We start from the raw sequence: 57,671 nt of genomic DNA, 5'->3' as shown, positions 1-57,671 counted from the left end.
TTCTACCAATATATTTTTTCAAACTTGTTTTAGAAACTTTAATTTCTTCCGCAAGGTCAAATATCTCAAGGATATCCTTATCACGTTCGAAACCAATTGCTCTAAACAAAGTTGTTACCGGTAATTTTTTCTTTCTATCGATGTACGCGTACATAACACTGTTGATATCGGTAGCAAATTCTATCCAAGAACCTTTGAAAGGAATTACACGTGCAGAATATAATTTAGTTCCATTAGCATGGAATGACTGACCAAAGAACACTCCTGGTGAACGGTGCAATTGCGATACAACGACACGTTCTGCACCATTGATTACAAAAGTACCACTTGGCGTCATGTAAGGAATAGTTCCTAAATAAACGTCTTGTACGATTGTTTCGAAATCTTCGTGTTCAGGATCTGTACAATACAATTTTAAACGTGCTTTTAATGGCACACTGTAAGTAAGACCTCTTTCGATACATTCTTGAATGGAGTAACGTGGTGGATCAACAAAATAATCAAGGAACTCTAAAACGAATTGGTTTCTAGTGTCAGTGATTGGAAAGTTTTCCATGAAGGTATTGTAAAGCCCTTCGTCGCCTCTTTCATCAGATTTAGTTTCCAATTGGAAAAAATCTTTAAAAGATTTAACCTGAATATCCAAGAAATCTGGATAATTAGGTATATTTTTAGTAGAGGCAAAATTCAATCTTTCAGTCTGATTTGTTATCATCTATGGACAAAATTTTGATTAAAAAAAAGTGATTTTCGTGTATAAACACTAAGTAAATCCATACTTTCTTTTTTAAATCGAAACATCTATAAAAAGAACCAAGTTGAAGTTCTATTTTTTCTTCGTAGCGATTAAAAGCTTTTCGTATTCAACTGAATGACTAATAAAACCGGATATAATTTTATTATACGAAAAATGGTTTAGGTCATTGGAAGTGATTCCAAGACCTAAACCTTATTCTTAAAACTTAGTAAAACTATTTAAGTTCAACTACAGCTCCAGCTTCTTCTAATGATTTTTTAAGACCTTCAGCCTCATCTTTAGTTACACCTTCTTTAACGTTTGCAGGAGCACTATCAACTAAATCTTTAGCTTCTTTCAAACCTAAACCAGTTAATTCTTTAACCGCTTTTACAACAGCTAATTTAGAAGCACCAGCTTCTTTAAGAACTACTGTAAATTCTGATTGCTCTTCAACAGCAGCAGCATCTCCACCACCTGAAACCATAACAGCTGCAGCAGCAGGCTCGATACCGTACTCGTCTTTTAATATTGTTGCTAAATCGTTAACTTCTTTAACTGTTAAGTTAACTAATTGTTCTGCGAATTGTTTCAAATCTGCCATTTTTTCTATCGTTTAAAATGATTTGTAAAATATAATTTATTTATTGTGCGCGTTATTCTGAAACCTCTTCGTTTTTGAATTGGTTTAAAAGAGCTGAAATAACTCTTTGTGCTGGAGATTGAAGTAATCCAATGATTTCCCCAATAACTTCCTCTTTCGATTTTAGCGACGCTAATGAATCTAAAAGTTCGTCTCCAATGTAAATCTCGGCGTTAATGTATGCTCCTTTCAGAACAGGTTTGCCTGATTTCTTACGAAACTCCTTCATAATTTTTGCTGGCGCATTAGCCACATCAGAAAAGAAAATAGCACTATTTCCTTTTAATGTTTCTGGCAATTCACCATAATTATTTTCTGAAGCTTCCATTGCTTTTGCAAGCAATGTATTTTTAACTACTGCTAATTTAATATCTGCTTTAAAACAAGCTCTTCTTAAATTTGATGTAGCATCTGCATTTAATCCAGAAATATCTGCAACATATACTATGTTTGTACCAGCTAACTGTGCAGTTAAATCTTCAATCGCGATTGATTTTTCTTCTCTAGTCATCCTAAAAATTTTTAACTACCAATTATACAGCTTTAGGATCTAAAGCTATAGCAGGACTCATTGTAGATGAGATATGGATACTTCTAACGTAAGTACCTTTCGCTGCAGTTGGTTTCATTTTGATTAATGTTTGAATAATTTCGTGAGCATTGTCAACGATTTGCTCTGATGAGAAAGAAACTCTTCCAATACCAGCGTGAACAATACCTGTTTTATCAACTTTAAAGTCGATTTTACCAGCTTTTACTTCAGTTACTGCTTTCGCAACATCCATAGTAACCGTACCAGTTTTAGGGTTTGGCATCAAACCACGAGGTCCTAAAATACGACCTAATGGACCTAACTTACCCATTACAGATGGCATCGTGATGATAACATCAACATCCGTCCAACCGTCTTTAATTTTTTGAAGGTAATCATCTAAACCTACGTAGTCAGCACCAGCAGCTTTAGCTTCCGCTTCTTTGTCTGGAGTAACTAAAGCAAGAACTCTTACATCCTTACCAGTACCATGTGGTAAAGTAACTACACCTCTAACCATTTGATTTGCTTTTCTTGGATCTACACCCAATTTAACAGCAATATCTACTGATTCATCAAATTTTGCACTTGCAACATCTTTAAGCAATGCAGCAGCATCTTTCAAAGAATAAAGCTTGTTTTTTTCGATTTTCGAAGCAGCTTCTTTTTGTTTTTTTGTCAATTTTGCCATGTCTTTTCTTAATTAGAAGGAGCGTCTCCCGTTACAGTTATACCCATAGATCTAGCTGTACCAGCAATCATACTCATTGCAGCTTCCAATGTGAAAGCATTCAAATCTACCATTTTGTCTTCAGCAATTGCCTGAATCTGCGCTTGAGTTACTTTCGCAACTTTCTTACGATTCGGCTCTCCTGAACCTGATTTCAATTTGGCTGCTTCTAATAATTGAACAGCAGCAGGTGGTGTTTTTACAACAAAGTCAAACGACTTGTCTTTATACACTGTAATCTGAACTGGACAAATCTTGCCGGCTTTATCTTGTGTTCTTGCATTAAATTGCTTACAGAACTCCATGATATTAACACCAGCAGCACCTAGAGCAGGTCCAACCGGTGGCGATGGATTCGCTGCACCTCCCTTAACTTGTAGTTTAACTACTTTACTAATCTCTTTAGCCATTGTTTTGAATTTAACACCTCAATCGTGGAAGCGAAAGAAGCGGTTTATTATATGTGTAACAAAAAATTATACTTTTTCAACTTGCATAAAACTCAATTCCAATGGTGTTTTTCTTCCGAAAATTTTCACCATTACTTCAAGTTTACGCTTTTCTTCATTGATTTTTTCAACCGTACCGTTAAATCCGTTGAAAGGCCCATCAACAACCTTAATTGTCTCACCGATATTGAAAGGAATACTGTGTGTGTCAGTTTTAACTGCCAACTCATCCACTTTACCCAACATACGGTTTACTTCAGATATTCTCAAAGGAACTGGATCTCCGTTTTTAACTTCACCCAAAAACCCTATCACACCTGTAATTGATTTAATAATGTGTGGTATCTCACCTGTAAGATTAGCCTCAACCATCACATAACCTGGAAAATAAACGCGGTCTTTGATGATTTTTTTTCCTTCACGCATTTGTACTACTTTTTCAGTAGGTACTAATACCTGAGAAATATAATCCTCCATTCCTAAACGACTAATTTCTGTCTCAATATATGCTTTGACTTTGTTTTCTTGCCCACTTACCGCTCTAACAACATACCACTTCTTCACATTACTATCAGTCATCATTATGCTTTTATCCAGTTAAAAAAGATGGTCAATGCCTTAGCAAAAAACTCATCAACACCCCAAGTTGCTAATGAAAATAATATTGAAAAAACAGCAACTACAATCGTTAGACGTTGCACCTCTGCCCATTCTGGCCAAGTCACATTTAATCTTAATTCTTCAAATGCTTCTGATATATAAGTACCAACTTTTGACATTATAATTTTGTTTTATTGCACGGGCGGAGGGATTCGAACCCCCATCAACGGTTTTGGAGACCGCTATTCTACCCTTGAACTACGCCCGTAATTAAAGCCAGTGATTATTTCAATAATGAAAACCCACTGGCTTTGGTATAATTTATAAAATAATTATGCTAGAATTTCAGTAACCTGACCTGCACCTACAGTTCTACCACCTTCACGGATAGCAAAACGCAAACCTACGCTCATTGCGATTGGGCTTAACAAAGATACATTGATAGTTAAGTTGTCTCCTGGCATTACCATCTCTACTCCTTCTGGAAGAGTAATAACTCCTGTTACGTCAGTTGTACGTGCGTAAAACTGTGGACGGTAGTTATTATGGAATGGTGTATGACGACCACCTTCTTCTTTTTTCAAGATATAAACCTCTGCTTTAAAGTTAGCGTGTGGCTTAACAGATCCTGGTTTAACAATTACCATTCCTCTTTTGATATCTTCTTTAGCAATACCTCTTAACAAGATACCTGCGTTATCTCCTGCTTCACCTCTATCAAGGATCTGACGGAACATTTCAATACCAGTAATAGTAGATGTCAATTTCTCAGCACCCATACCGATGATTTCAACTGGATCTCCAGTATTACAAATTCCAGTTTCGATACGACCTGTAGCAACAGTTCCACGACCTGTAATTGTAAATACATCCTCGATAGGCATCAAGAAAGGCTTAGCAGTATCTCTTTCTGGCTCTTCAATCCAAGCATCAACAGCTTCCATTAAAGCTAAAACTGTATCAACCCATTTTTTCTCACCATTCAAAGCACCTAAAGCAGATCCTTGGATAACTGGACCATTATCACCATCATACTGATAGAAAGATAATAAATCTCTGATTTCCATTTCAACTAACTCTAACAACTCCTCATCATCAACCATATCCACTTTGTTCATGAATACAACGATTCTAGGAATACCTACTTGGCGACCTAAAAGAATGTGCTCACGAGTTTGTGGCATTGGACCATCAGTAGAAGCTACTACCAAGATAGCGCCATCCATTTGAGCAGCACCAGTAACCATGTTCTTCACGTAATCCGCGTGACCTGGACAGTCAACGTGTGCATAGTGACGATTAGCCGTTTCATACTCTACGTGAGATGTATTAATAGTAATACCTCTTTCTTTTTCTTCTGGAGCATTATCAATCTGATCGAAAGATTTTGCTACGTTTTTAGAAAAACCTGCTTCAGTTAATACTTTAGAAATTGCAGCAGTTAATGTCGTTTTTCCGTGATCTACGTGTCCAATTGTACCTATATTTAAGTGCGGTTTGGAACGGTCAAAATTCTCCTTTGCCATGTTACTTAATTTTTAATCTTAGTTATATATTAGTGTTCAAATTCTTATTTAGTTGAGCCAATGACGGGAATTGAACCCGTGACCTCTTCCTTACCAAGGAAGCACTCTACCCCTGAGCTACACCGGCGGTAAAGTTTAACTCGTGATTTTAAATTTATTTCATCTAAAATCGAAACTTTTTTTGTGGGGAGAGCAGGATTCGAACCTGCGAAGTTTACACAGCAGATTTACAGTCTGCCCTCGTTGGCCGCTTGAGTATCTCCCCTAACCATTTTATTTCCAATTCCTTAAAGAACAGAGCCGGCGGAGGGACTCGAACCCACGACCTGCTGATTACAAATCAGCTGCTCTAGCCAACTGAGCTACGCTGGCGATAATAAAAAAAGTCCGCTATTTCTAACGGACTGCAAATGTATATCTTTTTGTATTTTAAACAAAACTTTTATAACTTTTTTTTTATTAAATATGAGTTCTCAATTTTTCTTTGCGTTTTATCAATAACCGCTCTAACGATTCCGAAGCGGTTTCAACTGCTTCTTCAAATGTCTTGCACTGCTTTTTGACCATAAAATCATCACCAGGCACATTCACTTTTATCTCGGCAACCTTATTCTCTTTGTCGCTTGTTTTTTCAACTTTCAAAAAAACATCAGCATCAACGACCTTGTCATAATATTTTTCTAATTTATTCATTCGCTCTTGAATGAAATCAATTAATTTACCATCAACTGTAAAATTTACTGCATTAACATTTACCTTCATAATTATTCCGTTATTTGATTAAACATTATTTTTTTTGTCTTGGATGAGAAGCGTCGTGCACTTTTTTTAACTCAGAAAGACTATTATTTGTATAAACTTGCGTAGAAGCTAAGGAAGCATGTCCCATCAATTCTTTTATCGAATTAATATCCGCACCGTTACTCAATAGATGCGTTGCAAAAGAATGTCGAATAATGTGCGGACTCTTTTTTACCTTCCCAGTAACACCACTAAAGTAGCCATTAATTAACCGATAAACAAGTGAAATATTTAGTTTTTTTCCCAATTTGGTGACGAAAAATAACGAAGCACAAGGAAGCACTTCTAAACGAGAACGTTGATCTAAATAATCTTTGATCTGAACAACGACCTCGGGTAAAACAGGAATGATCCGTTCTTTATTTCGCTTCCCTACTACCTTAATAGTATTTGAATACAAATCAACATTTTGCAACTTTAATTCAATTAATTCAGCTCTACGAATTCCTGTCGCATACAATAAATCAATTATTAATTTATTTCGTTTTCCTTCAAAATCAGAAGAAAAAACTCCATCAGCCAAAACATCTTTCACTTCTTTTTCAGAGAAGGGAATTTGAATTTTCTTTCCTGTCTTTAAACTTTTATGTTTTAGTAACGGATTAACTTCAATCTGCTTCGATTTTAATAAAAATTTATAAAATGCTTTTAAGGAAGAGATCTTCCGATTTACAGAAGTCGGACTAAGGTTTTTTTCAATCAAAAAAACAATCCAACTCCGAATTTGACTGTAATTCACTTCCGTCAAATCTTCTTGTTCAAAAATAGTCGCAACAAATTCCGCAAAATCATTTAAATCCTTTTCATACGCACGAACCGTATGAACCGAATAATTTTTCTCTTGCAGCAAATATTCTTTAAAAGCGAGTTGATTTTTATCCATAAAAAAACCGTTAGTATCAAAGATATTAAACTTTGACCACTAACGGTACTTATTTTAAAAAAGCTGTAATTTAGTTTTCTAAATTGTCCTTCATGTTTTGGATGTAGGCTGCTTTCTGGATTTTAATTCTGTTTACAACAGAAGGTTTGTGAAAAGCTTGACGTGAACGCAACTGACGAACAGTTCCTGTTTTATCAAATTTTCTCTTATAGCGCTTTAATGCTCTATCGATATTTTCTCCGTCTTTAATTGGTATAATTAACATAATATAGACACCTCCTCTCTTTAGCCTGCAAAAGTAGTCAAAATTTCTACATGCACAACAATTCGAGGAATTATAATTTTAAACAATAATTTAATTAATCAAGGCGTGCCGCTGGCTACCTCATTCTCGGAAAGCAAACTACCTCATTAAGCCACCGTCGGGCTTTGCGCTGCAAGTCCTCACTGCGTTCCGGGCTTTCCACTGCAATCCCTCACGCAAAAAACAAATTTCTAACGCAGGAATTTTTGCTGTTATTACTTTACCGCAGGCGTATAATTTTGATTGTCAATTATCATTTTAGACAATATCTCTTTCAAAATTTCAGAAGTTCCTCCACCAATTGGTCCTAAACGACTGTCTCGCATCAAACGTGCTAAAGGATATTCTTCCATATAACCGTAACCGCCTAACATTTGCAAACAACTATAAATCGTTTCATCTGCCACTTTTGTAGATTTCAATTTGGCCATAGTCGCTTCCTTCACCACGTATTCCTTCTTATCTAATCGGGCAACTGCTGCATAATTAAATATTTTACAGTGTTCCACATCCGTAGCATGTTCTACCATCGTGTGTCGCAAGGCTTGAAACTTATTAATTGTTGTTCCAAATGCTTCACGTTTTGACATATAATCAATAGCATATTCTAAAGCATATTCTGCTCTCGCATGTGCGTTAATTGCCATAATCAAACGCTCCAATGCAAAATGCTGCATGATATACGGAAAACCTTTTCCTTCTTCACCCATTAAATTTTCTGCAGGAATTTCAACATTATCAAATGCAATTTCTGCTGTGTCCGAAGCTCTCCAACCTAATTTATCTAATTTAGTAGCAGTAATTCCTTTCAATCCAGTATCCATTAAGAAGATACTGATTCCTTTATTTCCCAATTCCGGATTCGTTTTAGCAGCAACGATGTAGTAATCTGCATAAACTCCATTGGTAATAAAAGTTTTCGAACCGTTGATGATGTACTTATCGCCTCGCTTAACAGCAGTTGTTCGCATTCCAGCAACATCACTACCACCAAAAGGTTCTGAAATACACAATCCTCCAATTTTATCTCCTAAAATACTTGGCGCTAAATAATCTTGTTTAATGCGTTCGTCTCCCTCTGCATTCAAATGCGTCATAGCCAAATAAGCGTGAGCCCACATTGCAGCTGCAAAACCGGATGAATTTATTTTTTGTAACTCTTCAAGAAATACTACCGTGTAAAACAAATCAAGATTCATTCCGCCGTAAGCTTCCGGATAGTTGATTCCGAAGAAACCCATTTCGCCAAACTTTTTCCAAATAAAGCGTTCGATTGTACCCGTTTTTTCCCATTTTTCAATGTGTGGCACAACTTCTTTTTGTAAAAAATCTTGTAAGCTTTTTCGGAAGGATTCGTGTTCCTCGGTAAAGTAAGTTGAATTCATATAATTGACCCTTTTATGTTCTTTTTTAGAAGTTCAAATATAAGGCAATTATCGCAACCCTATCGGTAGCAAATCCTTTAATTTTTGTTAAATCCTCCGAATCCTTTATTTTACCATTCATCGAACGGTAAATAAGTATCTCTCGAGAAAGCGCATAATTGAAAAATGGAAACGCTGACAACTCCTTCAACGTAGCTTCATTAATATTGATTCTCTTTACTTGCGAAACATCAACGACTTTAAAATACTGATTCAAATAATCAACGACTTCGGGAGATAATCCCCAGATAAATTGCATTTGGTCCATGGTTGCGAATGCGCCAAATTTATCACGTTCCTTTAAAATCCGTACAGAAATTGCTTCTCCAATTCCTCGAATTTTAATCAAATCTTCTGCAGTAGCGTGATTTATGTCTTTCACGACAATCACTTCTTTCTCTTTCTTCGGAAACGGCGTATAGCTAGAAGTGTATTCTCTTTTCTGATTGACCCAATCGGGAAATTTGAAATAAACTGCCATTTCTTTCAACAATGAATCCGATACTTTGGTGACTTGCTGAAATTCCTTCGCCGAATTCACATATTTATTCTCTTTTCGGAAAGCAAATAATCGATCGAGTTGCTCCACGGTCATTCCCAATTTATATCCTTTGTAATCAGTGATGAAATTGGGATTGTAGGGATAAATCTTCTGCTTATATTCAGTTTTAAATTCTTTAAGTGAATCTATTTTAGTTTGAAAAGCCAACCATTCTTTCTTTTCTTGTGAAGATTCTTCAGTAATTGTTGCAGGCAAAAATTGAGAACCAATCTGAACACTTATTATCAATGCAAACAAAATCAACAACCCAATGCGTTGGGAAGAGGTGAATTTTTGAAAGAAATAAGTGGGTTCCTTTTTCATAAATCAAATACGGAAGTGCGCTTGGCGCGAATCAAATCTTTCAATTTAAGCCAAAACGCCAAGGTCAAATAAACGCCAAACCACAGTCCTGCCGTAACAAACGAAATGTAAATGAAAAATAGACGGACACTACTCGCTCTCATTCCTAGCTTGTCAGCCAAACGAGAAGACGCATTAAAACCGTGTTTTTCAAAAAAATATTTCAGTTGGAGGACAAGTGACATAGTAATTTATTTTACACAAAATTAAACATTTTTTACATCATTAGTCGGATTCAGCAATTGGATTCCAATCGCACACGACAAACATTTTTTCAGATTGCAATATTCATTTTTCAACTGCAATAGTGATTGGCTGTCAAAAGCATTGTTCACTGAAAGACCCAAATCTTTAAACTTATCAATTATTGCATTCGATTCCGGTTTAATTTCATGCATAATTGCCATCAAACGTTCCTGAATTTCCTCGTCACGACTTTTGAAATAAGCAAACTGCAACGGAACAATCGTATTAATCATAACCAAATCAATAAATTTAGCAGATAATTTCTTCACGCGTTTTGGACTGACTTTGTCAAAGGTGTAGTGCGTTTGCCAATACTCTGAAGTGCCGACATCAAAGATTTGGGAAACTTCTTTTACACTTTTCACCTTCACGCAATCTGTAAAAAGTTGCTGATTTCGAGCAAAAACTTGTGCCAATTGTGACAGTCGAATGTTCGGGAAATTATCAGGCCTTAACTTAAAAAATTGCAACGGAATGGTTCGCTTGAAATCCAATTGGTATTTCAAAACGAGGTAACCAAAGCGACTTTGCAATTCTCTATAGTACAAATCTTCCTTTTCGCCATCGAGCAAACCACAGAAACCAAAGAACAACGCTTCAAGATTTAGTGCATCTGCACTTTCCCTACGAATAATAGCAAACGGAATGTTTTGTGCCAACTCCATGAAGGCAATTCCATTGGTATTTAGTCCGAAATTCTTCGCCAAAAGAGAAAATAAAACCGCTTCCCAATCCTTATTTAATTTTATGAATTGTTCATCGATGGATTTTTGCTTTCGCTCCAAACGTTCTATAAAAAGCCGTTCAAGCCAATTTGAATAAGTAAAATCATCGACGTCTTGAATCTGATTTTCGCAATAAATCCAAGATTTTGGACTAGTTAATTTTTGAAAATTTTCAATAAAATCCTTTGAAACGTACTCTTTAAGAATGAGCACCGGAATTTCAATATTATTTTTCCTAAAAATATCAACGTCGTGTTCCCAAACTACATGCAATATCACATTTTCATACGCGGTATCTTTTTCATGATGGTGCAAATACCAATCGGAGGATTTGAGGTGAAGTTCAATATTCCCCGCCCATTTTTGACCGTCAATAGTAATTTGACCGTTAAAGAAATCAGGGCCTGCATTTTCTAAATAACTCCCGACATTGATAATCGTAAATTTCTCGCCGCGTGAAGTTTGCAGCGACTGGAAATCAAATTTTTTGTACCTCCATATATAATGTAAAAAATCTTCTTTCATCGGAATGGGCTTTAAAATTAATATATGGCGTCTACTTTATCGAAAGATTTATTAAAAGTACTAAATTTTTCAATATCCAAAACTTATATTTGCGATACAACTCCATATATTATGAAAAATATATTTTTATTGTTCGCCGTTCTTTTATTCACGGGCATTCAAGCTCAAAAAAAACCGAACGCCGTTCAAATTACTTATATAAAATCCTCAAACGGAACGGTTTTGGAAAACCAAGACCCAATTCTAATCTATGCCGATAAAAACCAAACGATTGTTACTTCAGAAAAAATTGCATCGAAAAAAGCAGCATTCCCTTACGAGTTTTTCTACTTAAATCACTCCAGTAAGCATTGGTTTCAAACCGCTCAACTGAACGAAAACAAATCAATTTCAACAGTAGACAGTACTTCTATTGCCAATCAGAAATTTACATATGGCACAGAAACAAAGAAGATTTTAGGTTATGTATGCAAAAAAGCAACTACTTCTATAAATTCAAATACCATTGATATTTGGTACACAAATGAATTGGACTTAAAAGGAGCTCCTTCGGCTTTAGGACAAGATTTAGGTCTCGTTTTAGAAGTGACGCGAAATGGCAATTACAGCATTACGGCTTCAAAAGTGCAGAAACTTAAAAGTATTCCAACTGAAATCATCCAAATTCCTAGTGCAAAAAGCACCACGGACGTCTTAAGTTACCGCGACGAATTGTGGAAATCACGATTTACAACCATTTCTATTTTTGAAAATGAAACTATTAATTTTTCAGATAAATCAATTTCAAACGACAGCATTTTCAGATTTGCAGCAGGAACTGTGATTGCGAAAAAAATTAAAGTAGGAAAAATTCCGAACGGAAGTCAAGTTTTCATAGACTTAAAAGAACAATCCAATGGCGACGCTTACGACCGAACAGGTTCCGTATTCGTTATTCCAACAAATTCAAAAATCAGCTTTTTCGACGCGTTGCAAAATGGAAAAGCAGTTTTGCCACTTTACGAAAACGGAAATGGCAAACAATACCAAGGTGTGGTGAAAACCAATGAATATACTCCAGTTGTCGAATTGATGCGATTCTTTACTCCTTTTGGAGTAAACCATTTCAACTATTTGAAAATGAAAAATAAAGATTGGGAAGAAGCCGTTTTTTACCGCCAAGACATAAGTGATTTGGCTTCTGTTTTAAATGACCAAGAAGTAATTGTTGGCGTTTTTATTGGGAATTACGATCAAGGTGGCCATAAAGTCAGTTTAAATTTGACTATTCACGAAGAAGAATCTAAAGCGAAAGCGAAGAAAGTAATTTCGTTGTTCAATACATTGAATGTGATGGAAATGGCGGGACAAGATTATGCTACGATGTTCAATTCGGATAAAGGATTAGAAGTGAAATTTACTTTAACCGAAGATGTAGCGAATGCCAAATTAAGATACATCACGACCGGTCACGGCGGTTGGGGAAACGGCGATGAATTTGTACCCAAGAAAAACAGCATTTTTCTAGACAATCAAGAAACGTTTAGTTTCACCCCATGGAAAACCGATTGCGGTTCCTATCGAAATTACAACCCTGCTTCGGGAAATTTTGAAAATGGATTGTCTTCTTCTGATTACAGTCGGTCGAATTGGTGTCCCGGAACGACTACAAATCCACTATTTATTGATTTAGGGAATTTGAACGCAGGGGAACATACGATAACGATTAAAATTCCACAAGGAGAAAATGAAGGAAACAGCTTCAGTTCGTGGAATGTTTCGGGGGTTTTGATTGGGGAATAATTAGCGTTTATTAAGTTCTGACGCTTTTATGATAACGACTTTTCCATCACGCATGATTACTAACGATTGGTTCTTTTCAATTTTGGATTGAACCATTCGTTCAAAAGACAATTCAAGTCCTTTGGAAACTTTTTCAAAAAAATCATCTTTTTTTGGAGCTACTTTCTTATTCATATTATTTTAGATTTTTTAATAATCACAGACCAACTCTTTGCATTATAATATTTCAGGCAAAATGGTGAAGGAAGCCGTTGTTTTTCCCGCACCATTGCAACCTGCTATACTATAAAGATTTTTTTCTTGCACTTATTTAATCGTACTAATGATGTCGTGTTTTGTGATAATTTGAAATTTCCCGTTTTCCAAAGCGACCAAAACCGCTTGGTTTTCTTTCTTGATTAACTTTGAAATTTCAGCAACAGAACTTGCTAATTGAACTATTGGAAAAGGTTTACCCATTAGTTCTTTAATCGGTCTATCGGCAGTATTCTTATCTGAAGAATAACTTTCTAAAATCGCTGCTTCATCGACACTTCCTACAAATCCGTTAATGTCGATTACTGGAAGTTGCGCGATGTTGTGTTTGTTGAAACGAGCGATGGCATGAGAAACCAATTCTTCCGTTCGAGCAATTAACAAAGGTTGGTCAATCTTATTTTTAATCAAATCGTGAGCGTTCGTTATCGTTTCGTCTAGAAAACCTTGTTGACGCATCCAATCGTCGTTGAACATTTTTCCTACATAACGGCTTCCACTGTCGTGAAATAAAACTACAACAACATCTTCAGGTTTGAAATGTTCTTTTAATTGGTGCAAACCTTTGATGCAAGAACCAGCTGAATTTCCTACGAAGATTCCTTCTTCCAAAGCAATTTTACGCGTGTAGACCGCTGCATCTTTGTCCGTTACTTTTGTAAAACCATCGATAACCGAAAAGTTTACATTTTCAGGTAAAATATCTTCCCCAATTCCTTCTGTGATGTACGAATAAATTTCGTTTTCGTCGAAAATACCGGTTTCATGGTATTTTTTGAAAACCGAACCGTACGTATCGATTCCCCAAATTTTAATGTTTGGATTTTTTTCTTTTAAATATCTTCCTACTCCCGAAATGGTTCCACCTGTTCCTACTCCAACCACAAAATGGGTAATTTTTCCTTCGGTTTGTTCCCAAATTTCAGGACCTGTTTGTTCGTAATGCGCCAAAGCATTCGAGGGATTGTCGTATTGATTTACGTACCAAGAATTTGGAATTTCATTCGCTAATCGTTTTGAAACCGAATAATAAGAACGCGGGTCTGTAGGTTCCACATCTGTTGGACAAACGATTACTTCCGCACCAACGGCACGAAGAATATCCATTTTTTCTTTCGATTGTTTATCAGAAATTACGAAAATACATTTGTAGCCTTTTACAATCGCCACTAATGCTAACCCCATTCCGGTGTTTCCTGAAGTTCCTTCAATGATGGTTCCTCCTGGTTTTAATCGTCCGTCTGCTTCTGCATCTTCAACCATTTTTACAGCCATTCTGTCTTTAACAGAATTTCCTGGATTGAAGGTTTCGACTTTAGCTAAAACCAATGCGTCAATTCCTTCAACTACTTTATTCAGTTGTACTAAAGGCGTATTTCCGATAGTTTCTAATATATTTTTTGCGTATTTCATGTTGTATTTATTGGGTTGCAAAGCGGATCGTTGCAACAATTAAAACGGGTACAAAGGTATTGATAAAAAAAGAGATTACAAAAATGCTATGGAAACCCATATAACCCCGATTGCAGTGAAAATACACGCCTTTTTCTGGCGGGTATTGCAACGGAAAGCTGGAATAAGGAAACTGGATAAGCCTACTGATTCGTTCCTGAAAATTATTGAAAGAAGTTCCAAACTAAACCGAAACGAACGATAAAGTCGCGGTACGGGTAACTTGGCGCGCTGTAAAAATCATTTCCGGTAAATGCAGAGTTGAAATGTTCCGCTTTTAGATAGATTCTAGTTTGGCGAATTTTTGCGTTTATGAAAAAATCAAACATTGGAAAGTCGCCGATTTGTTTTTGGTTTTGATTGTAGAAATCCCCTACGATCGGGTTGTAATCGCCTGCGTAAAACTTAGTAAAATAATTGAAGGTGATTCCGGTTTGAAGGAATAACGCTCTTTTAAATAAATGGTCAGAGAAGTAAAATGTATTTCTTGTGGTGAATTTGGGTACATTCAAAACACCTTCGTTCTGCTCTACTTGCTGGTATAAAAAAGTGTTGTCTAAAGCAAACTTACCAAAAGTAAATTCTCTGCTTAACTTTAAAGAAAAGTACTTGATGGTTCCCGAAAATTGTTTTGGAGAAAGCACGACTTCAAGCGGATTTATGCTGGTATTTTCAAAATACAACTTATCTTCCATCGTTGAAATTTGAGCGGAAGCATTCAACCATTTCGTTGTTGCAATGGCCTCAAGATTATTCACTTTTTCGTTATTGAAATTGTTGAACCAATTGTAACCTTTGTAGCTGCTTTGAAATAAATTATAAACGTGGTCCGGGATTTTCGTGTTGTTTTGCAATTTGAAGCCTACACTATTTTCTTCGTCAATTTGAAAATTAGCTTTAACATCTAAATTTCGCATAGGTTGGTCTGAAATTGAATTTGAAAACGTCGCGATTCCATTCCAACGACCTTTTTGATACGTATAGCTTCCGCCAATGGTATTGATTCGATCGTTAATTGAACTTGGAATTACAGCGCCATCTGCATAAACGATAAGCGTTTTGTAATAATAATTGTAATTAAAATCTTCTACAAAAAACTGAAAATTTCCAAGTAATGTGTTCTCGTAAGTAGCGCCAATTTTATTATACATTCGGTTGTAGCGTGTCTTATCCTGAATATATGCCGTCACGTAAGAATCACCATATCGATTGAACACAGTTGAGCCAAGTCCGTCTGGGTTTAAGATTGTCGATGCAATTGTTTTCTGAGTAAATTCAAAGAATTTGTTTTCAAAGTTGAACTGATGATCGATAAAGATATTATTAGCTCCTTGCTTTTTATTGATCCTAAAATGATGGTCATAAAAATACCTATTCCCATCAAGAAGTGATTTCGCATCTTCATTGTAAACCGCTAAACGAGCACGTTCTTTGAATTTTGAATCATCGCTTTCAAAATCAGACAGGTAAACAATTCCACCATTTTCACCATTAGATATATCTTGTGCTGTAAAATGCGTTTTAAATTGATAACGTAAATCGGTAGTATGATAATTTGCTGTAAATCTAAAATTTCCGGTGCTCGAGAGTTGGTTGACAAATTTCCCTAAAGAATTAAGTCCTTTGTAGGCTAATGAAAAATTAAAATTCTTCGAGGTATTTACAGTAATAAAAGCATCTAAATTCTGCCCTTGTTCCATTACGGTTTTAAAATACAATTCAGTTAATGGTGTTGCGACGGAATAATAGTTAATACTATTAGCTTGCATAAAATTAAAGTGCTTCCCTTGAAAACCAATTTCGGGAAAGGAAGAAAATTCGTTTAATCCAAAATCTAATGTTTGATACGTTTGCCCCTCATTCGCAAAAGGCAATAGTCCAAAATTATCTTTTATTAAATAATTAAAGATGTATTCTTTTCGAATATTCAAGGTCGTATCAAGATAAGTCGTGTCGTTCTCCATACTGATTATACGATACTGATCAATTGCAGCTCTCTTAAATTTTCCTGAAGTCGACTTTGTATCTTTGACCGTATCATTGAACTGAGGTGCCGCATTAGTAGAAATACCTTGCGACTGACTGTTAAGGATTTTTTTTCGCTGAGCAGAATTTACTTGCGACAGAAATAAAGCGAGAATGACAAAAAAGTACTTCAACGTTTTTCGATTTAATTTAAGCAAAGGTAGGTTTTTTTCTGAGAAATTTAGTAGCATATAAACTTCGCTGAAAAGCAAAAAACATCCATAAAAAAAGCGATTAATGCAGTAAATTGCACTAATCGCTTTTATATATTTTCAGAATTTAAAACTATTTTTTTACAAACTTCTTAACTAATACTTGTTCTTTCGACGTAAACTTCACAAAGTAAATACCTGATTGTAAATTAGAAACATCAATAGATTTAGATTTAAAATCGTAGTTTACTCCAATGGTTTTTCCAGTTAAATCTATAATTTCAATTTTAGAAATATCTTCAAAATTACTCGTGTCAAAATTCAACTTTGAGGACGTAGGATTTGGGAACACATTTACTACAGATTGGTCAGCTGTAAACTGATCTGCATTTAAATCAATAGAAGGACCAGAAATAATAAGAGAATAGGCTTGTAAATTACCCACAAGAGTACCTTTGTGTGATACAGTTACTGTATAAGTACCACTTGGTTCATCAATTTGAATTTTTTCAAAATTATCTCTAAAATTGTCGGCAGATCTAATTGCCGGAGCCGCTGGAACAGCAGGATCTAAAGTCCACGGGAAAAACGTTTCACCATCCTTGGTAATCCGAATATCTAAATCGTTAACCAAATTAGAATTTGTAGGATCAATATTTCCATTGTTAGCTACTCCTTCTTTATCGGTCCAAGAAATCGAAACCATTAATGGATTTGTTCCAGTAGCAGTAAACGTCTTAGAATAAGTTGCTGTATTATTCAAAATGTTTTCTTCCATCACTGAACTCAAACCTTTACCAGAAATAATTTGAGCTGCTGCTTCTGCATTTACTAATCCCCAACCAAAACGATAGTCAGGACCATCGGCATCACCTGATTCATCAGCGGTATGATTTATTAATCCTTTTAAAGTAGCCGCTCTCATAAAAGCAGTATATAAGTTGCTGTAATGTTGTTGTAATAACAATGCCACACCTGCTACTGCTGGACTTGCCATAGAGGTTCCTTGAAGACTACCATACGCCGTGTTTGACGTTGCAAGAGTACTTCTTACAGCAACACCTTTAGCCACAACATCCGGTTTAATTCTACCATCATCTGTTGGTCCCCAACTGCTAAAACTTGACATATTCACACTACTAGGTCCAGAATAAGCCAAAACTTGATTTACAGCTCCTACAGTCAAAAAGTTTTTGGCATTTTGCATTCCTCTGATCAAGTTGTATCCTCCCTTAGCGGCGATATGCCCTGCAATTGGTTGCGTATTGTCATTTCTGTCATTACCTGCGGCAGTCACTGCTAAATAATCAGGGGCTGCGAAGGCGATCTGGTCAAAACTTCTAGCTCTAGAATCGTAAGCGCCCAATTGCCAAGTATTATTCATAGTACTACCAATCCAGTACGAATGATTTGAGACTAACAATCCAAATCCCGCTTCATCTGCCATCTCAGCATAGTCGTAAGTCCAATTGTATGCAACCGCATTTCCCTGAAACGCAATACCTCTAGAAGCTAGATCGATTCCTGTTGCTACAATTGTTCCAGTAACGTGCGTTCCATGATCTTCAACACCTCCTGTATCGTTTACAAGCACTTTATAATTAGGAAATTCAACATGCGTATTTCTAACGGTTCCGCCATCCCAAACACCAACTTTCATCAGCTGTCCCTCTACGTTCAGTCCTAACGAACCGCCATTATACAATCTGTTTGCACGAATTGTTTGAGCAGAAAGTTTATTAGAAGTACGGTAGTAGAAAACCTCACCGTTTAAAACATCATAAATTTCAGAAAGTGTACCGTCGTTTCTCGTTATTCTAGATACTTCAGGATTTAAACGGAGATAATCAGCTATTCTCACTTCTCGCTCTTGGTCTTCCTTAGTGAATTGTAGTTTTAATTTTTGTAATTCTTTAACATCAGTATTTTTTATCACATCCACGAGTTGTTCACGTGTTTGTGCAAAAGTAAAAGTCATACTAAAGACAAAGAATAAAGTAGTAATTTTTTTCATTGTATAGTTTTAAAAAGATAAATGCGAATTCCAAAAATACAAAAAAATCCCAACCGAAGTTGGGATTTTAGTATAAAATTATAATTTGTACTACGGTTGTGAAGGGTAGAAAATACAGTTAGTGTCAAATGGATCAGTAAATACTCCTTGAGTAATTACAACATCGATAACACCAGTAGCTGGATCGTACGTACCTGAACCTCCAAGGAACTGTGTTCCTGTAGTGATTACATCAACGGTATTATCACAATTGATAACGATTGTTGCTGGATAAACAAACTGTCCTGCATAAGATGCACTTCCTGTAGCCCAAGCTACGAAGTTAACACCCCACATAGAGTTTACTTTAAAAGAATTCTCTTGACCTGTAACAACAGTAAATGTTTGTACATGTGGATCTGCTTGCTCACCAAAAGCGTACACTTCAACGTCATATGTTAACGGGAATGTAGCCAAATCAACTTGACAAGATAAAACCATAGTAACAGCAAAGTTGTTTTTGAAAACAGCTGGAGCTACAGCAGAACTTTCCAAGATGAAGTTAGCAACTTTACCTTCAGAAACAGCAGGATCTTGGAAGTACTTTACTTCAAACTCGCCACCTAAACTTCCAGCTTCAACAGTTATCATGTCATTCACGATCGCAAAATCCACACCTTGAACTGCAGTTGAATTCTCTGCATCAAAAACCAATTTTACTTGAGAGCTTGCAGAAGCAGGAGTAACAAAACCAAAAGGGATTGTTGCAACCATATCAGGACTAACTCCGTCTAAAATAATTTTTTGAGTAGTTGTTGGCTGATTAAAAAACACAGCGTTCTCACCTTCATACTTTAATTGACCATCACTTTCCGAACAGCTTACAAAAGCAACTGACATAAGCAATAGCGCTAAAACTTTTAATTTTTTCATACTTAATAAATATTAATAGTTAGGGTTTTGCACTATAATGCTTCCACTAGCAGAAATTTCGTCTTGTGGAATAGGCAAAGTAAATCTGTAATCTGTATTCGAAATCGTAGTAGGCAACGTTTTAATCAAGTCGTCTGTAATATTTCTATCAATAGACTGATTAGCTAAAGTACCTAAACGTTTGATGTCAATGTATCTGAAACCTTCAAATGCAAATTCTTTTCTTCTTTCTAACATAATGTCAGCCCAAGCTGCAGTTACATCAGAATAAGCTGGTAAAGGCTGAACAGAAGTGTATCTTGCATCTCTAATGTTTTTAATATAACCAGCAACACCATTCAAATCACCATCCTTAGCAGCACATTCCGCTAAGATCATGTGCATTTCTGACAAACGAATCACTTTTAGATCATTTCTCAATGGTTGGTTACCTTTACCTGGGTATTTGTCGATAGGCAAAACATCCGTAGTAATATACGTACTTGATGTTAAGTAATTCGCATCTTCCATTTTAGTAGGATCAACAAAAGTAGTTTTACGTGAATCACCTGTCGCGTACAAGTTGTATAAATTTCTTCCCATATCAAAGAAAGCACCACCTGTAGCATTCGTATTATTAAAGTACCAAGTTGAAGCTACATTACCCCAAGTTCCAGAAATAGGTCTTGAAATTGCGAAAATAATTTCTCCTCCAATTCCATCAGCCCACATTTGCTTGTATACATTTGGAGCAGACAAAGTAATTCCCGCATCTGTAACTACAGATTGAGCGAATTGTTTTGCCATTGGATAATTTTTTCTGTAGATGTACATTCTAGCAGTAAGAGCGTCTACCATTGATTTAGTTACGAATTTGTAACCAGCCGCTGGTGTTTGCTTCAATACATTTGCTCTAGCATAAGCTAAATCTTCTTCCACTAAGGCGTAGATCTCGCCATTACTAACTCGTGGAAACTTTTGATCAATCGCAGGAACGATATCAACAAGCATTACACCTAAAGCCGAATCATCAGCCATATCAGTAGAAAAGTAAGACACCAACTGAATGTAAGCATATGCTCTTAATGCTCTTCCTTGAGCCATAATATCATTGTACTCCGCTGTTTCGTCAATGCTGTTTGCAACATCTACAACAGGCGTTACTAATGCAGCACCTTGAAGTAAACGATTTACTCTATTGATCAAACGGTAATGAGACAACCATAAACTAGATGCGTCACCAGTAGAAGCATTTAAATTGAATCTATGCAAGTCAATTCCTTGTCCACCATTGTTCGGTCCAATACCTACTTCGTCAGTAAACACAGTAGTGAAACCAATTTCAGAAGTTGTACTAACGTTAGGATAAACACCACCTACTAAATACTGCTGTAAATCTGCTACCGTTTGAAAAGTAACCTCGTTACCTAATTCTCCATCTTGAACAATGTCAATAGCGTCATTACAAGACGATGCTATTCCCATAAACAAGACAGACATTATAATATATTTTATTTTTTTCATATTGTTATAAATTTTAAACATTTAAATTAAAACGAAACGCTAGCGCCAACAGAAATAGTTCTTGGATTAGGATACGTTGATTGTGTTCCAGCAGTAAACATTTCAGGATCGAAACCTCTCCATTTTGACCAAAGTAATAAATTCTCACCTTGAACAAATAATTTAACTCCTGTCATAAATGTGTTATCTAAGTATTTCTTAGGGAATGAATAACCAAAAGATACAGAACGTAATCTTAAGAATGATGCATCATTTAAGAAACGGTCAGAATCCATACTGAAGTTTTGGTTTGTAGCATCCAAAGATGGAAGTCCACTTGGGTTTGCTGCAGTCCATGAGTTCAATAAATCTGCTGAAATATTGTCATCTCCAATAAAGTCTAATTGGTAAGCCCAGAAATGACTGATGTCTAATTTCCAAACTTCTTTAGCCCATGCAAAAAGTACGTCAGAGTAGAACCCTTTGTAACTTGCATTCAAACCAAAACCACCTTGGTATTTAGGAATCAATGATTTTCCAGTTCTTCTTCTATCTTGAGTTGGGTCTGGATTTTCAGTTACATTACCAGCTGCATCTAAGAACAACAAGTTACCATTAGATTGATTTACTCCTAAATAAGGAATCATGTTCCACTCGTAAGTCAATTGACCTGGAACAGTCAATAAATCTTCACCTGATTGATCAGCAATATCAATATCAACTACTTTTCCTTCGTTGTAAGATCCGTTAGCAAATACAGATAAATCAAAGTCATTCGTGTCAACAAGTTTGTATCTCAACATTAACTCAACTCCACTATTTCTTAATTTACCATTATTTCCATCCTGACCGTAGAAACCTACTGCTGCAGATCTTCTAATTGTAGTATACAACTCTTCAGTTTGTTTTCTATATAAATCGATATTTCCTTCTAATCTACCTTTAGCAACTCTAAAGTCTAAACCAATATTAGCCTGAGAAACTTCTTCCCAAATTAAATCTGTATTTGCAACTTGTCCAGTAGCTAAACCTTGAATATTGTCATATCCGTTTGTCGTAACATTCGTGTCTCTTACTAAAGCAGATCCAGGGAACAATGGGTTTGTACCATAAGCTGGTGCAATCACGTTCTGGTTACCTTGAGTTCCGTAAGAAGCTCTTAACTTCAACATGTCAACTCCAGTGTTTTCCATAAACGCTTCTTGATCAATGTTCCATCTTCCAGAAACTGACCAGAATGTACCCCATTTGTTGTCATCAACAAAACGGTAAGAAGCATCTCTTCTTACAACTCCAGATACACCATATCTTTGTTTGTAGTCGTAATCAACAGTACCAAAATAAGAAAGAGTACCTGCATTAATTTCTTGAGCACCAACAGAAGGGATGTAAGAGTTATTTACAACGTCTGGAGCAATGTATCCAGTTCCACTTCCTAATGTCCAAGTTTTTGGATTTAATCCATTTTGTTGTCTAGAAGAGAAAATGTAGTGTGATTTCATGTATTCCATGTAAGCACCAGCTTCAATTCTATGTGCATCATTGAATAATTTAGAGTAATTCAAACTCAAGATATTCGTAAAAGTAAAATCTTTAGTTGAAGACAACACTTCTAAACCACCAAATTCTTCACCAGCACCAGCAGCAACTGCAAGAGCTAAGTAGTTTCCTGGAGCTCTAGCAAAAGCACGGTCGCTCAATTTAAAGTCAACACCTGATTTATTTCCTAATGTAAATGAGTCACTTAATTTGTAAGATACAGCTACGTTAGCTAAAATACTAGTTTCCGAATATTCGTTCGGCATACTACCTTTTAAGATATCCTCTAATACATAAGTATCGTTTGGACCACTAAAATCAGTACCAATAGCTGCAATTAATTCTGCACCATTTGCGAATTGATTTGGAGCCACATAAGGCAATCCAGCAACACTTCCTAATAATGGATTCTGAATCGTATTGTTATTCACAGCACTATTCGTCTCTTGACTTAATTGATTACGTTTTGAGTAACCTAAAGCTACTTGAGAAGAGTAATTGAATTTGTCATTTGCTGATTTTCCGTTAAAGTTATTTCTAATTGTAAATCTTTGGAAATCAGTTGTTGGAACCATACCTTCTTGGTTGAAATATCCAAAAGAAGTATAGTTAGATGTATTTGCTCCACCGAAAGACAAACCTAAGTTATGCTGTTGAGTCATACCAATTCTAAAGAATTCGTCTCTCCAGTTTGTGTCTGGTCCGTTGTAAGCAGCGATTTGAGCATCTGTCATTCCAGCACCCATACCTGTATTCTTTCTTTGCTCAATAGTCAACAATTGTTTTGCATTTGACATATTGTAGTTGTTTTCTGGTAATTTATTAAAACCAGTTACAACGTCGTAAGTAATATCTAAAGCCGAACCGTATTTAGCACGTTTCGTAGTAATTACTAAAACACCATTCGCACCTCTATTACCATAAATAGATGTTGCAGCAGCATCTCTCAAAACAGAAACAGTTTCAAAATCATTTTGATTCAAGTTTCTGAACTGATTTCCGTTTGTAGGAACTCCATCAATAACAATTAATGGCTCAGTTGCAGCGTTAATAGAAGAAATACCTCTAATAAACATGTCAATCTTAGCAGAACCTGGCTGACCAGAAGCAGACAAAATTGTCAAACCTGGAGCAGTACCTTGCAAAGAGTTAAGAAAAGACGCGTTTGGTCTGTTCTCAAGTGTTTTTGAAGATATTGTAGTAATTGCTGAAGATGTTTCCGCCTTAGTTCTAGTTCTATCATAACCAGTACTAACGATTTCAACAACATCCAACTCAGTTCCACCTTCAACCATCACTAAATTAATAGTGTTTGAAGAACCAACTGTAATAGTTTGCGTAACAAACCCAATGTAAGAGAAAACTAAAGCTTCTCCTTTTGAAGCGCCAATAGAATACTTACCATTCATATCGGTTTGTGTACCTTTCGTTGTACCTTTAATAATGACAGAAACCCCAGGCAATGGAAGTCCATTCTCTGTAATTGTTCCTGAAACATTCTTCTCTTGTGCAAACGAAAACTGCATAGAACACGCTAGTAACAGCGTAAAAATCCATTTGAATTTCGATCTCATATAAAATTAATTTGAGTTAGTTATTCCGCAAACTTCTTAATAATTCCTTAATAAAACAAACATTTGCAACTAATATTTCTAAAATTAACTTTTGACAACCTCTTTACTAGTCAGCAATTTAACTGATTCTTTATCTAAATTGAATAAAAAAATATTTTAAATCCTTTTTATAATACAACACAGTTCAATTACATTTGTCAAAACGATCTCCATTTAATATGCTATTATCTAATTTTTCGGGATTTATAATTGAAGCGGGAGCGGATGAAGCAGGACGCGGATGCCTCGCAGGCCCTGTTACCGCTGCAGTTGTAGTACTTAAAGACACATTTGAAAACCCATTCTTAAACGACAGCAAAAAACTTTCTGAAAAAATACGCGAATCACTTCGTCCTGTAATAGAAGAATCGGCACTTACATTTTCAGTTGTTCATTTATATCCAAAAGAAATTGACGAGATCAACATATTGAATGCATCCATGAAAGCGATGCAAGAAGGCATCCTAAGGTTAAACAAAATTCCAGAATACATTATTATCGACGGAAACCGAATGCTCAACGCCAAACTTGGACAAAAAGGATCCTTTGGAAAAATTTTCTCAGCGAAAGAACTCGCACTTTTAAAATCAATACCCAATCAATGCATCGTTAAAGGAGATGCAAAATATTTGAGTATTGCCGCCGCTTCCGTTTTAGCAAAAACGCATCGAGACGAGTATATGAATAAAATCCATGAAGAGTTTCCCATGTATAATTGGAAGAAAAATAAAGGATACCCGACAAAAGAACATCGTGAAGCAATTAGAAAATACGGCCCAACAAAATACCACAGAATGTCGTTTAAACTTCTTCCGGACCAATTAGAATTGGATTTATAATTTTAAACTTTCTGTTGAAATTAATTCGGCTTCAAATAACTTAGCGAAATGTTTTAGAATTTTATTCTTCACTTCTTCTTCATCCACAACTTTGCCTAATTCGGCATGCATCGAAGCAACTGCTTTTCCGCGAATACCACACGGAATAATATTATCAAAATAACCTAAATCGACATTTGCATTTAAAGCAAAACCGTGCATCGTAACCCAACGTGAAGCACGAACGCCCATTGCACAAATTTTTCTAGCAAATGGAGTTCCAACGTCTAACCAAACTCCAGTTTCTCCCTCGCTTCGAGTTCCCACGATTCCGTATTCATTTAAGGTTAGAATAACGGCTTCTTCTAAAAAACGAAGGTATTTATGAATGTCCGTAAAAAAATTTTCCAAATCTAAAATAGGATAACCCACAATTTGTCCAGGTCCGTGATAAGTAATGTCTCCACCACGATTTATTTTATAGAAAGTCGCTCCTTTTGCTTCTAATTGTTTTTCAGAAAGCAATAAATTTTCAAAAGCACCACTTTTTCCTAACGTATACACATGCGGATGCGTCACGTACAAAAAATAATTTGGCGTTTCAAGCTCAGTTTCCTCTCTCCTATTCTTGATTTTCAAATCGACAATTCCCTTGAAAATATCTTCCTGGTATTCCCAAGTTTTCTTGTAGTCTTGGATTCCTAAATCAGCAAACTGGATGGTTTTATTCTGTTTCAAAATATTAAATTGAAATTAATTATTTGGGCGTTCCCCTACGTAAAAACTTCGGGTCGGGCTGTTCGTTAACGCTTCCCGATGAAAAATCGGGAGAGCTCCACTTCCATCCCTAACGCTGGATTTTCAAGAATGAAGTGTATTTTATTTTCAAAACCCAAGCGATTGCAAATATACAAATAGATTATCACCTAGCCCCGATTGGAGGGAAAATCCTCCCGATTTTTCATCGGGAGATTTGGAAGGAAAGCGGGAAAATGGAATGCTGAAAATGCGCGAAACATCCGCTTCCAATAAAACATATAATTTGGCTCCTTCCATTAAAAGTTGTTGTTGGCAAATTTTGCAGAAAACCGTATCTTTGCACCCTTAAAATACAATGTATGCAACTTTCAGAACAAGAAATCATTAGAAGAGAAAAGCTTCAAGCTTTGCGTGACCTAAATATCAACCCCTATCCTGCGGATTTATTTCCGGTGAAACATACTTCGAAACAGGTGAAGGAAAATTTTAGTGAAGGTCAAAAGGTGGTTCTTGCTGGACGTTTGATGAGTGTTCGTGACCAAGGAAAAGCGGCTTTTGCTGAATTACAAGACAGCGAAGGAAGAATTCAGTTGTATTTGAATCGCGACGTGATTTGTCCTGATGAAGATAAGATGATGTACAATCAGGTGTTTAAAAAACTAACGGATTTAGGTGATTTTATTGGTATTGAAGGCGAAACATTTTTGACGAAAGTTGGCGCTCAATGTATTCGAGTAGATAAATTTACTTTTTTAAGTAAAACAATTCGTCCGTTGCCATTACCAAAAACAGATGAAGACGGAAATGTGCATGATGCTTTTGTAGATCCAGAATTGCGATACAGAATGCGTTATGTAGATTTAGTGGTAAATCCGCAGGTAAAAGAAGTTTTCGTTAAGAGAAACAAGTTGTTTACCGCAATGCGAAATTTCTTCAACGAAGCTGGATATATGGAAGTGGAAACGCCCATTTTGCAAGCAATTCCTGGTGGAGCTGCAGCAAGACCTTTTATTACACACCACAATAGTTTAGACATTCCATTATACATGCGAATTGCAAACGAATTGTATTTGAAAAGATTAATCGTTGGTGGATTTGACGGTGTTTATGAGTTTTCGAAAAACTTCAGAAATGAAGGGATGGATAGAACCCATAATCCTGAATTTACCGCGATGGAAATATATGTAGCTTACAAAGACTACAATTGGATGATGGAATTCACCGAAAATTTATTGGAGCATTGTGCTACAGCAGTAAATGGAAGTACGGAAACTACTTTTGGCGAACACAAAATTAATTTCAAAGCGCCGTATGCTCGAGTTACAATGACGGATTCTATTAAACATTTTACTGGTTTTGATATTTCTGGTAAGTCGGAAGCGGAACTTTTTGAAGCTGCAAGAGGAATGGGAATTGACGTGGATAACACGATGGGTAAAGGAAAATTGATAGATGAAATTTTTGGCGCAAAATGCGAAGGAAATTATATTCAACCAACGTTCATTACCGATTATCCAAAGGAAATGTCGCCACTTTGTAAAGAACACAGAGACAATCCGGAATTGACAGAACGTTTTGAATTAATGGTTTGCGGTAAAGAAATTGCAAACGCTTATTCAGAATTAAACGACCCAATTGACCAAAGAGCGCGTTTTGAAAACCAAATGAAACTGGCTGAAAAAGGAGACGACGAAGCAAACGGAATTATAGACGAAGACTTTTTGAGAGCTTTGGAATACGGAATGCCTCCAACGTCTGGTTTAGGAATTGGAATGGACCGATTAATTATGTTTTTGACGAACAATCCTTCGATTCAAGAAGTGTTGTTTTTTCCTCAAATGCGTCCTGAAAAGAAAGCCATTCAAGTAGAATTAACAGATGAAGAAAAAGCGATCGTTATTATTTTAAACAAAAACGAAAACACGTTTGATTTAGCTCTATTAAAACAAGCTGCAGGTTTAAGCGGAAAAAAATGGGATGCTTCGATGAAAAATTTAAGTAGACATAACTTGATAAAAGTGAGTTTGACTGGTGATACGAAAACAGTTGAATTTATAGGTTAAATTAACCATGCAAAAATAAAAAAGGAGTTCCAAATGGAACTCCTTTTTTTGTTTCTATTATTTCGATTTTAAACAAAAAAAATGAGTCCGATAAATCGAACTCATTTTTATAAGAAAAATAAATTTTTAATACTAATTCAATTTATTGAACGTATCTGTATAGTTTCCTGTAATGGTTACGTTGCTATTTTTAGTCACATTTCCGTAAATTGTAATCGACGAACCTGAACCTAAAAACTCAAGTTTAGCATTACTATTCAAAATCAAGTTACCATAAATCACAACGCTACCTTCGACTTTAAAAGTACCATTCACGTTGAAATTTGTACTGTTACTACCGTATTGACCTTGAGCAAGCGAACCTTTCATAGTGAAAACTCCGTTTGAATTAATATTTACCCCTTGTGAAACGGATAATGAACCACAAAATGTTAAATTTTGATTTACATTAATTCCCTGTAAAGCGGCAGATCCTTGATAATTTAATGTCTCGTTAGAATTCACATTCAACCAAGCACCACCATTGTAGGTTGGAAAACTTGCGCAATTTATAGAAGCAACTGTTAATTTTTTAATGATTTTCAATCCACCTGTTCCTGTTGCCACAAAGATGTAATCTCCTACACTTTTTACATAATTCGCAGAACCATCTAAATCAATAGAACCCATTTCAACTAATAAATTTTGCGTCTTTTTGTAAACAGTTACTCCAGCAGCTCCATTTGCGGCATATACGAAATCACCTTGTACTGAAACAGCATTTGTTACCAAATCGTCAGGATTAACACCCTCAATATCTGTTGGTACTGCAAGCGATTGTACTAAAGAACCACTCGTTGTATTGTACACTTTCAGTCCGTTAAAACCTTCAGCAACCAAAACATTAGTTCCTTGAAAATCAATCGTACGTTTAGCTCCAGCCACATCGTTCGAAGTTAAAAAAGAAGAAAGCACGCTTAACGTCGACGCGTTCAAAACTTTAACTCCATTTGTCCCACTTAAAACTACAATTTTATTATCAATCGCACCAATCGCTCTTAAATCAGCTACGTCAATTGTTGTTTCAATTTGATTTGTGTTTTTATTTAATTTGGCAACAACACCAGTACTTCCAGTTACCGCATAATAATTAGCAGAAGTAACTGTCAACCCTGTAGTCACATAACTTGGTAAAGAAGTTAACGCGTAATCGTTAGTCAATAAACCACCGTTTAAAGTCATTTTAGCAACAAAAGCAGGCGTTGAAACTTCATTTGTGAAATCAGGATCTGCTGCACCAGCAATGTATAATTTTCCACCATCGTATTGCACTGAAGTGATATCAATATTAGGCAAAATAGCACTAACGATTAAAACAGGATTATTAGGCTCTGAAACATCAATAACATCAATACCTCCTAAATACTCGTCTCCTTGTTTATTATAAGAAACATACACTAAATTGTCTTTAACATCAACATGCGAAGCAGTCAACTGAACACCTTGGTACGACGGCGGAATAACTTCTGCCAATAAGGACATCGGAAAATCAGCTGAACTTCCGTCCATAATACCTCTTCCTAATAATGAACTTCCCGTAAGATTAATAACACCAGAATTGGAGTAATCCAAACGACTGCTTAACTCAGCAGTATTTTCGTTTAAAATTACTTTTCCACTTTCAGCACTGTAAAGAATTGCATCGTCGTTTTGACAACTTTGAAAAATCCCTAAGGCCAAAAAACCAGCAATTAAAATAACTTTCTTCATGTAATTGTATTTATGTATTTAAATTCAAATGTAATTTACGACTTTAAAAATAGATCATTCACTATTGTTTAACAAAGATGTATCTTATTCGCATGACAACTTGCATAAATAATTATATAAAATCATTTTTTTCGACAAACGGCATTAACTACCGACGAACCAACACTTTTCTTTTGAACGAACCTAAATATTCAGGTTCCTATTAGTATTTCTCATTCAGCAACTACCACCTAAAATGGAATTAAAAACAGCGAAAAAATTTACATTGTAGCAATTATTACTTAAACAACATTAAACCTATTCTCTATTACAGTGTCTTATACCCATAACCTTTAAATATATTAAAAATGAAAAAGTTACTAGTAATGGCAATCTTAGGATTGACCTTTTCGGGAATTGCACAAGAAAAAAGAGAATTGAAACACGTAGAAAAACCCGCATTCACAAGTCAGCAAAAAAATGAGTTACAAGTTAAAAAGCTGACACTCGAATTGGATTTAAATGCACAACAGCAAAAAGACATCGCTGCTATTGTTGGCAAACAACAAATGAAGCGCGAAGCGTTACGAACTGAAATGAAAAACAACAGAGCAGAGAAGAAAAACCTAACAACAGATGAAAGATTTGTTTTAAAAAAATCAATTTTAGACGATCAAATTGCCTATAAATCAGAAATGAAAAAAGTTTTGACCGCTGAACAGCTTAACAAATGGGAAGATATGCGAAAAAGTGGAAATAAAAGAACTGCCAATCGAATGAAAAATAAAAAGCACGCAAGAAAATAATTTTGGTTTTAAAATAAATTTAATTAGATTTGGCATAAGAAACTATTAAACCAACCTTAAAATGAAAAATATATTTGTTGCATTAGCCTTATTTGTTGCTGTAGGAATGAGTGCTCAAACAAAAAAAGCAACTTCTAAAGCTGCAACAGAAGCAGCTGCTCAGAATTTGACTTCTGACCAAGCTGCAGAACGTGATATGCAAGCTTTAACTGCTGTTATTACAGTAGACGAGGCTGTAAAAGCGAATGTAAATAAAATTTTTACGACAAAATATAGAACAAAAGAAGATACCAGTTTATCTGCCGAACGATTAGCAGCACTTTCTTCTTACGTTGAAAGTCAATTAGCTAATTATATTGGTGATGCTAACTTTGCAAAATTAAAAGCAAATAAAAAATTATACAACCAGTTGGTAAACTAATTTAGAAAAGTAAAATTATTAATTCATATCAAAGACTCCAATTTTGGGGTCTTTTTTATTGAAGCGTATTTTATAAATTCACGTCTATTTTATGAAGATTTTCCGTACAATAATGCAAAGTAGTACTGGAAATGTCATTAAAGTAAAAACGTTTAAAATCAAATCAATTTGATTCAAAGCCAACAAGGCGGCCATAATGAACAATTGAAATCCAAGTCCATAGACCGAAAGCATCGTCATAAACCAATTGGGAAATTTCCTCACTTTTGAAGCACTTCCATCTAGAAAATAAATAATTTTATCAAATATTCCATAGAAAATGAGGTAGAATTGAAAAAGTATATTGACTGTTTTTTGACGTTCTCCTGGTAATGCTTTTGGTGTTTTGTACTCAAATATCTTACTTGTCGAATCACCACCTACACTCCTGTTGCGCAAAATAACGTAGTAATAATTATACAACGTTCCTTGCAGTTGCAATCCAAAAAAAGCAACGAATAGCAACCAATAATCAACATTAGTAATGTAAGTTACCGTAGATAAAAACAAGAAATTCAAAATAAAATCAAAAATACTATCTAAATACCGACCTGAATACGAAGGCGTTTTTTTAAGTCGTGCCAATTCTCCATCTGCCGCATCAATTCCTGATTTTAGAAGTAATAAAAATGCTGCTAGAATATAGTAACCTTCTAACATTGCAACGATCGCAAATAAGCCGCAAACACCAAAAAGCAAGGTTACGTGTATTGGAGTAAATCTCGTGTGTTGTAAAGATTTTGCAAGAAATCGACCAAATGATCTTCCGTAATCCGATAAATCTAAAAATTGATCTTCTGTCTTAAGTTTAGACATTATTTAGTGTAGAAAAAAATTGGCTGACAATATAGTCTAAAAAAAAATTGAGCTACAAAAGTAGCTCAATTTTTGATTTGAAATTAGATTAACATATATAATTACCATTAAACAAATTATAAATTTTACGCGTTGAAGCGGTTACAATGAATCAATTTAAGCATCTTATTTTAAAATTAAAGTTTTTTTGCCACTTTAGCAACAGCTGCAATTGTAAAATCTAAATCCTCATAAGTCAATGCATCCGTAATAAACCACGTTTCATAAGCTGATGGTGCAATATAAATACCTTCATTTAGCAATCCGTGGAAAAACTGCTTAAACCGTTCGTTGTCGCCGTTTTTTGCTGTGGTAAAATCTACAACAGCATCTGCATGAAAATGTACAGAAATCATAGAACCCACTCGATTAATCGTAAATTCAATAGCTTCTGCATTCAATGCCTTGCGAATTCCCTCTTCTAAATAAGCAGTTTTAGTTGCTAAACGAGTAAAAATTTCAGCATCAGCGTCTAACGCTTGTAACATTGCTAATCCAGCAGCCATTGCTAAAGGATTTCCTGACAACGTTCCCGCTTGATAAACAGGTCCAATTGGCGCTAAATAATTCATAATTTCTTCACGAGCTGCAAAAGCACCAACAGGTAATCCACCACCAATTACTTTTCCAAAACACGTAATATCAGCGGTAATATTATATAATTCTTGAGCACCACCTTTCGCTAAACGGAATCCCGTCATGACCTCATCAAAAATTAGTAAAATTCCATTATCGGTACACATTTGGCGTAAGCCTTCTAAAAATCCTTCCTTTGGTGGAATGCAACCCATATTTCCTGCAACAGGTTCGATTATAATTGCCGCAATTTCACCTGGATTCGCAACGATTAAATCTTTTACGTTGTCCAAATTATTATATTCTGCTAACAAAGTATCTTTGGCCGTTCCTGAAGTAACTCCCGGACTATTTGGTGAACCAAAAGTAATCGCTCCACTTCCCGCTTGAATCAAAAAGGAATCAGAATGTCCGTGGTAACAACCGGCAAATTTTATAATTTTATCTCTATTTGTAAAACCTCTCGCCAATCGAATCGCACTCATACACGCTTCCGTACCTGAATTCACAAAACGGATTTTGTCAATATTCGGAACCATCTTCACAGCTAAAGTCGCAATTTCAGTTTCTAAAGCAGTTGGCATTCCGAAAGAAGTTCCTAATTTTGCTCTAGAAATAATGGAATCTACCACCGGCTGATATGCATGACCTAAAATCATTGGACCCCAAGAATTGATGTAATCAATTAATCGACGGTCGTCTTCATCATATAAATAAGCACCTCGAGCGTATTTTACAAAAATTGGTGTTCCACCAACTGATTTAAACGCACGAACCGGCGAATTTACACCGCCTGGAATTACTTTTTCAGCTTCCGCAAAAAGCTGACTACTTCTCTTATAAATCATTTTAATATTTTATTTTGGATAAAAGTGAATGGCTCACTTTGCTATTTTACAATTAATCGTTGCCCGATGGAAAGCGTGTTATCAGACAAATTATTTTTCTTCTTCAAATCATCAACTGAAATGTCGAACTTTTTAGAAATCGCATACAATGTTTCTCCAGGTTGCACTTCGTATAAATTACCCACTTGATGACTCGCAATTACCATCGGTTTTACTGCGTTATCAAAAGGAGTGTACTTATTTCCTAGAACTTCTGAATCATATTGATGTAAATTATACCGTTCAATGTAGCTAATTAATTTCTCTGGATATTTAGGATCCGTGGCATAACCCGCTTTACGCAAGCCTTTTGCCCAAGCTTCGTAATCGTCTTTACCCAGCTGAAATAAACTCGAATACCTACTTCTACTGGTCAAAAACAACGCATGGTCTTTATAGGATTCCGCTGGGTCTTTGTACTTTCGGAAACATTCTTGTGCAGCATCGTCGTCGTGGTATACTTTTTCACCTTCCCAACCGGTATGGCATTTAATTCCAAAATGATTGTTCGACCTTTTTGCTAAATCACCTCTTCCCGCACCCGATTCTAAAATTCCTTGTGCCAAAATGATACTTGCTGGAATGCCGTAGGTTTTCATATTTCCTTTAGCGATTTCCTTGAAATCATTCACATACGCAAAAACTACGTCTGTATAAACGGTCGTTTTTGAAGTAGAAACCATCGTTTCTGTCTCGCGATTTACAGGTTTTGAAGTTGGCTTTGCAGTTTTTTTCGCAGTATATACCGTTTTTTTTGTCGTTGTAGATTTCTTTTTAGAAGTTCTAACATAGTTTTTAGAGCCGCCACAACCAATGAACAGCATCACAATAAATAGACACGCAATTTTCTTAATCATTTCTGTTTATTTTGGGTAATTTCTTTTTTTCTAATAGTTGATTCATTCCATCGATTCCCTGAATTCCACCCGTATGAATCAGCAAAATTTTTGTGTTATCTGGAAAAAATCCTTTTTCAATTAAACTTCTAACGCCAAAAACCATCTTTGCCGTATAAATCGGGTCCAAAAGAATTTGGGTTTCGGCATAAAAATCATTCATAAAAACGATTAATTCTGTAGTTACTTTGCCGTAACCGCCAAATTCAAATCCGTCGATGAGTTGCCAATTTGTTTCCTCTGCAAAATTACGAATTTCATTTTGCAAAAAATCCCCTTTTAACGCCGGAAAACCTAAAACTTGCTGATTTGGCAACGAACTTTTGATAATTCCCGCAATTGTTCCTCCAGTTCCAACAGCACAAGCTATAAAATTAAAATTTTTATCTTCTTCTGTCAAAATTTCTTCACAACCTTTTACGGCTAATTCGTTTGTTCCTCCTTCGGGAATGAGGTAAAAGTCGCCGAATTTTTCTTTCATTGAAAGCAAAAAAGATTCGTCCGTTTTATTTCGATACATTTCTCTGGAAACAAACTCAAAATGCATTCCATTTTCAGAAGCGAATTTCAATGTTGGATTGTCTTTTATTTTTTCGCTCAATTCATCTCCACGAATAATACCAACTGTTTTGAAACCTTCTGCTTTTCCCGCAAAAGCAACTGCTGCAATGTGATTTGAAAATGCACCGCCGAAAGTTAGAAGTGTTTTGAAATTCTGTTTTTTGGCTTCTGCCAAATTGTATTTGAGTTTTCTGAATTTATTTCCACTCACAAACGGATGAATTAAATCTTCTCGCTTGATGTAAACGTCGATGTTTCTGTCTTTATCTGAAAATGCGAATTGGTTTTCTACTTTTAAAGGAATCATTTTGCTTTCAAATAATTTAAAAAATTCCAAAATCTTCGTTTCTGTAAAAAATCTTTCTGCGATTCATTGGCGTAAGCCTCACGTTCAAAACTAATATTTCGATAAGCCGTATGTTTATCCTTATATTGCAGTATACGGATAAAATATTCGGTTCCGTACCAAATGAAAAAAGGTAAAATAAACAACTCCATTTGTTGCCGAATGTGAATTTTTTCGTGTTGCAACATAACGGGATTGGAAACATCAGTTTTCTCTTTCAAAATTATGAAAGGAAAAAGTGTAAGTCCCGCAAAACCCTTTGGAATTAAATATTTCGCAACAATAACGAACATCTGCTTTAAAGTTTTAAATTTGTCCTATGAACGAGCAAAATAAGGAAAATAAATTAATTGAAGGAGAAGATTTTTATTATACTCCCGAAGGTTACAAATGTTTTACCGAAAAACACCACTTGAAACGCGGTTATTGCTGCAAAAGCGGATGCAGACATTGTCCGTATGGATATGATAAGAAGACGGGAACGATTAAGAAATAATAAATGGAATTTTTTTTAGTTGTATTCGGTTTAGGAATTGCTTTATTTCAAACACTCATTTTAAGTGGATTGTATGGTCTTAACTTAAAACCAAAGTGGATCGTATTTGTTATCACACCTTTAACCATCGCAATTCCAAGTTTTTTTGACGAAGACACTGGATTATTTATTCTTTTTGTAAATTTTACTAGTGTTTTTATACTGGGAATTCTTGGAATAGTTATAAAATCATTTTCTAATGATGGCGAAAAAAAGCAAAGTAAAAAGGCAGAAACACAAAGTTCAATTCAGCATCAATCATCTTCCCTATTTCAGTTTAGTCCGATGTTAGGAGTTGTATATCAATTGTACGTCATCGTCGTTATTGTGATGCATATTTTTATCGAAAAGTCTGATAACATAAATACCGAACTATTGATGAATGAGTTTTTTAATCAAATGTTTTTTCAAATTTTCAGCATTTTCACCTTACTCATTATTTCTGTAACCTATTTTATTTCATCAAAAATTAAAAATGCCGAAAGGGAATTTCTGTACGATAGTATTTCAAATCAAAAATTAAAACCATTTTTTTCAAACAAAGCGTTGTCATTCTATATCATCGTTATAGGAGTTTTAGTGTTTAATTACTTTTTTGATATTCGAAAAAACATTCCGATTCTAATTGAAGAGCTTTCAAATCCATCGATTTATAATTTATATATTGGCTTTTTTGCTTATTTACTTTATCAAATTGTCCTAATTATCCTGTATCCAAAAGAAGCAGCACTTATGAATATTGCGAAAGCAAAAACTTTTTTTAAGTCCGCTTATTTAAGTATTTTTATGGCTGCAGCGCTTGTTCCAATTTTCATCATTTTGGAAAGCAAGCTAGAATACTTCAATATGAGTTCTGAAATAGTACTTTTTCTTGGTTTTAATATTGTACTATTAGCTACAGAAATTATTATTTATAAAAAGATTAAAAAAAATACTTTTACAACAACAAAACTATAAAAATGAATACTTCCAACAATGTAGAAATAACGTTCAAAGAACAAATACAACAAGGAATTCCATCCACTTTACCACCGGTAAAACCATACGAAACTGAAATTAATCACGCACCAAACCGTAAAGAAATTCTTTCGGACGATGAGAAAAAATTAGCGTTGCGAAATGCATTGCGCTATTTTGACAAGGAACATCACGCAGTTTTAGCAAAGGAATTTTTAGAAGAATTGAATACGTACGGTCGAATTTATATGTACCGTCTTCGTCCCGATTATGAGATGAAAGCGCGACCAATTTCAGAATATCCTGGAAATTCAGAACAAGCGAAAGCAATTATGTTGATGATTCAGAATAATTTGGATTACGCCGTGGCTCAACATCCTCATGAATTAATTACTTATGGTGGAAATGGCGCTGTTTTTCAAAATTGGGCCCAATATTTATTGACGATGAAATATTTATCGGAAATGACAGACGAACAAACATTAACGATGTATTCTGGTCATCCGATGGGATTATTTCCTTCGCACAAAGAAGCTCCAAGAGTTGTCGTGACGAATGGAATGGTGATTCCGAATTATTCCAAACCGGATGATTGGGAAAAAATGAATGCCTTAGGCGTTTCGCAATACGGTCAAATGACGGCTGGTAGTTACATGTACATCGGTCCACAAGGAATTGTACATGGAACAACTATTACGGTTTTGAACGGTTTCCGAAAAATTAAAAAACAACCAAAAGGCGGATTATTCGTAACTTCAGGATTGGGCGGAATGTCTGGAGCTCAACCAAAAGCAGGAAATATCGCAGGTTGTGTAACAGTTTGTGCAGAAGTAAACCCAAAAATCACACACATTCGTCATTCGCAAGGTTGGATTAACGAAGTTGTTGAAAACATTGAAGATTTAGTTCCAAGAGTTCAAAAAGCTTTAGAAAATAAGGAAACCGTTTCCATCGCTTATTTAGGAAATATCGTAGATGTTTGGGAACGTTTTGACCAAGAAAATGTACACATTGATTTGGGTTCCGACCAAACTTCACTACACAATCCTTGGGCTGGAGGTTATTATCCAATCGGATTTACGTTTGAAGAATCGAACGAAATGATGGCTACTACTCCTGAAAAATTTAAGACAGAAGTTCAGAAAACACTTCGTCGTCATGCGGATGCAATAAATAAACATACTGCAAAAGGAACCTACTTTTTTGATTATGGAAATGCATTTTTACTAGAAGCTTCACGTGCTGGAGCGGATATTATGGCGGAAAACGGAATTGATTTCAAATATCCAAGTTACGTTCAGGATATTATGGGACCAATGTGTTTTGATTACGGATTTGGTCCATTCCGTTGGGTTTGTGCTTCCGGAAAACCCGAGGATTTAGCTAAAACAGACAAAATTGCTTGTGATGTTTTAGAGGAAATGAAGAAAAATTCGCCCGAAGAAATTCAGCAACAAATGGCGGATAATATTCAATGGATAAAAGGTGCTCAAGAAAATAAATTAGTGGTGGGTTCGCAAGCTCGAATTTTATATGCCGATGCAGAAGGACGAACTAAAATTGCCGAAGCATTTAATCAGGCTATTGCCAAAGGTGAAATTGGTTACGTGATTTTAGGACGGGACCACCACGACGTTTCCGGAACGGATTCTCCTTACCGTGAAACTTCAAATATTTACGACGGTTCGCGTTTTACAGCAGATATGGCGATTCAAAACGTAATTGGAGACAGTTTCCGCGGTGCGACTTGGGTTTCAATTCACAATGGCGGTGGCGTTGGTTGGGGCGAAGTTATCAACGGAGGCTTTGGAATGGTTCTTGATGGTTCTGAAGAAGCTTCAAAACGTTTAGCATCAATGCTTTTCTGGGATGTGAATAATGGAATTTCACGTAGAAATTGGGCACGAAATGAAGGCGCTATTTTTGCAATTAAAAGAGCAATGGAAACGCAACCTTTATTGAAAGTCACCATCCCTACTTTAGTGGACGATTCAATTTTAAATTGGTAAAAATGGTTTCAACAAGTATGAAATTAATGGCGTTGGGAATTTGCATTTTGGCAATTAGTTTGTTTGTGAAAAATATTTACATTCAATATCCCCTATTATTTACCTCGATTGTTTTGAACATTATTGCTGTTGTAAAAAGTTTCCAAGAGAAGAAAAATAACCGTTAAATTTTGCCTTATGAAAAAATTAAAATACCTACCGCTATTACTGATTTTCCTCGTTGTTTCGTGTTCATCCGTGAATGTCTACAATGATTACGACAAGAAAGTTGATTTTACACAGTTCAAAACATTTGCCTTTTATAAACCTGGCGTGGATAAAGTCGAAATTTCTGATTTAGATAAAAAAAGAATTTTGAAATCGATTGAAGCAGAAATGCTTGCAAAAGGTTTTACTAAAAGCGAAAATCCTGATTTATTGGTCAATTTCTTTACGAAATCCCGCGAACAAGTGGACGTAAATGCGTTCAACAACAGCTGGGGTTACGGATATGGCTACGGTTGGAATCCCTACATTTGGGGCGGAAACCGCACGACAGTTCGGACTACAACTCAAGGAACATTATTCATCGACTTGATTGATGCCAAAAAGAAAGAAATGGTTTGGCAAGGTGAAGGACAAGGTGAAATTTTCAAAAATCAAAAAAACAAAGAAGAGCGAATTGGTGAATTTGTAAAAGAAATTTTAAAACAATATCCGCCTCAAAAGAAATAATTTATATTTCGGCTGGGCCAAATTAATTTAAAAACCAATCTTGACTTAAAACTCAAGATTGGTTTTTTTATGCATTTATTTACAATTATTGATTTATATATTTTGTATTTTTACCCCAACCACAACGATTGAAAACATGAGCCATACATTTGAAAGTAACCCACTGATTGAACGCTTGCCTAAACATTTAAAGCAATTTATCAAACCCCAAGATTACGAGGATTATACTCCAATTAATCAAGCGGTTTGGCGCTATGTAATGCGTAAAAATGTGGATTACTTGAGTAAAGTCGCACACAGTTCTTATTTAGAAGGTTTGAAAAAGACCGGTTTAGAAGTTGAAAATATTCCAAATATGTATGGAATGAATCGGATTCTAAAGGAAATTGGTTGGGCTGCAGTTGCCGTTGATGGCTTTATTCCTCCGAATGCTTTTATGGAATTTCAAGCTTACAATGTTTTGGTTATTGCTTCCGATATTAGACAATTAGAACACATAGAATATACACCGGCTCCGGATATTATTCACGAAGGTGCTGGACACGCTCCAATTATTGCGAATCCTGAATATGCCGAATATTTAAGGCGTTTTGGTGAAATTGGTTGCAAAGCGATTTCTTCGCACAAAGATTACGAAATGTATGAAGCCATTCGATTACTTTCGATTTTGAAAGAAGCCGAAGGAACACCTCAACAAGAAATTGATGCGGCTGAAAAAGCGGTGGAAGATTTACAAAACGACATGGGAGAACTTTCTGAAATGTCAAAAATCAGAAATTTGCATTGGTGGACGGTTGAATATGGTTTAATTGGCACACTAGAAAATCCAAAAATTTACGGTGCTGGTTTGCTTTCTTCTATTGGCGAAAGCGCTTGGTGTATGACAGATGAAGTAGGTAAAATACCTTATTCGATTGCAGCTGCTGAACAGAGTTTTGACATTACAAAACCACAACCGCAACTATTTGTCACTCCTGATTTTGCTTATTTAAGCGAAGTTTTGGAAGAATTTGCAAACACAATGGCTTTACGAACTGGAGGTTTAGAAAGTGTTCAAAAAGTAATTGATTCACAATCTTTAGCGACTATAGAATTGAGTACCGGATTACAGATTTCAGGCGTTTTTACAAATGTAATTTCGAATGAAGGAAAAGCATCTTACATACAAACTACCGGAAAAACAGCGCTTTCTTACAGAGAAAAAGAACTTGTAGGTCACGGAGTTGACAATCATGCGGAAGGTTTTGGAAGTCCAATTGGTCGATTAAAAGGAATTAATTTAGCCATTGAAGACATGAGTCCGCGTGATTTGCAAGCGTATGCAATTTATGAAGGCGAACAAATTACTTTAGAATTTGAAGGTGATATCACTGTTTCTGGTGAAATTATTACGGGTTCACGAAACTTGAGAGGTGAAATTATTTTGATTAGTTTCAAAAACTGTACGGTTAAACATGGAGAAAAAATATTGTTCCAACCGGAATGGGGAATTTACGACATGGCTGTTGGTAAAAAAGTAGTTTCTGCTTTTTCTGGTCCTGCTGATGCAAATAGTTTTGACCTCATCACTCACGTGCCTTCAAGTACTACAATTAAAGCAAAGAAGACCGACGAACGTACCGAATTAGAACATTTGTACCGAAAAGTGCGTAACATTCGTGAAAACGACAAACACGACGAATCGCTTAAAAATATTTATCTTGAATTAAAGGCAAATCATCCCAAAGATTGGTTATTGCCCTTGGAATTAATCGAAATTTTAAAAGACAGAGACGAACCTGAGTTAATGCAAGAATTGCTGATTTACATTGAGAAAATTAAAGAAAACAGACCTGAAGTAAATAAATTAATTACAAACGGATTGGAATTAATTTTTGAAAAAGAAACGGTATAGCAACTTTTGTTACACTACAGCAGCAGTTGGTTCTTTAACTTTGTCAAAAAATAAACAACATGGGATTTTTAGATTTTTTAGGTTTTGGGAATAAAGTGAGTGCTATTGAAGAATATACTAAAAAAGGCGCCATAATTATTGATGTTAGAAGTACGGGAGAATTTAGAGGCGGAAACATTGCTGGTTCTAAAAATATGCCTTTACCAAGTCTGTCGCAAGATATTGACAAAATAAAAAGTTGGAATAAACCGGTTATTGCGTGCTGTCAATCTGGAATGCGAAGTGCTCAAGCTACATCCATTTTAAAGAAAAATGGCATTGATTGCATTAATGGTGGCGGATGGAGTTCTTTAAAAAACAAAATTTCTGCGATTTAATATTTCTAGTCAAAGTTAAATTATTGACATAAAACATATCTATAATGAAGTTTCAGAAGAGCTCACTATTTGAAATAATTGCTTTACTGATAATTTTACTTTGTCTGTTAGTAGATAGTGATGAATATGTACCAAATTTAAACATCTACATAAATCTTCTATTGATTGCCTCAATAATCTACGAAGTTTTTAAATCGAGGAATTATTTAAAGCATCTTTCGAGTAGTGAAATACGAATGAGAAATAAAAACGACAGTTATTTCAATATATTTCCTTTTATATTGGGTTCGATACTATGTATTGTTATGCTTTTATTTTTCTTGATTTCTGAAAGTGAAAAAATCTTGATTTCAACCTATTTCCTAGTAGCGTTGTCGTTTATAATTCAAGGGTTGAATTTTATTCCGACAGCTTCACTTCTATTTCATGATAATAAGCTAACATTTCAAAATGGCATTGTAAAAAAGACAATTGAAATTGAAAAAGTAGCTTCGTTTTCAATTAATGACGATTCAATAACTTTCAGTATACGAGAACAAGAAGAAAAAATTATTTTGCAACATTTGGAACTTAATGGTTCTGAAATCAAAAATATCGACTATTTTCTTAAAAAAAATGTCAAATTAAAAAATTAAATAATTTCCAACTTCTCATTATTTTATAAATTTCCGAACATATAAAAATGCAGTTTTTTACAAAAGTTCCCATTTCTGCTTCACTAAATCCTATTAGTTATCAGTCGAAGATTGTTTCTATAGGTTCTTGTTTTGCGGAAAATATGGGTGATAAATTTGCATTTTATCAATTTCAAAATACTACAAATCCTTTTGGGATTATCTTTAATCCGGTTTCGATTGAAAAGATTATTAGACGCCTAATTTCAAAGGAGTATTTTTCGGATAAGGATATTTTTTTCCACAATGAAAGATGGCATTGTTTTGAAGTTCATTCGGAGTTATCGCATCCGGACAAAGACTATTTTTTAACCCATTTAAACGAGATTTTAAATTCGTTTTCCGACGAAATTTCGACTGCAACTCATTTTATAATTACGCTTGGAACTTCATGGGTTTATAAAACAAATGAAGATGAAGTTGTCGCGAATTGCCATAAAGTTCCTCAAAACCAATTTTCAAAACTCTTACTTTCTACTCTTGAAATTTCAGAATCACTTCATAACTGTATTGATTTGGTTTCAAAACTAAATCCGAAATGTCAATTTATTTTTACCATTTCTCCCGTGCGGCATATTAAAGACGGATTCGCAGAAAATCAAGTGAGTAAGTCGCATCTTATTTCGGCAGTTTATGATTTAGTTCAAAATCAGCATAAAAGTTCACTCATAAGTTATTTTGCTTCTTATGAAATTTTGATGGATGAATTGCGTGATTATCGCTTTTACAGCGAAGATTTATTGCATCCGAATTCCACTGCAATCGATTATATTTGGACTCGTTTTGTAGAAACCACTGTTGATAAAACTTCAATTTCAACAATGAACGAAGTGGAAGTGATTCAAAAAGGATTGCAACATCGTTCGTTTAATCCGGAATCTCTTTCGCATCAAAAATTTCTTAAAAATTTGAGTGAAAAAATAGATGAAATGCAGAAAAAGCATTCATTTATGAAGTTTTCACACTAGTCAAAATTCAAACTTTTTAATACGCTATTTGACGTATTTACTTCCGCAAAAAATAAATGCAACTTTGGTACTTAATTCAAAACAAGGCGACGGTTTACCATTCTGTAGATTTTACACATGAATATGCAGAACAAAATTATCATTCAAAAAACCAATATAAGAGAGAAATCAATTTACAATTATAAAATAATTAACTATTAATCAATACATATTAAAAAATATTATAATTTTATTTAAATATAATTTCTTACTAAAGAATATGTATTCATTTTTAAAAATTAAAAAAGCACTCTTATTATTTTTAGTACTAGGCTTTTCTATGCCAAGTTTTTCGCAAAGCAAAAAAGTTATTGATTCCATCAATTCGATTCCCTTTCCAATTAAAACTGCGCAAGCGGCTTCTTTAAATTCGGTTTATCAGAAAAATTTAGAGGATGCTTTGAAAATAGATTATAAAATAGGAATCGGCCAAAGCTACAGCAATCTCGCTTTAATCAATTATTATCAAGGTGCACTTGACGAGGATTTAAATTATTCGCTTCAAGCTATTTCTACTTTTGAAAAAGCCGGAGCATTAGAATTCCTCGCTCGAGAATACGGCGAAACAGGCTATAGAATGAAACGTCGCAACCTTCAAAAAGCGGAATACTACCTGCAAAAAGGAAAGAAAATTGCAGAAAAAGGAAATTTCGAGAATCCACTGCTTTCCATTTATAACAATTACGGAACAATTAAAGAGCTTTTACAGCAAAAAGACAGTGCGTTATATTTTTTCCAAAAAGGACTTGTGATGAAGGAAAGAATTAACGACAGCATAGGGATTCCGTATTCTTTGAACAATATTGCAGGAATATACGTTTCAAAGAACGAGTTCTCAAAAGCACGAATTTATTACGAGAGAGCTTTAAAAATCAGAATTGCTATACAAGATGAAATTGGAATCGTGGAAAATTACACCTATTTCGGCGATTTATTATTGGCAGAAAACAATCCGAAAGAGGCGATTGTCAATTATCAGACTTCCTTGAAAAAATCACTTCGATATCATTATCCAGATATGATCCAGTACAACTATAAAAAATTAGCCGAATGCTATGAAAAACTAGGTTTATATAATGAGGCGTTTTCTAATTTTAAATTATACAGCACCTATAAAGACAGCATTCTCAACCAAGAAACCAATGATAAAATTGCTGAATTAGAAATTAAATACGAAGCAGCAAAAAAACAAAAATTACTTCTAGAAAGTCAAGCAGAAACCAAACAGAAATCAACCGCTATATTCATTTTAATTTTAGTAGCAGCATTTATACTTTTAATTAGTTTATCTATTTACCGCCAACAAAAATTAAAAAACAAGCAACAGCAACAAGAATTTGAGTTGAAAAACATCATGGCCACAGTTGAAACTCAAAATAAATTACAAAATCAACGGCTTTCGATTTCTAGAGATTTGCACGACAATATTGGTGCACAGTTGACTTTTATTATTTCATCAATTGACAATATAAAGTTTGCTTTTCCGATGTCTGAATTACCAATAAATAAGAAATTAACAAGAATAAGTGATTTTGCAAGGGCTACAATTATTGAGCTCCGCGATACGATTTGGGCCATGAATTCGAATGAAATAACTTTCGAAGATTTGCATTCACGCATTTTAAATTTCGTTGAAAAAGCACAACATTGCCAGGAAAGCATACAATTTAGATTTACTGTACCTAATGATCTGAAGGAAATTAAATTTTCTTCGGTTACAGGAATGAATTTATACAGAACCATTCAAGAAGCAGTCAATAACGCCATAAAGCATGCTTTTGCGAAAAACGTGGTAATTGAAATTAGCTCTTCTTCAAACATGATTCAAATTACTATCACAGACGATGGAATTGGTTATGATACAAAGGAACTAAGCAAAGGAAATGGATTATTGAGTATGGAAAAACGGATCCATGAAATTGGAGGCGAAATAAATTTTTACGCTAGTGAAAATGATGGAACTCGGATTGAAATTCAGATAAAAAAATAGGGAAAATGATAAAAATTGTAATTGTTGACGACAATGTGTTTTTGCAAAAAGCAATCGCAGAAAAGCTTTCTTTCTTTGCTGATTTGACTTGTAAATTTACAGCAAATGATGGTTTTGATCTATTAGAGAAATTAGAAAAAAATCACAATATCAATTTAATCTTGATGGATATCGAGATGCCAAAAATGAATGGTATTGATGCTACAAATGCAATTAAAAACAAATATCCGCATATAAAAATTATTATGTTGACCGCCTTTGATAATGACGAACATATTTTTATGTCGATAAAAGCAGGTGCTGACGGTTACTTATTGAAAGAGGTAAACCCTCAAGCACTTCACGATGGCATAGTTGAAACTCTTAATGGTGGTGCGACAATGACACCTTCTATTGCGTTAAAAACGTTGAAACTGCTTCGAAATCCTATTCTTTTAGAACACAAACAAAACGTAGAATTAATCGAACTTACTTCCCGAGAAATAGAAGTTTTGGACCAATTGAGCAAAGGATTAAAGTACACTAAGATTGCCGAAAATTTAATTATATCAGTGGGAACGATCCGAAAACATGTAGAAAATATTTACAAAAAACTGCAAGTCCACAATAAGTTGGAAGCAATTCAGAAAGCAAAGGAAAATAAGATCTTGTAATTCTGTTTTTCAAATATACGAATAAAGGCGTATTGTAAGAATTTTAAATCAGTTGCAACTTTGTACTATAATCAACCGATAAAATTTATACATTATGAAAAGAATTAAACAATTAGGAAAAATTGCCTTTTTGGCATTAGCTCTATCGTTCGCATCATGCAGCAGCGATAGTGAAGGAGGAAGTACAATTGCCGGAGCTGGAACAATTACGGCAAATGTTGGAGGAACGACGGTCACTACAATGGAAGCGGCAACTATAGGATTGTTGACTGGAACTACAGGATTTAAAATCCTTTCCTTATCAGGAAGTGACCTTGGTGGCGACGGATTTACAATAACAATTAGCGGGTACGACAATGAAGGAACCTACACCATCGATGGCGTGAACGATCAAAGCGCTACTTTTACCTTTTTAGATTTTGACTTCAACAATCCACAGAATACCGATAATGTATGGAGTGCTCCTTACGACGCTCAAGGAACAAGTGGCACGGTCACCGTAACTTCACAGACGAACGAGCGCGTTAAAGGTACTTTTTCATTTAAAGGCATTAATAATGCAGGTACATTTAAGCAAGTGACCAATGGTTCGTTTGATGTAAAAATGAATCAGTTTTAGTACTAAAATTTTGCTTTAAACCGCTAAAACGCAATAAATAAGGCATTTGCCCTATTGAATTTGAATAATGATTAGTAGAGATTTGTACTATAAATAACCAATAAATTTTTACATTATGAAAAAGCTCAAACAATTAGCGCACGTTTTATTTTTAACACTTGTGCTTACTGTTGCATCTTGCAGCAGTGATAACGATGGAAGTGGTGGTAGCGTAAATGCAGGTGAAGGAACAATTACGGCAAAAGTAAATGGACAAACCGTAACTTCCGCAACAGAACTGACTTCTGGAAGTATCAGTACAGGACAATTTGGAATGTTAGCCATAACAGGAACCAACATGCAAGGCGACGGTTTTACAATTACAATCGCAGGCTTTGAAGGTGCCAAAACGTACGATGTAGGTGGCGAAAGTTCCGTATTTGCAGTCTGTTCTTATATTGATACAGATATGAACAACCCAACCGTTCCTCACATTTGGAGTGGACCCTATGATGATGGAGCAATTGCAGGTTCCGTATCTGTAACGGAAGTTACTTCAACGCGCGTCAAAGGAACATTTAATTTTTCCGGAAAAAATGCAAGCGATGGAACTGTAAAAGAAGTCACAAGTGGTTCCTTTGATGTGAAATTGAATACGTTCTAGAAAAAAGTGTCCATAATTTAAGGTAATTAAAGCCCTTTCCATGATAATGTTAAAAACGTTTTGTCAAGTGGAAAGGGTTTTTCTTTATTAGGTAAATGATATGATCATAAGTATAATACTACTTGTTGCAATTTTAATCACCGGGTGCATTACTGGGGTGCAAATCCATACCCGAAAGTTGAAAAAAAACCATGAAAAAGTAATGAGCAACATGCAATCTACACTATCAGAGTTAAAACAAAACCAGAAAAATCTAGAGCAGAAAATTCACTTACTTGAAGATTTTGATGCAAAGTACAAATTTTCCCGCAGTCACCTCAATCAAGAAATACTAGCAATTCAGTACGAGTTTTTAAAGAAAATTATTTAATACCAATCTATTCTAATAATAAATTATAAATATCTTGTGCTAAAAACTATTTTAGTATATTTTTAGTTAAAATTCGCAATATGAAAAAACTATACTTGGGAGGTCTTCTACTTATTGCAAATAGTATCGCAGCACAGCAATTTAGGTCGGAAACTTTAGACAGTATCAATAATTTTACTAAAGGGAAAAACACAAAGGAAAAATGCATTTTCTTTCTAGAAAATGCCGATCTATACGCCAACACCAACATTGATTACGCCTTACTTTATAGCAAAGAAGCGTTAAAGCAAGCTCGTGCAGAGAAAGACGAGAACCTTTTAGCGCTTTCCTACAATACGATGGGAAATGTGCATCAAACAAAAACGCAAATTGACTCAGCACATTATTATCATACGGAAGCGTTAAAACTAAGAAAAAAATTAAAAGATTCAGTAGGTATTGCAGATAGTTACAACAACCTAGGAATCGCATTTGACTCCCAAGGAAACTTTAATAATGCATTAAAAAATTATTTTTCAGCACTTAAACTTTATGAGAGAAAGAAGGATGCTGAAAAAACAGCGATGGCGTTAGTGAATATTGGAGTCGTTTATAAAGCGCAAAAAGAATACTCTAAGGCCTATTTTTACTATAAAAAAGCAAATGAACTGTATAAAAAAATAAAATCCGATTTCGGGATTGCAGTTACTGCGGGAAATTTAGGTGCTATTTTAATAAATTTCAAAGCATACAATACTTCTTTAGAGTATTCTTTACAAGCTAAGGAAGGGTATGAAAAATTAAAATATAAACGATATATCGCCTACGCAATTTCAAATATTGCACTTGTACATGATAGTTTACATCAATTTAGCGAAGCAAATAAAAATTATCTTGAAGCAATCGCTTTGCATGAACAATTTGACAATAATTTTGAAGTAGCCAATTGCAGTAATGCTTTTTCAAATTGCCTCCTAAAGCAAAACAGATACCAAGAAAGTATTATTTATGCCGATAAAGCCTTAAAATATGCACAAGAATCAGATGCAAACTTCATTGCCGTTTGTGCACTTGGCAATTTGGCTAAAGCCTTTGGAAAATTAAAAAACTTTGAACAAGCCTACTACTACTCCAATCTATATAACACAGGAATGGACGACCTTTTTAAATCTGAAAAAACAAAAGCAGTTTTTGAAATAGAAGCCAAGTATGAGAGTGAAAAAAAATCAAAGTTGTTACTGCAAATTCAAAACAAGATCCAACGAAGAGACACCTTAGTATACATTCTCAGCTTGTTGATTTTGTCCGTTGGATTAATTAGCTATTTAATTTACCGCCAACAAAAAATAAAAAACCAACAAAAGGATCAAGAATTTGAATTGAAAACAGCTATTTCAGCTATTGAATCGCAAAATAATTTACAAAAACAACGCATTTCAATTTCTAGAGATTTACACGACAACATCGGAGCTCAGCTTACTTTTATAATTTCATCCATTAATAATATCAAGCATGCTTTTGAAATCAACAACGCCAAATTAGAAACCAAATTACAGAGCATAAGTAGTTTTACTAAAACAACTATTGTAGAACTTCGAGATACAATTTGGGCTATGAATGCAGAAGAAATCTCAGCAGAAGATTTAAAATTACGTATCTTTAATTTCATTGAAAAAGCAAAACTAGCAACTGACAATATTAAATTTGAGTTCTTTATTGATGAAAATATAAATCATTTGCATTTTTCATCCGTAGACGGAATGAATATTTACCGTGTGATCCAAGAAGCAATTCACAACACTATCAAATATGCAAATGCGACAGAAATCATCGTCGATTTCAGAAAAGAGATGGATCATATTCTTATAAAAATTACCGATAACGGAATCGGATTTAGTTTTGACGACGTGACCTTAGGAAATGGCATCTATAACATGAAAAAACGCATTAAAGAACTGCATGGAAAATTTGAATTAAATTCGGATGTAAGCTTAGGAACTACAGTCGTTGTGCATTTACCTTATAAAAAAATTTGAATTATGATCAAAGTGGCGTTGGTGGATGACAATTCGTTTTTGCTTAAAGCAACCCAAGAAAAGCTGTCTTTTTTTGAAGATTTGAGCATTAAACTAATTGCCCATGACGGTCACGAAATACTTGAAAAGTTAGAAATCAATCACAATATTGATCTCATTTTAATGGATATTGAAATGCCAGGAATGAACGGAATTGAAGCTACGATTCAAGTAAAAGCAAAATACCCTCACATAAAAATTTTAGTACTTACTGTTTTTGATGACGACGAAAATATTTTTAACGTAATCAAAGCGGGAGCTGATGGCTATTTACTGAAAGAAATAACGCCAAACGACTTGTACCAAGGAATTCAAGAAACATTAAATGGTGGAGCAGCAATGCATCCTTCTATCGCCTGCAAAACATTAAAACTGTTGCGAAACCCACAAAATTTCGCCAGCAAATGCGAATTGGATGTAAAGTTAAGTCCGAGAGAAGTTGAAGTATTAGAACAACTGAGTAAAGGATTGAGTTATAATATAATCGCTCATCACTTATTTTTATCTCCAAGTACTGTTCGAAAACACATTGAAAACATTTATTCTAAATTACAGGTAAACAATAAATTAGAAGCTGTGGAAAAAGCACGCAATAACAATCTAATTTAAGTTCTAATTTGTATTTATCGTACGAAAACGGATTGTTCTTTAACCGTTCCTTCAGAAGTCTCTTGTGAAATTTCTATAATTAATTCACTAGTGGTCAGTCGCTTAATAATAAATTCGTAACTGTAGTTCATTGGATCGAAGTTCGTATTTGAAACCGTTAATTTATTTCCGTTCAATTCCCAATTTGAAACTTCTGTATTACTTATTTCGCAATCCTCATTAAATCCCGTAAAAGCGAGTACCTGATTTGATAAAAAATCTTGAAAATCTCGTTTTGAATCACAATCATGTTGGTACGTTACAAATGAACCTCCATTAACTGAACCTCCAGTGAGATACCATTTCCCAATTAAATTACTTTTCGTAACATTTAAAGAAGAATTGTCGTTACTGCAAGAAAACGTAAAAATACTCACGACTACTAATAGAATTAACTTTCTCATGGCATACAGATTTGAAATATATTAGTAAAAATAATCCACTTGCGAAGAGTAACTGTTACCACCAATATTAAATATTCTCTTTCCCTTAATCGGATAATTAGCTGCGTTATATACGTAGGTAAAAGTCACATTATTTTTTAAATCTCCAATCTTATTATAAGTATTTTTCGTCAAAACAGTATACGATTTCTCAAAATTCATGGGAAGTTTCGCATAACCTGTTATGTTTTTTAAAGGATTATTTTTATCATCGTACGTCCAGACTGTACTTTGAAATAATGTGTTATTTACATATTTTTCAAATTTAAAAGTTTGTCCTTTAGAATTAAAATAGATCTTTCCGGACAAGCCAGTTTGACTTTGAGAAAATTCACTCGCATAAAATTCTTGATACGAAATAGTATTGTCAGAGCTATAGGTATAGACTTTTTTAATTGCAGGACCTTGCACTTGCACTAAATCAACAAGTAATTCCGAAGAAACGCGTCCTGTACTATCGTACTCATAACTCGTCTTAAATTCCGGCTGGTTATCTGAATAGAGATTCACCATGACAATATTATCACCCTCGTAAATATATTCCCAACGTTTATCCTCTAATCGTATATCCTTCAGTTTTTTACCATCATACGTATAATCGGAGATCCTTTCACTCAAATCCGGGTTTAAGTCCTCTCGCGTAATCATTCTGGTCAAACGAGTTGCATTGCTTTTTGCATCTGAATCGTTAGAACACGAACTTAAAACCAAAGCTATGAATGTTACAAAATAGAATATATTTTTCATTCTTAAAGTATAAATTGCTTTGCATTGTCCAAAGCCTCTTTCATTCCAGCCGCATTTTTTCCTCCAGCAGTTGCAAAGAATGGTTGTCCTCCACCTCCACCTTGAATGTATTTCCCTAACTCACGAACTACCAATCCCGCATTTAGATTTTTATCAGCCACTAATTCTTTTGAAATATAGCATGTCAACATTGGTTTGTCTCCCGAAGCATCGGGGCTAATCGTTCCGAAAACAAGAAATAAATTCGTTTGCTTTTGTCCTAATTCGTAAGCCAAATCTTTTGCCCCATTTGCATCTAAATCAACTTCGGTAGAAAGAAATTTAATCCCATTTACCTCAATTATTTGAGCATCTAACTCGGTTTTCATTCCTTTTGCTTTGTCTTTCAACAATTGCTCCACTTGCTTTTTAAGCTTCGCATTTTCATCTTGCAAAGAAACCACAGCCTTTATTGTGTCTTGCGGATTCTTCAACGTTTCCTTGATTTCTGCTAATGTATTTTCTTGTTTTGCAAAATAAGCTTTCACAGCATCTCCAGTAATCGCTTCAATTCTACGAATTCCTGCCGCAACGGCTCCTTCAGAAATTATTTTGAAATGCCAAATATTTGCTGTGTTTTCAACATGAATTCCGCCACAAAGTTCCATGCTTTCGCCAAATTTAATCGCGCGAACATTATCTCCGTATTTCTCACCAAATAAAGCCATCGCCCCTTCATCCAAAGCTTGCTGGATTGGAATACTTCTTCGTTCAATCAAAGGCAATTGCTGTTGGATTCTTTCATTTACGAAATCCTCGACTTGCTTAATTTCTTCGTCACTCACTTTTGAAAAGTGTGAAAAGTCAAAACGCAAATTATTTGGATTCACCAACGAACCTTTTTGCTCCACATGGGTTCCTAAAATTGTTCTTAAACCCAAGTGCATCAAATGCGTTGCAGAGTGGTTTTTAGAAGAAGCCGTTCTCAAATCCGTATTTACTTTTGCAGTAAAAGTCCCTTCAAGATTTTCAGGCAACGTTTTAGTAATGTGCAAAATCAGGTTATTCTCCTTTTTAGTATCTAAGATTTCAATAGTTTCGTTTGCAGAAACAAGAATTCCTTTATCTCCAACTTGTCCACCACCTTCTGGATAAAATGGCGTATTGTCTAAAACAATTTGGTATAAAATTCCGTCTTTTTTAGAATCAAATTTACGAACGCGTGTTATTTTCACCTCATTTTCTGTTTGGTCATAACCTACAAACTTTTCGTTACTTCCTAAAGTAATTAATTTCCAATCATCCATTGAAACTTGGGAAGCTTTTCGAGAACGTGCTTTTTGTTCATTCATTGAAATTTCAAAACCAATTTCATCCAATGTTTTGCCTTTTTCTTTTAAAATTAATACCGTTAAATCTTTTGGAAAACCAAATGTATCATATAACTTAAAAGCAATATCTCCACTAAATAAATATTCTATATTTTTTTTATCACCATCATTATGCTTATCAATAATTTCTTTTGCAAAATGGTTTAATATTTCATTATCCAATAATTGTAACCCTTGATCTAAAGTCCGTAAAAACGAAGCTTCTTCTTCGCGAATTACATTTGTAACTAAAGTTTGCTGACTTTTAATTTCCGGGAAAAAGTCGCCCATTTGAGTTGCTAAAACTTCAACTAATTTAAAAATAAAAGGTTCTTTGGTATCCAAAAATGTAAATCCGTAACGAATTGCACGACGTAAAATTCTACGAATTACATAACCTGCACCCGTGTTTGAAGGCAATTGTCCGTCAGCAATTGCAAAAGCAACAGCACGAACGTGATCTACAATTACACGAATCGCAATGTTGGTTTTGTTTTGTTCTTCTGAAATATTTTGAATTTCGTTTGAAGTGTATTTCAAACCTGTAATTTCTTCTACTTTCTCAATTAAAGGTGTAAAAACATCGGTGTCGTAATTTGAAGTTTTTCCTTGCAAAGCCATACACAAACGCTCAAATCCCATTCCAGTATCCACATGTTTAGCTGGCAATTTTTCTAGAGAACCATCTGCTTTACGGTTGAATTCCATAAATACATTGTTCCAAATTTCAACCACTTGTGGATGATCTGCATTCACTAACGATTTTCCAGAAACAGCCGCTTTTTCAGCATCGGTTCTTAAATCAACGTGGATTTCTGAACAGGGTCCACATGGTCCTTGATCACCCATTTCCCAGAAATTGTCTTTTTTGTTTCCAAGAATGATTCGGTCTTCGTCGATTAATTCTTTCCAAATATCCCAAGCTTCTTGATCAAAAGGCACATTCTCCGCTTCATTTCCTTCAAAAACGGAAACGTATAAATTCTCTTTTGGTATTTTATAGACTTCCGTCAATAGTTCCCAAGCCCAATTAATTGCTTCTTTTTTGAAATAATCGCCGAAAGACCAGTTTCCTAACATTTCAAACATCGTGTGATGATAGGTGTCAAAACCAACGTCTTCCAAGTCATTGTGTTTACCTGAAACACGAAGACACTTTTGTGTATCGGCAATTCGTGGACTTTTTGGCGTGGCATTTCCCAAGAAAAACTCTTTGAATTGAGCCATTCCAGAATTATTGAACATCAAGGTTGGATCGTCTTTTAAAACGATAGGTGCTGATGGTACAATTAAATGTCCTTTGCTTTGAAAAAAATCTAAAAATTGCTTTCTAATATCTTGTGACTTCATTTGGTCTAAAATTTAACAAGGTTTGAATCGGCATTTAAAAAAACGACGAACGATTATTTAATGAAAATGGTAACTCAATAGCCCCGATAGAAACGAAAATCCTCCCGTTTTTAAGACGGGAGATTGAAGTGTATAGCGGGTAAAAGGGGAATAAAAATGCCAAATGTTTCGCTCCAAAAAACTATTATCCGAAAACATTTATTAAATTTGTTCAGACAACCCTTTTTACCAAGGTGCAAAAATAGCATTTTTTAAAACATGAAGAAGGTAAAATACTATTACGATTCTGAAAATTTAGCTTACAGAAAAATTGTGACTAAGAAGCGTAAACGTTTTGGTTACATCGCTTTGTTCATTCTTTCTGCTGGTATTTTTGGGATTCTGAGTTTTATCATTTTATTAAACACACCTTTCTTTGAAACTCCAAAGGACCGATTACAGGCAAGGGAAATTGAAAATTTAAAAATTCGTTATGCTATTTTAAATAATAAGATGGATGAAATTGACGGTGTTTTAGAGCATATTGAAGAACGAGATAACAATTTGTATCGTACTTATTTTAACACTTCAGAGATTCCGGATGAACAAAGAAAAGCGGGTTTTGGGGGAATAAACAGGTATAAAGATTTAGAAGGATACAATAATTCAGAATTGGTTATAAATACGGCCAAACGAGTCGATATTTTATCAAAGCAAGCAGCAATTCAGTCGCGGTCTTTAGATGAAATCGTAAAATTGGCGAAGGAAAAAGAAAAACTTTTAGCTGCAATTCCTGCCATTCAACCGGTAAAGAACGAAAATCTGAAGCAGATGGCTTCGGGATTTGGATACAGAAGTGATCCTTTTACGAAGGTGCGAAAGTTTCACGCCGGAATGGATTTTTCTGCTAAGTCAGGAACTCCAATTTACGCGACAGGTGACGGAACAGTAGACAGAGCTGACAATACGGCTTCGGGATATGGAAATCACATCGTAATAAGGCACGGTTTTGGTTACGAAACGTTGTATGGCCATTTGAGTAAATACAAAGTTAAAAAAGGTCAAAAAGTGAACCGCGGTGATGTCATTGGCTTTGTAGGAAGTACAGGAAGAAGTGAAGCGCCACATTTGCATTATGAAGTGCACAAAAATGGCGAGGTCGTAAATCCTTTAAATTATTATTACGGAAATATTTCGGCTGCAGAATTTGCCGTTATTTCAAAATTAGCAAATCAGGAGAATCAGTCTTTGGATTAAGGTTTAAGGTATAAGACTAAAACTTCACATTGAAATTATTATTGTTATTGAAAAGTTTATAAAAAAAAATATATGCATATCGAATTAGATCCTGATAAAAGATATTACAGCATGGGCGAATTAGCGAAGGCATTTAATGTTAATGCTTCTTTGATTCGTTTTTGGGATAAAGAATTTGATATTTTAAAGCCAAAGAAAAATGCAAAAGGCAATCGCATGTTTACGCCTGAAGATGTAAAAAACTTGCAGTTGATTTATCATTTGGTTAAAGAACGAGGTTTTACTTTAGAGGGTGCAAAAACCCATATGAAGGCGGGCCAACAAAAAACGTTAGATACTTTTGATATTATCAATAAATTGAAAGGAATAAAAGCACAATTGAATCAGATTAAAAGTGAATTATAAAGCAACCATTAAAACAATCAATAAAAATTAAAAAAGAGAACTTATGAGAAAATTTTTGCCTTGGATTATCGTAGCAGCGGTAGTATTAATTGGATACTTCTGGATTAAGGGAATTAACAACACGGCTGTTTCTTTAAATGAAAACATCAGAGAATCGTGGGGAAATGTTGAAACTTCCTACCAAAGAAGAAATGATTTGATTGGAAATTTAGTAAACACTGTCAAAGGTGCTGCTGATTTTGAAAAAGGAACATTGACGGCAGTAATTGAAGCTCGTTCAAAAGCGACCGCTACAACTATTGACCCAACGAACATTACACCAGATCAATTAGCAGAGTTTAGCAAAGCACAAAGCGGCGTTTCATCTGCATTATCAAGATTATTGGTTACTGTTGAGCGATATCCTGACCTTAAAGCAAATGCCAACTTTTTGAAATTGCAAGATGAATTGGCCAGTACTGAAAATCAGATTTTAACAGCTAGAACACGTTTTAATGAAGCGGTAAAACCTTATAACAAGCACGTGAACACATTCCCGAATTCTATATTTGCAGGTATGTTTGGCTTCCATGAAAAAGCTTACTTTGCAGCCGTTGAAGGTGCTGAAAAACCAGTTGAAGTAAAATTCTAAAAAAACAACAAATGTCAAAAGTTGAAGATTTTTTAACCAAAGAAGAAGAGCAAGAAATTGTGCAAGCGATTCAAATTGCTGAAAAAGATACTTCTGGCGAAATTAGAGTTCACATTGAAAAAACAACTTCCATTGACGCGTTTGATCGCGCTTTGGAAGTTTTCAATTTACTGAAAATGGACGAGACCAAACTCAAAAATGGCGTCTTGATTTATCTTGCTGTAGCCGACAAATCGTTTGTGATTTGTGGTGATGAAGGAATTAATGACGTTGTTGAAGACGATTTTTGGGACTCAACAAAGGATTTAATGCTTACTCAATTTAAAAAAGGAAACTTTAAACAAGGTTTAATCGACGGAATTTTGAAAGCAGGTGAACGGTTGAAAAGTTATTTTCCTCATAAAGACGATGATGAAAACGAATTATCTAATGAAATATCGAAAGGATAATGATTTTTAAAAAACAAAATTACCTTGTGTTCTTGCAACTGATCGTTTGTATTTTTTTTACACAAATCAGCTTTGCACAATTTACAATTCCCAAAATTCCAAAATTTCAAACGAGTGTTTACGATTACGCGAATGTCTTAAGTGCTTCTGAAAAATCAGCTTTAGAAGAAAAGCTAATTAAATATTCGGACAGCACCACTACTCAAATTGTAGTCATTACCATAGAAAGTTTAAAAGGAGAAGACATCGGAATTTTAACGCCAAGATGGGGTCAAACTTGGGGAATTGGTGGAACTCAAGAAAATGATAATGGTGTAATTATACTTTTAGCTAAAGCGGAACGAAAAATTTGGATTTCCGCAGGTTATGGTATCGAAGATCGATTAACTGCCGGAATAGGTGGGGAAATTACGAGAAACTATATCTTGCCTGAATTTAAAGCAGGAAGTTATTATAACGGTCTTGACAAAGGAACCGACGCTATTTTCGATGTTTTAAGAGGCAAATACAAAGGCGAGAGAAAAGGAAATAAAAGTGATGGAAGTCCAATTCCGGTTATCTTTATTTTAATTTTTATCGTTATTGTTTTTTTAATTGCTAAAAAGAAAGGCGGCGGCAACTCTGGAAATAATAACGGCGGTGGCGGCGGATTTGATTTGGCCACTATGATTCTACTAAGCAGTTTAGGTCGCGGCGGCGGTTTTGGCGGTGGCTCAGGCGGAGGTGGATTTTCCGGCGGCGGCGGTGGCGGATTCGGCGGTGGATTTGGTGGAGGTGGATTCTCCGGTGGAGGTTCAGGCGGAAGCTGGTAATTTAAGTAATTTAAACAATGACTATACAACAATTAATTGATCAGCAAATGGATCATTTCATTGGAAAGTTAATTGCTAAAGAGCAGCTTTCTCATG

Annotated in this window: 58 protein-coding genes, 4 tRNA genes and 1 pseudogene (2 of these 63 cut by a window edge); 26 read left to right on the top strand and 37 right to left on the bottom strand. The window is 35.0% G+C overall.

The genetic code is table 11. From position 1 onward, the window contains the following. From rpoB to YWA_RS0102145, 19 genes are all read right to left on the bottom strand, one after another. Window positions 1-715, bottom strand: the 5' portion of a protein-coding gene (gene rpoB / locus YWA_RS0102235) for a DNA-directed RNA polymerase subunit beta (protein ID WP_022826867.1). The gene continues 3,098 nt to the left of window position 1, outside the view; 715 of the gene's 3,813 nt are visible here — the first part of the coding sequence; its start codon is at window positions 713-715; the stop codon falls past the left edge of the window. Window positions 716-971: 256 nt separating this feature from the next. After that, complete coding sequence (rplL, locus tag YWA_RS0102230; protein ID WP_022826866.1) at window positions 972-1,340, bottom strand: 50S ribosomal protein L7/L12; 369 nt, start codon at window positions 1,338-1,340, stop codon at window positions 972-974. A 52-nt stretch (window positions 1,341-1,392) separates the two neighbouring features. Then, complete coding sequence (gene rplJ / locus YWA_RS0102225) at window positions 1,393-1,890, bottom strand: 50S ribosomal protein L10 (RefSeq protein ID WP_022826865.1); 498 nt, start codon at window positions 1,888-1,890, stop codon at window positions 1,393-1,395. A gap of 22 nt (window positions 1,891-1,912) precedes the next feature. Next, a complete protein-coding gene (gene rplA / locus YWA_RS0102220; RefSeq protein ID WP_022826864.1) occupies window positions 1,913-2,602 on the bottom strand; it encodes a 50S ribosomal protein L1 in 690 nt (229 codons plus the stop codon). An 8-nt stretch (window positions 2,603-2,610) separates the two neighbouring features. Next, complete coding sequence (gene rplK, locus YWA_RS0102215) at window positions 2,611-3,051, bottom strand: 50S ribosomal protein L11 (RefSeq protein WP_022826863.1); 441 nt, start codon at window positions 3,049-3,051, stop codon at window positions 2,611-2,613. A gap of 66 nt (window positions 3,052-3,117) precedes the next feature. Continuing rightward, the gene (gene nusG / locus YWA_RS0102210; protein WP_026718517.1) at window positions 3,118-3,669 is read right to left on the bottom strand and encodes a transcription termination/antitermination protein NusG; all 552 of its coding nucleotides are present in this window, start codon (window positions 3,667-3,669) and stop codon (window positions 3,118-3,120) included. 2 nt (window positions 3,670-3,671) lie between these two features. After that, on the bottom strand, window positions 3,672-3,869 hold the full coding sequence (gene secE, locus YWA_RS0102205; RefSeq protein ID WP_022826861.1) for a preprotein translocase subunit SecE: 198 nt from the start codon (window positions 3,867-3,869) through the stop codon (window positions 3,672-3,674). An 18-nt stretch (window positions 3,870-3,887) separates the two neighbouring features. Further along, window positions 3,888-3,958 (bottom strand) — tRNA-Trp (locus YWA_RS0102200). Window positions 3,959-4,022: 64 nt separating this feature from the next. Continuing rightward, the gene (gene tuf, locus YWA_RS0102195; RefSeq protein ID WP_022826860.1) at window positions 4,023-5,216 is read right to left on the bottom strand and encodes an elongation factor Tu; all 1,194 of its coding nucleotides are present in this window, start codon (window positions 5,214-5,216) and stop codon (window positions 4,023-4,025) included. A 55-nt stretch (window positions 5,217-5,271) separates the two neighbouring features. Next, window positions 5,272-5,343 (bottom strand) — tRNA-Thr (locus tag YWA_RS0102190). Window positions 5,344-5,400: 57 nt separating this feature from the next. Then, a tRNA-Tyr gene (locus tag YWA_RS0102185) sits at window positions 5,401-5,481 on the bottom strand. A gap of 33 nt (window positions 5,482-5,514) precedes the next feature. Further along, window positions 5,515-5,588: transfer RNA gene (locus YWA_RS0102180), tRNA-Thr, on the bottom strand. A gap of 87 nt (window positions 5,589-5,675) precedes the next feature. Next, window positions 5,676-5,978 (bottom strand): ribosome hibernation-promoting factor, HPF/YfiA family, encoded by a 303-nt coding sequence (gene hpf, locus YWA_RS0102175; protein WP_022826859.1) that lies wholly within the window; start codon window positions 5,976-5,978, stop codon window positions 5,676-5,678. A 25-nt stretch (window positions 5,979-6,003) separates the two neighbouring features. After that, the gene (locus YWA_RS0102170; RefSeq protein ID WP_022826858.1) at window positions 6,004-6,900 is read right to left on the bottom strand and encodes a tyrosine-type recombinase/integrase; all 897 of its coding nucleotides are present in this window, start codon (window positions 6,898-6,900) and stop codon (window positions 6,004-6,006) included. 70 nt (window positions 6,901-6,970) lie between these two features. Continuing rightward, complete coding sequence (gene rpsU, locus YWA_RS0102165) at window positions 6,971-7,165, bottom strand: 30S ribosomal protein S21 (protein WP_022826857.1); 195 nt, start codon at window positions 7,163-7,165, stop codon at window positions 6,971-6,973. Window positions 7,166-7,419: 254 nt separating this feature from the next. Continuing rightward, the gene (locus tag YWA_RS0102160; protein ID WP_022826856.1) at window positions 7,420-8,589 is read right to left on the bottom strand and encodes an acyl-CoA dehydrogenase family protein; all 1,170 of its coding nucleotides are present in this window, start codon (window positions 8,587-8,589) and stop codon (window positions 7,420-7,422) included. 25 nt (window positions 8,590-8,614) lie between these two features. Next, the gene (locus YWA_RS0102155; protein ID WP_022826855.1) at window positions 8,615-9,493 is read right to left on the bottom strand and encodes a ComEA family DNA-binding protein; all 879 of its coding nucleotides are present in this window, start codon (window positions 9,491-9,493) and stop codon (window positions 8,615-8,617) included. Beyond that, window positions 9,490-9,717, bottom strand: coding sequence for a hypothetical protein (locus YWA_RS0102150; RefSeq protein WP_022826854.1), 228 nt, complete (start codon window positions 9,715-9,717; stop codon window positions 9,490-9,492). Before YWA_RS0102150 ends, YWA_RS0102155 begins: the two co-directional genes overlap by 4 nt. A 21-nt stretch (window positions 9,718-9,738) precedes the next feature. Next, complete coding sequence (locus YWA_RS0102145; RefSeq protein WP_022826853.1) at window positions 9,739-11,028, bottom strand: DUF2851 family protein; 1,290 nt, start codon at window positions 11,026-11,028, stop codon at window positions 9,739-9,741. A 111-nt stretch (window positions 11,029-11,139) separates the two neighbouring features. Here YWA_RS0102145 and YWA_RS0102140 point away from each other — a divergent pair, with 111 nt between their 5' ends. Then, window positions 11,140-12,810, top strand: coding sequence for a GLPGLI family protein (locus YWA_RS0102140; RefSeq protein WP_022826852.1), 1,671 nt, complete (start codon window positions 11,140-11,142; stop codon window positions 12,808-12,810). On the opposite strand, the gene YWA_RS15735 is transcribed toward YWA_RS0102140, so the two are convergent. The 8 genes and pseudogenes from YWA_RS15735 to YWA_RS0102105 form a co-directional block, all read right to left on the bottom strand. Continuing rightward, window positions 12,811-12,984, bottom strand: a complete 174-nt coding sequence (locus tag YWA_RS15735) for a hypothetical protein (RefSeq protein WP_022826851.1) — start codon at window positions 12,982-12,984, stop codon at window positions 12,811-12,813. Between the two features lie 45 nt (window positions 12,985-13,029). Next, window positions 13,030-13,116, bottom strand: a pseudogene (locus tag YWA_RS15805) (zeta toxin); the annotation flags it as partial. Beyond that, entirely contained in the window at window positions 13,117-14,478 is a 1,362-nt protein-coding gene (locus YWA_RS0102130; protein ID WP_022826850.1) for a pyridoxal-phosphate dependent enzyme, read from the bottom strand. It abuts the pseudogene before it with no gap. Between the two features lie 203 nt (window positions 14,479-14,681). Further along, window positions 14,682-16,676, bottom strand: a complete 1,995-nt coding sequence (locus YWA_RS0102125) for a putative porin (RefSeq protein ID WP_051126917.1) — start codon at window positions 16,674-16,676, stop codon at window positions 14,682-14,684. A gap of 151 nt (window positions 16,677-16,827) precedes the next feature. After that, window positions 16,828-18,708 carry a S8 family serine peptidase gene (locus YWA_RS14505; protein ID WP_022826848.1) on the bottom strand — a complete coding sequence of 627 codons (1,881 nt, stop codon included), beginning with the start codon at window positions 18,706-18,708 and terminating at the stop codon, window positions 16,828-16,830. A 90-nt stretch (window positions 18,709-18,798) separates the two neighbouring features. Further along, window positions 18,799-19,620 (bottom strand): hypothetical protein, encoded by an 822-nt coding sequence (locus YWA_RS0102115; protein WP_022826847.1) that lies wholly within the window; start codon window positions 19,618-19,620, stop codon window positions 18,799-18,801. Window positions 19,621-19,632: 12 nt separating this feature from the next. Beyond that, on the bottom strand, window positions 19,633-21,123 hold the full coding sequence (locus tag YWA_RS0102110) for a RagB/SusD family nutrient uptake outer membrane protein (RefSeq protein ID WP_026718515.1): 1,491 nt from the start codon (window positions 21,121-21,123) through the stop codon (window positions 19,633-19,635). 26 nt (window positions 21,124-21,149) lie between these two features. Continuing rightward, window positions 21,150-24,215, bottom strand: coding sequence for a SusC/RagA family TonB-linked outer membrane protein (locus YWA_RS0102105; RefSeq protein WP_022826845.1), 3,066 nt, complete (start codon window positions 24,213-24,215; stop codon window positions 21,150-21,152). Between the two features lie 218 nt (window positions 24,216-24,433). Here YWA_RS0102105 and YWA_RS0102100 point away from each other — a divergent pair, with 218 nt between their 5' ends. Then, on the top strand, window positions 24,434-25,093 hold the full coding sequence (locus tag YWA_RS0102100; RefSeq protein ID WP_022826844.1) for a ribonuclease HII: 660 nt from the start codon (window positions 24,434-24,436) through the stop codon (window positions 25,091-25,093). Here YWA_RS0102100 and lipB read toward each other — a convergent pair. Then, the gene (gene lipB, locus YWA_RS0102095; protein ID WP_022826843.1) at window positions 25,088-25,810 is read right to left on the bottom strand and encodes a lipoyl(octanoyl) transferase LipB; all 723 of its coding nucleotides are present in this window, start codon (window positions 25,808-25,810) and stop codon (window positions 25,088-25,090) included. The genes YWA_RS0102100 and lipB overlap by 6 nt on opposite strands. Window positions 25,811-26,190: 380 nt before the next feature. Here lipB and lysS point away from each other — a divergent pair, with 380 nt between their 5' ends. Then, window positions 26,191-27,894, top strand: a complete 1,704-nt coding sequence (gene lysS, locus YWA_RS0102085; protein ID WP_022826841.1) for a lysine--tRNA ligase — start codon at window positions 26,191-26,193, stop codon at window positions 27,892-27,894. A 132-nt stretch (window positions 27,895-28,026) separates the two neighbouring features. Here the strand turns inward: lysS and YWA_RS0102080 are convergent, their stop codons facing one another. Further along, on the bottom strand, window positions 28,027-29,643 hold the full coding sequence (locus tag YWA_RS0102080; RefSeq protein ID WP_022826840.1) for an LVIVD repeat-containing protein: 1,617 nt from the start codon (window positions 29,641-29,643) through the stop codon (window positions 28,027-28,029). Between the two features lie 347 nt (window positions 29,644-29,990). Here YWA_RS0102080 and YWA_RS0102075 point away from each other — a divergent pair, with 347 nt between their 5' ends. Next, window positions 29,991-30,428 (top strand): hypothetical protein, encoded by a 438-nt coding sequence (locus tag YWA_RS0102075; RefSeq protein WP_157505281.1) that lies wholly within the window; start codon window positions 29,991-29,993, stop codon window positions 30,426-30,428. A gap of 61 nt (window positions 30,429-30,489) precedes the next feature. Continuing rightward, window positions 30,490-30,849, top strand: a complete 360-nt coding sequence (locus YWA_RS0102070) for a hypothetical protein (protein WP_022826838.1) — start codon at window positions 30,490-30,492, stop codon at window positions 30,847-30,849. Window positions 30,850-30,933: 84 nt separating this feature from the next. Here YWA_RS0102070 and YWA_RS0102065 read toward each other — a convergent pair whose 3' ends face one another. The 5 genes from YWA_RS0102065 to YWA_RS0102045 all read right to left on the bottom strand — a co-directional run bounded on the left by YWA_RS0102065 (window position 30,934) and on the right by YWA_RS0102045 (window position 35,302). Beyond that, window positions 30,934-31,704, bottom strand: a complete 771-nt coding sequence (locus YWA_RS0102065) for a CDP-alcohol phosphatidyltransferase family protein (RefSeq protein WP_022826837.1) — start codon at window positions 31,702-31,704, stop codon at window positions 30,934-30,936. Window positions 31,705-31,880: 176 nt separating this feature from the next. Then, complete coding sequence (gene hemL, locus YWA_RS0102060; RefSeq protein WP_022826836.1) at window positions 31,881-33,167, bottom strand: glutamate-1-semialdehyde 2,1-aminomutase; 1,287 nt, start codon at window positions 33,165-33,167, stop codon at window positions 31,881-31,883. A 41-nt stretch (window positions 33,168-33,208) separates the two neighbouring features. Beyond that, window positions 33,209-34,063 carry a glucosaminidase domain-containing protein gene (locus tag YWA_RS0102055; protein ID WP_022826835.1) on the bottom strand — a complete coding sequence of 285 codons (855 nt, stop codon included), beginning with the start codon at window positions 34,061-34,063 and terminating at the stop codon, window positions 33,209-33,211. Further along, window positions 34,056-34,970, bottom strand: coding sequence for a 1-aminocyclopropane-1-carboxylate deaminase/D-cysteine desulfhydrase (locus YWA_RS0102050; RefSeq protein ID WP_022826834.1), 915 nt, complete (start codon window positions 34,968-34,970; stop codon window positions 34,056-34,058). Before YWA_RS0102050 ends, YWA_RS0102055 begins: the two co-directional genes overlap by 8 nt. After that, window positions 34,967-35,302 (bottom strand): hypothetical protein, encoded by a 336-nt coding sequence (locus YWA_RS0102045; protein ID WP_022826833.1) that lies wholly within the window; start codon window positions 35,300-35,302, stop codon window positions 34,967-34,969. Before YWA_RS0102045 ends, YWA_RS0102050 begins: the two co-directional genes overlap by 4 nt. A 26-nt stretch (window positions 35,303-35,328) precedes the next feature. Here YWA_RS0102045 and YWA_RS15730 point away from each other — a divergent pair, with 26 nt between their 5' ends. From YWA_RS15730 to YWA_RS0101960, 15 genes are all read left to right on the top strand, one after another. Continuing rightward, window positions 35,329-35,505, top strand: a complete 177-nt coding sequence (locus tag YWA_RS15730; RefSeq protein ID WP_022826832.1) for a DUF5522 domain-containing protein — start codon at window positions 35,329-35,331, stop codon at window positions 35,503-35,505. Window positions 35,506-35,508: 3 nt separating this feature from the next. Continuing rightward, the gene (locus tag YWA_RS0102035; protein ID WP_022826831.1) at window positions 35,509-36,501 is read left to right on the top strand and encodes a hypothetical protein; all 993 of its coding nucleotides are present in this window, start codon (window positions 35,509-35,511) and stop codon (window positions 36,499-36,501) included. A 26-nt stretch (window positions 36,502-36,527) separates the two neighbouring features. Next, window positions 36,528-38,510 (top strand): urocanate hydratase, encoded by a 1,983-nt coding sequence (locus YWA_RS0102030; RefSeq protein ID WP_026718513.1) that lies wholly within the window; start codon window positions 36,528-36,530, stop codon window positions 38,508-38,510. A gap of 2 nt (window positions 38,511-38,512) precedes the next feature. Next, the gene (locus YWA_RS15610) at window positions 38,513-38,677 is read left to right on the top strand and encodes a hypothetical protein (RefSeq protein WP_022826829.1); all 165 of its coding nucleotides are present in this window, start codon (window positions 38,513-38,515) and stop codon (window positions 38,675-38,677) included. A 10-nt stretch (window positions 38,678-38,687) separates the two neighbouring features. Then, entirely contained in the window at window positions 38,688-39,224 is a 537-nt protein-coding gene (locus YWA_RS0102020; protein ID WP_022826828.1) for a DUF4136 domain-containing protein, read from the top strand. Window positions 39,225-39,360: 136 nt separating this feature from the next. Then, a complete protein-coding gene (locus YWA_RS0102015) occupies window positions 39,361-41,118 on the top strand; it encodes an aromatic amino acid hydroxylase (protein WP_022826827.1) in 1,758 nt (585 codons plus the stop codon). A gap of 59 nt (window positions 41,119-41,177) precedes the next feature. Then, the gene (locus tag YWA_RS0102010) at window positions 41,178-41,495 is read left to right on the top strand and encodes a rhodanese-like domain-containing protein (RefSeq protein ID WP_022826826.1); all 318 of its coding nucleotides are present in this window, start codon (window positions 41,178-41,180) and stop codon (window positions 41,493-41,495) included. Between the two features lie 236 nt (window positions 41,496-41,731). Beyond that, window positions 41,732-42,130 (top strand): hypothetical protein, encoded by a 399-nt coding sequence (locus YWA_RS0102005; protein WP_157505280.1) that lies wholly within the window; start codon window positions 41,732-41,734, stop codon window positions 42,128-42,130. A gap of 47 nt (window positions 42,131-42,177) precedes the next feature. After that, window positions 42,178-43,137 carry a GSCFA domain-containing protein gene (locus tag YWA_RS0102000; protein WP_022826824.1) on the top strand — a complete coding sequence of 320 codons (960 nt, stop codon included), beginning with the start codon at window positions 42,178-42,180 and terminating at the stop codon, window positions 43,135-43,137. A gap of 259 nt (window positions 43,138-43,396) precedes the next feature. Continuing rightward, window positions 43,397-45,166, top strand: a complete 1,770-nt coding sequence (locus YWA_RS15260; protein ID WP_022826822.1) for a tetratricopeptide repeat-containing sensor histidine kinase — start codon at window positions 43,397-43,399, stop codon at window positions 45,164-45,166. A gap of 5 nt (window positions 45,167-45,171) precedes the next feature. Next, entirely contained in the window at window positions 45,172-45,819 is a 648-nt protein-coding gene (locus YWA_RS0101985; protein WP_022826821.1) for a response regulator, read from the top strand. Window positions 45,820-45,913: 94 nt separating this feature from the next. Beyond that, window positions 45,914-46,438 (top strand): hypothetical protein, encoded by a 525-nt coding sequence (locus YWA_RS0101980; protein WP_022826820.1) that lies wholly within the window; start codon window positions 45,914-45,916, stop codon window positions 46,436-46,438. A gap of 115 nt (window positions 46,439-46,553) precedes the next feature. Continuing rightward, window positions 46,554-47,081 (top strand): DUF6252 family protein, encoded by a 528-nt coding sequence (locus tag YWA_RS0101975; protein ID WP_022826819.1) that lies wholly within the window; start codon window positions 46,554-46,556, stop codon window positions 47,079-47,081. A 450-nt stretch (window positions 47,082-47,531) separates the two neighbouring features. Then, window positions 47,532-49,466, top strand: a complete 1,935-nt coding sequence (locus YWA_RS0101965) for a tetratricopeptide repeat-containing sensor histidine kinase (RefSeq protein ID WP_022826817.1) — start codon at window positions 47,532-47,534, stop codon at window positions 49,464-49,466. A gap of 3 nt (window positions 49,467-49,469) precedes the next feature. Further along, on the top strand, window positions 49,470-50,114 hold the full coding sequence (locus YWA_RS0101960; protein WP_022826816.1) for a response regulator: 645 nt from the start codon (window positions 49,470-49,472) through the stop codon (window positions 50,112-50,114). 14 nt (window positions 50,115-50,128) lie between these two features. On the opposite strand, the gene YWA_RS0101955 is transcribed toward YWA_RS0101960, so the two are convergent. From YWA_RS0101955 to alaS, 3 genes are read right to left on the bottom strand one after another with little or no spacing between them, the layout of a single operon-like run. Next, entirely contained in the window at window positions 50,129-50,557 is a 429-nt protein-coding gene (locus YWA_RS0101955; protein WP_022826815.1) for a lipocalin family protein, read from the bottom strand. A gap of 21 nt (window positions 50,558-50,578) precedes the next feature. Beyond that, on the bottom strand, window positions 50,579-51,343 hold the full coding sequence (locus YWA_RS0101950; RefSeq protein WP_022826814.1) for a hypothetical protein: 765 nt from the start codon (window positions 51,341-51,343) through the stop codon (window positions 50,579-50,581). A 2-nt stretch (window positions 51,344-51,345) separates the two neighbouring features. Beyond that, entirely contained in the window at window positions 51,346-54,042 is a 2,697-nt protein-coding gene (gene alaS / locus YWA_RS0101945) for an alanine--tRNA ligase (protein WP_022826813.1), read from the bottom strand. 258 nt (window positions 54,043-54,300) lie between these two features. Here alaS and YWA_RS0101940 point away from each other — a divergent pair, with 258 nt between their 5' ends. The 6 genes from YWA_RS0101940 to YWA_RS0101915 all read left to right on the top strand — a co-directional run. Next, entirely contained in the window at window positions 54,301-55,278 is a 978-nt protein-coding gene (locus tag YWA_RS0101940) for a M23 family metallopeptidase (RefSeq protein ID WP_022826812.1), read from the top strand. A gap of 72 nt (window positions 55,279-55,350) precedes the next feature. Continuing rightward, the gene (locus tag YWA_RS0101935) at window positions 55,351-55,683 is read left to right on the top strand and encodes a MerR family transcriptional regulator (protein ID WP_022826811.1); all 333 of its coding nucleotides are present in this window, start codon (window positions 55,351-55,353) and stop codon (window positions 55,681-55,683) included. A 43-nt stretch (window positions 55,684-55,726) separates the two neighbouring features. Further along, on the top strand, window positions 55,727-56,314 hold the full coding sequence (locus YWA_RS0101930; protein WP_022826810.1) for a LemA family protein: 588 nt from the start codon (window positions 55,727-55,729) through the stop codon (window positions 56,312-56,314). Between the two features lie 11 nt (window positions 56,315-56,325). Then, window positions 56,326-56,763: a TPM domain-containing protein gene (locus YWA_RS0101925; RefSeq protein ID WP_022826809.1), complete on the top strand. Its 438-nt coding sequence runs from the start codon at window positions 56,326-56,328 to the stop codon at window positions 56,761-56,763. Next, a complete protein-coding gene (locus YWA_RS0101920; protein ID WP_022826808.1) occupies window positions 56,763-57,575 on the top strand; it encodes a TPM domain-containing protein in 813 nt (270 codons plus the stop codon). Before YWA_RS0101925 ends, YWA_RS0101920 begins: the two co-directional genes overlap by 1 nt. Window positions 57,576-57,592: 17 nt before the next feature. Then, window positions 57,593-57,671: the start of a hypothetical protein gene (locus YWA_RS0101915; RefSeq protein WP_022826807.1), read on the top strand. The gene runs 251 nt beyond the window's last position; only the first 79 of its 330 coding nucleotides appear in the window; it begins with the start codon at window positions 57,593-57,595; its stop codon lies off the right edge, out of view.

Origin of the sequence: Flavobacterium antarcticum DSM 19726 (assembly GCF_000419685.1) — a bacterium.
GTDB lineage: Bacteria > Bacteroidota > Bacteroidia > Flavobacteriales > Flavobacteriaceae > Flavobacterium > Flavobacterium antarcticum.
Note: the sequence above shows the minus strand (reverse complement) of the source record. Positions and strands in the feature narration are given on the sequence as shown.

Bases quoted from the DNA above. Each gene is read 5' to 3' on its own strand.
- rplL (WP_022826866.1), bottom strand. From the start codon at position 1,340: ATGGCAGATTTGAAACAATTCGCAGAACAATTAGTTAACTTAACAGTT.
- rplJ (WP_022826865.1), bottom strand. From the start codon at position 1,890: ATGACTAGAGAAGAAAAATCAATCGCGATTGAAGATTTAACTGCACAG.
- rplA (WP_022826864.1), bottom strand. From the start codon at position 2,602: ATGGCAAAATTGACAAAAAAACAAAAAGAAGCTGCTTCGAAAATCGAA.
- rplK (WP_022826863.1), bottom strand. From the start codon at position 3,051: ATGGCTAAAGAGATTAGTAAAGTAGTTAAACTACAAGTTAAGGGAGGT.
- nusG (WP_026718517.1), bottom strand. From the start codon at position 3,669: ATGACTGATAGTAATGTGAAGAAGTGGTATGTTGTTAGAGCGGTAAGT.
- secE (WP_022826861.1), bottom strand. From the start codon at position 3,869: ATGTCAAAAGTTGGTACTTATATATCAGAAGCATTTGAAGAATTAAGA.
- tuf (WP_022826860.1), bottom strand. From the start codon at position 5,216: ATGGCAAAGGAGAATTTTGACCGTTCCAAACCGCACTTAAATATAGGT.
- hpf (WP_022826859.1), bottom strand. From the start codon at position 5,978: ATGAAGGTAAATGTTAATGCAGTAAATTTTACAGTTGATGGTAAATTA.
- YWA_RS0102170 (WP_022826858.1), bottom strand. From the start codon at position 6,900: ATGGATAAAAATCAACTCGCTTTTAAAGAATATTTGCTGCAAGAGAAA.
- rpsU (WP_022826857.1), bottom strand. From the start codon at position 7,165: ATGTTAATTATACCAATTAAAGACGGAGAAAATATCGATAGAGCATTA.
- YWA_RS0102160 (WP_022826856.1), bottom strand. From the start codon at position 8,589: ATGAATTCAACTTACTTTACCGAGGAACACGAATCCTTCCGAAAAAGC.
- YWA_RS0102155 (WP_022826855.1), bottom strand. From the start codon at position 9,493: ATGAAAAAGGAACCCACTTATTTCTTTCAAAAATTCACCTCTTCCCAA.
- YWA_RS0102150 (WP_022826854.1), bottom strand. From the start codon at position 9,717: ATGTCACTTGTCCTCCAACTGAAATATTTTTTTGAAAAACACGGTTTT.
- YWA_RS0102145 (WP_022826853.1), bottom strand. From the start codon at position 11,028: ATGAAAGAAGATTTTTTACATTATATATGGAGGTACAAAAAATTTGAT.
- YWA_RS0102140 (WP_022826852.1), top strand. From the start codon at position 11,140: ATGAAAAATATATTTTTATTGTTCGCCGTTCTTTTATTCACGGGCATT.
- YWA_RS15735 (WP_022826851.1), bottom strand. From the start codon at position 12,984: ATGAATAAGAAAGTAGCTCCAAAAAAAGATGATTTTTTTGAAAAAGTT.
- YWA_RS0102130 (WP_022826850.1), bottom strand. From the start codon at position 14,478: ATGAAATACGCAAAAAATATATTAGAAACTATCGGAAATACGCCTTTA.
- YWA_RS14505 (WP_022826848.1), bottom strand. From the start codon at position 18,708: ATGAAAAAAATTACTACTTTATTCTTTGTCTTTAGTATGACTTTTACT.
- YWA_RS0102115 (WP_022826847.1), bottom strand. From the start codon at position 19,620: ATGAAAAAATTAAAAGTTTTAGCGCTATTGCTTATGTCAGTTGCTTTT.
- YWA_RS0102110 (WP_026718515.1), bottom strand. From the start codon at position 21,123: ATGAAAAAAATAAAATATATTATAATGTCTGTCTTGTTTATGGGAATA.
- YWA_RS0102105 (WP_022826845.1), bottom strand. From the start codon at position 24,215: ATGAGATCGAAATTCAAATGGATTTTTACGCTGTTACTAGCGTGTTCT.
- YWA_RS0102100 (WP_022826844.1), top strand. From the start codon at position 24,434: ATGCTATTATCTAATTTTTCGGGATTTATAATTGAAGCGGGAGCGGAT.
- lysS (WP_022826841.1), top strand. From the start codon at position 26,191: ATGCAACTTTCAGAACAAGAAATCATTAGAAGAGAAAAGCTTCAAGCT.
- YWA_RS0102080 (WP_022826840.1), bottom strand. From the start codon at position 29,643: ATGAAGAAAGTTATTTTAATTGCTGGTTTTTTGGCCTTAGGGATTTTT.
- YWA_RS0102075 (WP_157505281.1), top strand. From the start codon at position 29,991: ATGAAAAAGTTACTAGTAATGGCAATCTTAGGATTGACCTTTTCGGGA.
- YWA_RS0102070 (WP_022826838.1), top strand. From the start codon at position 30,490: ATGAAAAATATATTTGTTGCATTAGCCTTATTTGTTGCTGTAGGAATG.
- YWA_RS0102065 (WP_022826837.1), bottom strand. From the start codon at position 31,704: ATGTCTAAACTTAAGACAGAAGATCAATTTTTAGATTTATCGGATTAC.
- hemL (WP_022826836.1), bottom strand. From the start codon at position 33,167: ATGATTTATAAGAGAAGTAGTCAGCTTTTTGCGGAAGCTGAAAAAGTA.
- YWA_RS0102055 (WP_022826835.1), bottom strand. From the start codon at position 34,063: ATGATTAAGAAAATTGCGTGTCTATTTATTGTGATGCTGTTCATTGGT.
- YWA_RS0102050 (WP_022826834.1), bottom strand. From the start codon at position 34,970: ATGATTCCTTTAAAAGTAGAAAACCAATTCGCATTTTCAGATAAAGAC.
- YWA_RS0102045 (WP_022826833.1), bottom strand. From the start codon at position 35,302: ATGTTCGTTATTGTTGCGAAATATTTAATTCCAAAGGGTTTTGCGGGA.
- YWA_RS15730 (WP_022826832.1), top strand. From the start codon at position 35,329: ATGAACGAGCAAAATAAGGAAAATAAATTAATTGAAGGAGAAGATTTT.
- YWA_RS0102035 (WP_022826831.1), top strand. From the start codon at position 35,509: ATGGAATTTTTTTTAGTTGTATTCGGTTTAGGAATTGCTTTATTTCAA.
- YWA_RS15610 (WP_022826829.1), top strand. From the start codon at position 38,513: ATGGTTTCAACAAGTATGAAATTAATGGCGTTGGGAATTTGCATTTTG.
- YWA_RS0102020 (WP_022826828.1), top strand. From the start codon at position 38,688: ATGAAAAAATTAAAATACCTACCGCTATTACTGATTTTCCTCGTTGTT.
- YWA_RS0102015 (WP_022826827.1), top strand. From the start codon at position 39,361: ATGAGCCATACATTTGAAAGTAACCCACTGATTGAACGCTTGCCTAAA.
- YWA_RS0102010 (WP_022826826.1), top strand. From the start codon at position 41,178: ATGGGATTTTTAGATTTTTTAGGTTTTGGGAATAAAGTGAGTGCTATT.
- YWA_RS0102005 (WP_157505280.1), top strand. From the start codon at position 41,732: ATGAGAAATAAAAACGACAGTTATTTCAATATATTTCCTTTTATATTG.
- YWA_RS0102000 (WP_022826824.1), top strand. From the start codon at position 42,178: ATGCAGTTTTTTACAAAAGTTCCCATTTCTGCTTCACTAAATCCTATT.
- YWA_RS15260 (WP_022826822.1), top strand. From the start codon at position 43,397: ATGTATTCATTTTTAAAAATTAAAAAAGCACTCTTATTATTTTTAGTA.
- YWA_RS0101985 (WP_022826821.1), top strand. From the start codon at position 45,172: ATGATAAAAATTGTAATTGTTGACGACAATGTGTTTTTGCAAAAAGCA.
- YWA_RS0101980 (WP_022826820.1), top strand. From the start codon at position 45,914: ATGAAAAGAATTAAACAATTAGGAAAAATTGCCTTTTTGGCATTAGCT.
- YWA_RS0101975 (WP_022826819.1), top strand. From the start codon at position 46,554: ATGAAAAAGCTCAAACAATTAGCGCACGTTTTATTTTTAACACTTGTG.
- YWA_RS0101965 (WP_022826817.1), top strand. From the start codon at position 47,532: ATGAAAAAACTATACTTGGGAGGTCTTCTACTTATTGCAAATAGTATC.
- YWA_RS0101960 (WP_022826816.1), top strand. From the start codon at position 49,470: ATGATCAAAGTGGCGTTGGTGGATGACAATTCGTTTTTGCTTAAAGCA.
- YWA_RS0101955 (WP_022826815.1), bottom strand. From the start codon at position 50,557: ATGAGAAAGTTAATTCTATTAGTAGTCGTGAGTATTTTTACGTTTTCT.
- YWA_RS0101950 (WP_022826814.1), bottom strand. From the start codon at position 51,343: ATGAAAAATATATTCTATTTTGTAACATTCATAGCTTTGGTTTTAAGT.
- alaS (WP_022826813.1), bottom strand. From the start codon at position 54,042: ATGAAGTCACAAGATATTAGAAAGCAATTTTTAGATTTTTTTCAAAGC.
- YWA_RS0101940 (WP_022826812.1), top strand. From the start codon at position 54,301: ATGAAGAAGGTAAAATACTATTACGATTCTGAAAATTTAGCTTACAGA.
- YWA_RS0101935 (WP_022826811.1), top strand. From the start codon at position 55,351: ATGCATATCGAATTAGATCCTGATAAAAGATATTACAGCATGGGCGAA.
- YWA_RS0101930 (WP_022826810.1), top strand. From the start codon at position 55,727: ATGAGAAAATTTTTGCCTTGGATTATCGTAGCAGCGGTAGTATTAATT.
- YWA_RS0101925 (WP_022826809.1), top strand. From the start codon at position 56,326: ATGTCAAAAGTTGAAGATTTTTTAACCAAAGAAGAAGAGCAAGAAATT.
- YWA_RS0101920 (WP_022826808.1), top strand. From the start codon at position 56,763: ATGATTTTTAAAAAACAAAATTACCTTGTGTTCTTGCAACTGATCGTT.